Source organism: Amycolatopsis sp. NPDC039088 (assembly GCF_055598845.1).
In genome coordinates this window covers 88776-144355 of record NZ_JBVKAE010000008.1, presented here as the reverse complement: position 1 = coordinate 144355, position 55580 = coordinate 88776, and the positions used below count along the sequence as shown (strand labels likewise).

Annotated in this window: 53 protein-coding genes and 3 pseudogenes (1 of these 56 only partly in view); 31 read left to right on the top strand and 25 right to left on the bottom strand. The window is 66.8% G+C overall.

All coding sequences use genetic code 11. The features are described from left to right. The first annotated feature begins 224 nt into the window (after positions 1-224). The 4 genes from ACZ7KI_RS12840 (at position 225) to ACZ7KI_RS12825 (ending at position 3962) form a co-directional block, all read left to right on the top strand. A complete protein-coding gene (locus ACZ7KI_RS12840) occupies positions 225-758 on the top strand; it encodes a GNAT family N-acetyltransferase (protein ID WP_470273310.1) in 534 nt (177 codons plus the stop codon). Between the two features lie 25 nt (positions 759-783). Next, positions 784-1893 carry a DegT/DnrJ/EryC1/StrS family aminotransferase gene (locus tag ACZ7KI_RS12835; protein ID WP_470273309.1) on the top strand — a complete coding sequence of 370 codons (1110 nt, stop codon included), beginning with the start codon at positions 784-786 and terminating at the stop codon, positions 1891-1893. 61 nt (positions 1894-1954) lie between these two features. Next, a complete protein-coding gene (locus ACZ7KI_RS12830; protein WP_470273434.1) occupies positions 1955-3316 on the top strand; it encodes an NDP-hexose 2,3-dehydratase family protein in 1362 nt (453 codons plus the stop codon). Between the two features lie 34 nt (positions 3317-3350). Next, positions 3351-3962, top strand: coding sequence for a dTDP-4-dehydrorhamnose 3,5-epimerase family protein (locus ACZ7KI_RS12825; RefSeq protein WP_470273308.1), 612 nt, complete (start codon positions 3351-3353; stop codon positions 3960-3962). A gap of 633 nt (positions 3963-4595) precedes the next feature. Here ACZ7KI_RS12825 and ACZ7KI_RS12820 read toward each other — a convergent pair. Next, on the bottom strand, positions 4596-6089 hold the full coding sequence (locus ACZ7KI_RS12820) for an SDR family oxidoreductase (protein WP_470273307.1): 1494 nt from the start codon (positions 6087-6089) through the stop codon (positions 4596-4598). Positions 6090-6327: 238 nt separating this feature from the next. On the opposite strand from ACZ7KI_RS12820, the gene ACZ7KI_RS12815 reads away from it, so the two are divergent. Both ACZ7KI_RS12815 and ACZ7KI_RS12810 read left to right on the top strand, forming a co-directional pair. After that, entirely contained in the window at positions 6328-7629 is a 1302-nt protein-coding gene (locus ACZ7KI_RS12815) for an activator-dependent family glycosyltransferase (RefSeq protein WP_470273306.1), read from the top strand. A 14-nt stretch (positions 7630-7643) separates the two neighbouring features. Continuing rightward, positions 7644-8891, top strand: a complete 1248-nt coding sequence (locus ACZ7KI_RS12810) for a flavin-dependent oxidoreductase (protein WP_470273305.1) — start codon at positions 7644-7646, stop codon at positions 8889-8891. A 69-nt stretch (positions 8892-8960) separates the two neighbouring features. Here ACZ7KI_RS12810 and ACZ7KI_RS12805 read toward each other — a convergent pair whose 3' ends face one another. Beyond that, complete coding sequence (locus ACZ7KI_RS12805) at positions 8961-9776, bottom strand: glycoside hydrolase family 16 protein (RefSeq protein WP_470273303.1); 816 nt, start codon at positions 9774-9776, stop codon at positions 8961-8963. Between the two features lie 693 nt (positions 9777-10469). Between ACZ7KI_RS12805 and ACZ7KI_RS12800 the strand changes: the two genes are divergently transcribed. Both ACZ7KI_RS12800 and ACZ7KI_RS12795 read left to right on the top strand, forming a co-directional pair. Next, on the top strand, positions 10470-10640 hold the full coding sequence (locus ACZ7KI_RS12800) for a hypothetical protein (protein WP_470273302.1): 171 nt from the start codon (positions 10470-10472) through the stop codon (positions 10638-10640). Between the two features lie 320 nt (positions 10641-10960). Continuing rightward, complete coding sequence (locus ACZ7KI_RS12795) at positions 10961-11995, top strand: hypothetical protein (RefSeq protein ID WP_470273301.1); 1035 nt, start codon at positions 10961-10963, stop codon at positions 11993-11995. A gap of 157 nt (positions 11996-12152) precedes the next feature. Here ACZ7KI_RS12795 and ACZ7KI_RS12790 read toward each other — a convergent pair whose 3' ends face one another. Together ACZ7KI_RS12790 and ACZ7KI_RS12785 are read right to left on the bottom strand one after the other, a co-directional pair. After that, positions 12153-13019 carry a hypothetical protein gene (locus ACZ7KI_RS12790; protein WP_470273300.1) on the bottom strand — a complete coding sequence of 289 codons (867 nt, stop codon included), beginning with the start codon at positions 13017-13019 and terminating at the stop codon, positions 12153-12155. Between the two features lie 408 nt (positions 13020-13427). After that, entirely contained in the window at positions 13428-13859 is a 432-nt protein-coding gene (locus ACZ7KI_RS12785; RefSeq protein ID WP_470273299.1) for a hypothetical protein, read from the bottom strand. Positions 13860-14181: 322 nt separating this feature from the next. On the opposite strand from ACZ7KI_RS12785, the gene ACZ7KI_RS12780 reads away from it, so the two are divergent. Continuing rightward, positions 14182-14931 carry an SAVMC3_10250 family protein gene (locus tag ACZ7KI_RS12780; RefSeq protein WP_470273298.1) on the top strand — a complete coding sequence of 250 codons (750 nt, stop codon included), beginning with the start codon at positions 14182-14184 and terminating at the stop codon, positions 14929-14931. A gap of 103 nt (positions 14932-15034) precedes the next feature. Here ACZ7KI_RS12780 and ACZ7KI_RS12775 read toward each other — a convergent pair whose 3' ends face one another. After that, positions 15035-15166, bottom strand: coding sequence for a hypothetical protein (locus tag ACZ7KI_RS12775; protein WP_470273297.1), 132 nt, complete (start codon positions 15164-15166; stop codon positions 15035-15037). 16 nt (positions 15167-15182) lie between these two features. Between ACZ7KI_RS12775 and ACZ7KI_RS12770 the strand changes: the two genes are divergently transcribed. Further along, positions 15183-15803, top strand: a complete 621-nt coding sequence (locus ACZ7KI_RS12770) for a low temperature requirement protein A (RefSeq protein ID WP_470273296.1) — start codon at positions 15183-15185, stop codon at positions 15801-15803. A 35-nt stretch (positions 15804-15838) separates the two neighbouring features. Here ACZ7KI_RS12770 and ACZ7KI_RS12765 read toward each other — a convergent pair whose 3' ends face one another. After that, entirely contained in the window at positions 15839-17035 is a 1197-nt protein-coding gene (locus tag ACZ7KI_RS12765; protein WP_470273295.1) for a serine hydrolase domain-containing protein, read from the bottom strand. A 207-nt stretch (positions 17036-17242) separates the two neighbouring features. On the opposite strand from ACZ7KI_RS12765, the gene ACZ7KI_RS12760 reads away from it, so the two are divergent. Next, complete coding sequence (locus ACZ7KI_RS12760; RefSeq protein WP_470273294.1) at positions 17243-19081, top strand: APC family permease; 1839 nt, start codon at positions 17243-17245, stop codon at positions 19079-19081. 61 nt (positions 19082-19142) lie between these two features. On the opposite strand, the gene ACZ7KI_RS12755 is transcribed toward ACZ7KI_RS12760, so the two are convergent. Together ACZ7KI_RS12755 and ACZ7KI_RS12750 are read right to left on the bottom strand one after the other, a co-directional pair. After that, positions 19143-19649: a hypothetical protein gene (locus tag ACZ7KI_RS12755; RefSeq protein ID WP_470273293.1), complete on the bottom strand. Its 507-nt coding sequence runs from the start codon at positions 19647-19649 to the stop codon at positions 19143-19145. Positions 19650-19744: 95 nt separating this feature from the next. After that, positions 19745-19921: a hypothetical protein gene (locus ACZ7KI_RS12750; protein WP_470273439.1), complete on the bottom strand. Its 177-nt coding sequence runs from the start codon at positions 19919-19921 to the stop codon at positions 19745-19747. On the opposite strand from ACZ7KI_RS12750, the gene ACZ7KI_RS12745 reads away from it, so the two are divergent. Further along, complete coding sequence (locus ACZ7KI_RS12745; RefSeq protein WP_470273433.1) at positions 19860-20534, top strand: alpha/beta hydrolase; 675 nt, start codon at positions 19860-19862, stop codon at positions 20532-20534. The genes ACZ7KI_RS12750 and ACZ7KI_RS12745 overlap by 62 nt on opposite strands. Here the strand turns inward: ACZ7KI_RS12745 and ACZ7KI_RS12740 are convergent. The 3 genes and pseudogenes from ACZ7KI_RS12740 to ACZ7KI_RS12730 all read right to left on the bottom strand — a co-directional run bounded on the left by ACZ7KI_RS12740 (position 20425) and on the right by ACZ7KI_RS12730 (position 23480). After that, a complete protein-coding gene (locus tag ACZ7KI_RS12740) occupies positions 20425-21435 on the bottom strand; it encodes a chemotaxis protein CheB (protein WP_470273292.1) in 1011 nt (336 codons plus the stop codon). The two genes, ACZ7KI_RS12745 and ACZ7KI_RS12740, sit on opposite strands and share 110 nt — an antisense overlap. A 161-nt stretch (positions 21436-21596) precedes the next feature. After that, positions 21597-21745: pseudogene (locus ACZ7KI_RS12735) on the bottom strand (IS701 family transposase); the annotation flags it as partial. 193 nt (positions 21746-21938) lie between these two features. After that, positions 21939-23480, bottom strand: a complete 1542-nt coding sequence (locus ACZ7KI_RS12730; RefSeq protein WP_470273291.1) for an FAD-dependent oxidoreductase — start codon at positions 23478-23480, stop codon at positions 21939-21941. A gap of 280 nt (positions 23481-23760) precedes the next feature. On the opposite strand from ACZ7KI_RS12730, the gene ACZ7KI_RS12725 reads away from it, so the two are divergent. Next, positions 23761-23892 (top strand): hypothetical protein, encoded by a 132-nt coding sequence (locus tag ACZ7KI_RS12725; protein WP_470273290.1) that lies wholly within the window; start codon positions 23761-23763, stop codon positions 23890-23892. A 117-nt stretch (positions 23893-24009) separates the two neighbouring features. Here the strand turns inward: ACZ7KI_RS12725 and ACZ7KI_RS12720 are convergent, their stop codons facing one another. Then, positions 24010-24303: an FCD domain-containing protein gene (locus tag ACZ7KI_RS12720; RefSeq protein WP_470273432.1), complete on the bottom strand. Its 294-nt coding sequence runs from the start codon at positions 24301-24303 to the stop codon at positions 24010-24012. 23 nt (positions 24304-24326) lie between these two features. On the opposite strand from ACZ7KI_RS12720, the gene ACZ7KI_RS12715 reads away from it, so the two are divergent. Together ACZ7KI_RS12715 and ACZ7KI_RS12710 are read left to right on the top strand one after the other, a co-directional pair. Then, on the top strand, positions 24327-24575 hold the full coding sequence (locus tag ACZ7KI_RS12715) for a hypothetical protein (protein ID WP_470273289.1): 249 nt from the start codon (positions 24327-24329) through the stop codon (positions 24573-24575). Between the two features lie 276 nt (positions 24576-24851). Then, positions 24852-25208, top strand: coding sequence for a hypothetical protein (locus ACZ7KI_RS12710; RefSeq protein WP_470273288.1), 357 nt, complete (start codon positions 24852-24854; stop codon positions 25206-25208). A gap of 102 nt (positions 25209-25310) precedes the next feature. On the opposite strand, the gene ACZ7KI_RS12705 is transcribed toward ACZ7KI_RS12710, so the two are convergent. After that, positions 25311-26525, bottom strand: a complete 1215-nt coding sequence (locus ACZ7KI_RS12705) for a PP2C family protein-serine/threonine phosphatase (protein ID WP_470273287.1) — start codon at positions 26523-26525, stop codon at positions 25311-25313. Positions 26526-26665: 140 nt separating this feature from the next. Between ACZ7KI_RS12705 and ACZ7KI_RS12700 the strand changes: the two genes are divergently transcribed. The 6 genes from ACZ7KI_RS12700 (at position 26666) to ACZ7KI_RS12675 (ending at position 31077) form a co-directional block, all read left to right on the top strand. Next, positions 26666-27127 carry a MarR family transcriptional regulator gene (locus tag ACZ7KI_RS12700; RefSeq protein ID WP_470273286.1) on the top strand — a complete coding sequence of 154 codons (462 nt, stop codon included), beginning with the start codon at positions 26666-26668 and terminating at the stop codon, positions 27125-27127. Between the two features lie 97 nt (positions 27128-27224). Beyond that, positions 27225-28088, top strand: coding sequence for an STAS domain-containing protein (locus ACZ7KI_RS12695; RefSeq protein ID WP_470273285.1), 864 nt, complete (start codon positions 27225-27227; stop codon positions 28086-28088). After that, complete coding sequence (locus tag ACZ7KI_RS12690; protein WP_470273284.1) at positions 28085-28483, top strand: STAS domain-containing protein; 399 nt, start codon at positions 28085-28087, stop codon at positions 28481-28483. Before ACZ7KI_RS12695 ends, ACZ7KI_RS12690 begins: the two co-directional genes overlap by 4 nt. Continuing rightward, positions 28473-28898, top strand: a complete 426-nt coding sequence (locus ACZ7KI_RS12685; RefSeq protein WP_470273283.1) for an anti-sigma regulatory factor — start codon at positions 28473-28475, stop codon at positions 28896-28898. Before ACZ7KI_RS12690 ends, ACZ7KI_RS12685 begins: the two co-directional genes overlap by 11 nt. Further along, positions 28895-29893: a SpoIIE family protein phosphatase gene (locus tag ACZ7KI_RS12680; protein WP_470273282.1), complete on the top strand. Its 999-nt coding sequence runs from the start codon at positions 28895-28897 to the stop codon at positions 29891-29893. Before ACZ7KI_RS12685 ends, ACZ7KI_RS12680 begins: the two co-directional genes overlap by 4 nt. Next, positions 29890-31077, top strand: coding sequence for a PP2C family protein-serine/threonine phosphatase (locus tag ACZ7KI_RS12675; protein ID WP_470273281.1), 1188 nt, complete (start codon positions 29890-29892; stop codon positions 31075-31077). The genes ACZ7KI_RS12680 and ACZ7KI_RS12675 overlap by 4 nt, the downstream gene beginning before the upstream one ends. A 727-nt stretch (positions 31078-31804) precedes the next feature. On the opposite strand, the gene ACZ7KI_RS12670 is transcribed toward ACZ7KI_RS12675, so the two are convergent. From ACZ7KI_RS12670 to ACZ7KI_RS12660, 3 genes are all read right to left on the bottom strand, one after another. After that, positions 31805-32248 (bottom strand): histone-like nucleoid-structuring protein Lsr2, encoded by a 444-nt coding sequence (locus ACZ7KI_RS12670; protein WP_470273280.1) that lies wholly within the window; start codon positions 32246-32248, stop codon positions 31805-31807. 170 nt (positions 32249-32418) lie between these two features. Beyond that, positions 32419-32676 (bottom strand): hypothetical protein, encoded by a 258-nt coding sequence (locus tag ACZ7KI_RS12665; RefSeq protein WP_470273279.1) that lies wholly within the window; start codon positions 32674-32676, stop codon positions 32419-32421. 166 nt (positions 32677-32842) lie between these two features. Beyond that, positions 32843-33553, bottom strand: coding sequence for an SDR family oxidoreductase (locus ACZ7KI_RS12660; protein WP_470273278.1), 711 nt, complete (start codon positions 33551-33553; stop codon positions 32843-32845). A gap of 88 nt (positions 33554-33641) precedes the next feature. Here ACZ7KI_RS12660 and ACZ7KI_RS12655 point away from each other — a divergent pair, with 88 nt between their 5' ends. Continuing rightward, a complete protein-coding gene (locus ACZ7KI_RS12655; protein ID WP_470273277.1) occupies positions 33642-34235 on the top strand; it encodes a TetR/AcrR family transcriptional regulator in 594 nt (197 codons plus the stop codon). A gap of 3 nt (positions 34236-34238) precedes the next feature. Continuing rightward, entirely contained in the window at positions 34239-35060 is an 822-nt protein-coding gene (locus tag ACZ7KI_RS12650) for an SDR family NAD(P)-dependent oxidoreductase (RefSeq protein WP_470273276.1), read from the top strand. 334 nt (positions 35061-35394) lie between these two features. Here ACZ7KI_RS12650 and ACZ7KI_RS12645 read toward each other — a convergent pair whose 3' ends face one another. After that, complete coding sequence (locus tag ACZ7KI_RS12645; RefSeq protein ID WP_470273275.1) at positions 35395-36366, bottom strand: alpha/beta fold hydrolase; 972 nt, start codon at positions 36364-36366, stop codon at positions 35395-35397. A gap of 250 nt (positions 36367-36616) precedes the next feature. On the opposite strand from ACZ7KI_RS12645, the pseudogene ACZ7KI_RS12640 reads away from it, so the two are divergent. Then, positions 36617-37436, top strand: a pseudogene (locus tag ACZ7KI_RS12640) (MFS transporter); the annotation flags it as partial. Between the two features lie 648 nt (positions 37437-38084). On the opposite strand, the gene ACZ7KI_RS12635 reads toward ACZ7KI_RS12640, so the two are convergent. Continuing rightward, positions 38085-38990, bottom strand: coding sequence for a zinc-binding dehydrogenase (locus ACZ7KI_RS12635; RefSeq protein ID WP_470273274.1), 906 nt, complete (start codon positions 38988-38990; stop codon positions 38085-38087). A 90-nt stretch (positions 38991-39080) separates the two neighbouring features. Here ACZ7KI_RS12635 and ACZ7KI_RS12630 point away from each other — a divergent pair, with 90 nt between their 5' ends. Then, entirely contained in the window at positions 39081-39959 is an 879-nt protein-coding gene (locus ACZ7KI_RS12630; protein ID WP_470273273.1) for a LysR family transcriptional regulator, read from the top strand. A 50-nt stretch (positions 39960-40009) separates the two neighbouring features. Here ACZ7KI_RS12630 and ACZ7KI_RS12625 read toward each other — a convergent pair whose 3' ends face one another. Then, a complete protein-coding gene (locus tag ACZ7KI_RS12625; RefSeq protein WP_470273272.1) occupies positions 40010-40804 on the bottom strand; it encodes an MBL fold metallo-hydrolase in 795 nt (264 codons plus the stop codon). 1133 nt (positions 40805-41937) lie between these two features. Next, entirely contained in the window at positions 41938-42816 is an 879-nt protein-coding gene (locus ACZ7KI_RS12620) for a LysR family transcriptional regulator (protein WP_470273271.1), read from the bottom strand. Between the two features lie 58 nt (positions 42817-42874). Between ACZ7KI_RS12620 and ACZ7KI_RS12615 the strand changes: the two genes are divergently transcribed. Further along, a complete protein-coding gene (locus ACZ7KI_RS12615) occupies positions 42875-44110 on the top strand; it encodes a nuclear transport factor 2 family protein (protein WP_470273270.1) in 1236 nt (411 codons plus the stop codon). Between the two features lie 78 nt (positions 44111-44188). Here ACZ7KI_RS12615 and ACZ7KI_RS12610 read toward each other — a convergent pair. Next, positions 44189-44434, bottom strand: a pseudogene (locus ACZ7KI_RS12610) (aspartate aminotransferase family protein); the annotation flags it as partial. 752 nt (positions 44435-45186) lie between these two features. On the opposite strand from ACZ7KI_RS12610, the gene ACZ7KI_RS12605 reads away from it, so the two are divergent. Together ACZ7KI_RS12605 and ACZ7KI_RS12600 are read left to right on the top strand one after the other, a co-directional pair. Continuing rightward, on the top strand, positions 45187-46770 hold the full coding sequence (locus tag ACZ7KI_RS12605) for an acyl-CoA synthetase (RefSeq protein WP_470273269.1): 1584 nt from the start codon (positions 45187-45189) through the stop codon (positions 46768-46770). 159 nt (positions 46771-46929) lie between these two features. Next, the gene (locus ACZ7KI_RS12600; RefSeq protein WP_470273268.1) at positions 46930-47526 is read left to right on the top strand and encodes a cyclic nucleotide-binding domain-containing protein; all 597 of its coding nucleotides are present in this window, start codon (positions 46930-46932) and stop codon (positions 47524-47526) included. A 730-nt stretch (positions 47527-48256) separates the two neighbouring features. Here ACZ7KI_RS12600 and ACZ7KI_RS12595 read toward each other — a convergent pair. Together ACZ7KI_RS12595 and ACZ7KI_RS12590 are read right to left on the bottom strand one after the other, a co-directional pair. Further along, complete coding sequence (locus ACZ7KI_RS12595) at positions 48257-48619, bottom strand: hypothetical protein (protein ID WP_470273267.1); 363 nt, start codon at positions 48617-48619, stop codon at positions 48257-48259. A 326-nt stretch (positions 48620-48945) separates the two neighbouring features. Beyond that, on the bottom strand, positions 48946-49776 hold the full coding sequence (locus ACZ7KI_RS12590) for a helix-turn-helix transcriptional regulator (RefSeq protein ID WP_470273431.1): 831 nt from the start codon (positions 49774-49776) through the stop codon (positions 48946-48948). Between the two features lie 115 nt (positions 49777-49891). Here ACZ7KI_RS12590 and ACZ7KI_RS12585 point away from each other — a divergent pair, with 115 nt between their 5' ends. Continuing rightward, the gene (locus tag ACZ7KI_RS12585) at positions 49892-50605 is read left to right on the top strand and encodes an SDR family NAD(P)-dependent oxidoreductase (RefSeq protein WP_470273266.1); all 714 of its coding nucleotides are present in this window, start codon (positions 49892-49894) and stop codon (positions 50603-50605) included. Between the two features lie 27 nt (positions 50606-50632). Then, entirely contained in the window at positions 50633-51238 is a 606-nt protein-coding gene (locus tag ACZ7KI_RS12580; RefSeq protein ID WP_470273265.1) for a DsbA family oxidoreductase, read from the top strand. A 535-nt stretch (positions 51239-51773) separates the two neighbouring features. Here ACZ7KI_RS12580 and ACZ7KI_RS12575 read toward each other — a convergent pair. After that, the gene (locus ACZ7KI_RS12575) at positions 51774-52208 is read right to left on the bottom strand and encodes a hypothetical protein (protein ID WP_470273264.1); all 435 of its coding nucleotides are present in this window, start codon (positions 52206-52208) and stop codon (positions 51774-51776) included. A gap of 272 nt (positions 52209-52480) precedes the next feature. Here ACZ7KI_RS12575 and ACZ7KI_RS12570 point away from each other — a divergent pair, with 272 nt between their 5' ends. Further along, on the top strand, positions 52481-52669 hold the full coding sequence (locus ACZ7KI_RS12570) for a hypothetical protein (RefSeq protein ID WP_470273263.1): 189 nt from the start codon (positions 52481-52483) through the stop codon (positions 52667-52669). Here the strand turns inward: ACZ7KI_RS12570 and dnaE are convergent. After that, positions 52644-55580: the 3' portion of a DNA polymerase III subunit alpha gene (gene dnaE / locus ACZ7KI_RS12565; protein ID WP_470273262.1), read on the bottom strand. The gene runs 582 nt beyond the window's last position; only the last 2937 of its 3519 coding nucleotides appear in the window; its start codon lies beyond the right edge, outside the window; its stop codon occupies positions 52644-52646. The two genes, ACZ7KI_RS12570 and dnaE, sit on opposite strands and share 26 nt — an antisense overlap.

Sequence of the window (55580 nt, the reverse complement as noted above, 5' to 3'; positions counted from 1 at the left end):
CGTGGTCACCTCCGCCCGCCCCGGCCTGCGGGATGCCGCTGTCCCGCTGGCGGGACGCGGGCGTGGCGTCGTCTGTCGGCCACTTGACTCCGCCGACCGGGCAAACCTACTTTGCGCTGGTGCTCTTTTCCGCTTTGGCGGATATTTTCGTTCCCGCTTTGGCCGTCATTTTCGCTAGCGTCGTCCAGATCCGATCCCCCATCCCGAAGTGAGGCTCGTCCGCCATGCTCTATCCGCACACCGAAACCAAGCAGATCGAGCTGCGGCCCGCCGCGGCCACCGACGCACCGACGGCCTACGACGTGCTGTTCCGGCTCGGCTACCCCGGACTGCCGACCATCGACGCGTTCGTCGCCGGCTTCGGCCGCGGCGTGGCGGCATACTTTCTCGTGCACCGTAAGGAAACCGGCCAGCCGGCGGGGGTGGCCACCATCTCCGAGCCGAACCCGGCCGGGCACGTCCTGGTCGAGGTGAACATCGCCGCGGACCAGCCTGCCGAAGTGGTTCGCGACGCGAACGCCTTGGCCACGAACTTCGCGTTTTCGATGTGGCGCACCAAGAAGGTGTACTTTCACACCACGAGGCCGACGGCCGAAGCATTGGCCTTCGAGAACGAGTATTCCGCGATGGTCCAGGAAGAGGCCGTGCTGCGTGATTACGTCTTCTTTCACGGTTGCCTCTGGGACGTGCGCGTGCTGGCCGTCCATCGCGAGGAATGGGACACCCACGGTGTGGACCTGCTCAAACAAATCGTCTGATCCCGCTGGGAGTGAGGTACCGATCATGGCCCTGTCCGTCTGGGGTTATCTGCCTGAGTTCGAGAAGGAACGGGACGACATCATGGATGCCGTCGAAAAAGTGTTCCGCTCCGGACGACTCGTGCTCGGCCAAAGCGTGTCGGCCTTCGAGCGTGAGTTCGCCGCGTACCACGGCGTGCCGCACTGCGTCGGGGTCGACAACGGCACCAACGCCATCGTGCTCGGCCTGCGCGCGCTCGACGTCGGCGCGGGCGACGAAGTGATCACCGTGTCCAACACGGCCGCTCCCACCGTGCTCGCGATCGACGCGGTCGGCGCGACCCCGGTGTTCGTCGACGTCCATCCGGACACCTATCTGATGGATGTGGCGCAGGTGGAGGCCGCGATCACCGAGCGGACCAAATGCCTGCTGCCCGTGCACCTCTACGGGCAGTGCGTCGACATGGCCGCGCTGGAGGCCATCGCGGAGAAGCACGGTTTGCCGATCCTGGAGGACTGTGCGCAGGCGCACGGCGCCACCCAGCACGGACGGGTCGCGGGCTCGGTCGGCCGTGCGGCCGCGTTTTCCTTCTATCCCACCAAAGTGCTCGGAGCCTACGGAGACGGCGGCGCCACGCTCAGCACCGATGCCGAGACCGACGCCCGGCTGCGGCGACTGCGGTACTACGGCATGGAAAGCGTGTACTACGTCGTGGAGACCCCCGGCTACAACAGCAGGCTGGACGAGGTGCAGGCGGAGATCCTGCGCCGCAAGCTCACCAGGCTCGACGACTACATCGCCCGCCGCCGCGCGATCGCGGCGCGCTACGCCGAGGCGTTCGCCGGAACCGACCTGGTCACCCCTGCCGTGGCGCCGGGCAACACGCATGTGTACTACGTGCACGTCGTACGCCACCCGGCACGGGACCGCATCATCGACGAAATGAAAAAGCACGACATCGCGCTGAACATCAGCTATCCGTGGCCGGTGCACACCCAGTCCGGATTCGCGCACCTCGGCTACCGCAAGGGTTCGCTGCCGGTCACCGAGGAGATGGCCGACCAGATCTTCTCGTTGCCCATGTTCCCTTCCCTGAGCGATGCCGAGCAGGAACGGGTCGTCGACACGCTTCACGGCGTGCTGTCCAGGCTCTGATCCCGGCCACGCGAGCTCACCAGAGCACCGAGGCACCGCGACGACAGGAGTGCACATCGTGATGGAGCGGCTCAGCGACGCACCACCGAGTGAATCACTGGAACGGTTCCACGAATGGTGGGCCGAGCGGCACCGGACCGGACGGTTCACGGTGGAACGCGTGCCGTTCTCGGCCCTGGATTCCTGGTCGTTCGAGACCGAAACCGGAAACCTCGCGCACGCCAGCGGCCGGTTCTTCACCATCGAGGGGTTGCAGGTCCGCGACGACGGTCTGGACATCTGGTCGCAGCCGATCATCAACCAGCCGGAGATCGGCATTCTCGGCATCATCGTCAAGGAGTTCGACGGGGTACTGCACTGCCTGATGCAGGCGAAGATGGAACCGGGGAACATCAACACCCTGCAGCTTTCGCCGACCGTGCAGGCCACCCGCAGCAACTACACCCAGGTCCACAGTGGACTGTCCACCAGGTACCTCGAATACTTCGTCGGATCGGGCCGGGGACAGATCCTGGTCGACGTGCTGCAGTCGGAGCAGGGTGCCTGGTTCTGGCGGAAGCGGAACCGGAACATGGTCGTGCTCGTCACCGACGACATCGAGGTGCACGAGGACTACTGCTGGCTGACACTGACCCAGGTCCGCGATCTGAACCAGTTCGACAACCTGGTCAACATGGACGCCCGCACCGTGCTGTCCTGCCTGCCCTTCGCCGCACCCGACCGGCCGCGGTCCGCGAGCGAGTTCACCGAGTCGCTGATCAGGTCCTGCCGATACGGGGAAGAGGGAATGGGAACGCGGCACACCGCCGGCGAGATCCTCACCTGGTTCACCGACGCGAAAACGCGTTGTGACTGGACCGCGCGCCTCTCCCCGTTGGCGAAGGTGACCGGCTGGATCCGCGACGCCGAGGAGATCAGGGACGAGCACGACCGCCACTTCCGGATCATCGCGGTATCGGTGGAAGCCGGGACGAGGGAGGTCCAGCGGTGGACGCAGCCCCTGCTCTTCCCTCGCGGGGAAGGTCGTGCGGTGTTCATCGTACGGCCGCTCGACGGAGTGCTGCACGTACTGGTGCAGGCACGACCGGAATACGGGCTGATGGACCTGGTGGAAATGGCGCCGACTGTGCACCTGCTGCCCGGGGAGGACCTCACCTCGGTGCGGGAGGACTTCCTGCGGCGGGCGCTGACCTCCGAGCACAGCCGGGTGCACTACGACCACGTCCTGTCCGAGGAGGGCGGACGGTTCTACCGCGCGCTCACCCGGTACCAGATCATCGAGGTCGGCGAAGAGGTGCCGGTCGACACCCCGCCGAACTACTGCTGGATGACCGTCCGCCAGCTGATGGACCTGCTTCGGCACGGCCACTACCTCAACATCGAGGCCCGCAGCCTGCTGGCCTGCCTGCATTCCCTGTACTGAGCCCGCTTCCCCCGTTTCGGAGTCCGGTCGTCAGATGAACGCACTGAAAATCACCGAGTTGTCCCTACCGAACGCTTTCCTCCTCACGCCGGAACTGCATTTCGACCGGCGTGGATTCTTCTACGAGGGGTTCCGTGGTGAAACCGTGTCGGATGCGATCGGCTATCCGTTCCGCGCCGCCCAATTCCACTATTCGATCAGCCGCCGCGACACCATTCGCGGCATTCACGGCAGCCTGTTTCCGCCCGGCCAGGCGAAACTGATCACCTGCGTGCAGGGCGAGGTGCTGAACGTCGCGATCGACCTGCGGATCGGCTCGCCCACGTTCGGCAAGTACGAGATGTTCCACCACGAGGCGGGGACGGGTACCGCGCTCTACCTCGGGGACGGACTGGGACACGCCTTCCGGGCGCTGACCGACGACGCCTGCGTCACCTTTCTCTGCTCCGAGGAGTACCGGCCGGACACCGTGCTGGAGATCAACCCCCTCGACCCGGAGATCGGCATCCCGTGGTCGCTCACCGGCGACCCGATCATGTCGGCGAAGGACGCCCGCGCGCCGTCCCTCGCCGAGTCCGCGGAGGCCGGCCTGCTGCCGGACTACGGTGCGGCGCTGGCGCACTACGAGAACCTGAAGCGCGGCTGACGACGCCGGTGTGTCCGTGGGCCGGGCCGGTCGTGAAGGCCTCCTTCCCTACTTTCAAGGCAGGGTCCCGGCAAAGTCGAGGTAGGGCAGGCCTGATTCTGGATGCCGCGGGGCTACAGGTGCGGTTTCGGAGGAATGGCGTGAGTGGCGATTCGGGTGAGGGCCACTTGTCTCTTAGGTACCTACCATCGGGCGACACGCGTGATCCGACGGAGGGCACGCGTGAGTGAACGGAGAACACCCGACGAAACCTGCCGCTCCCGCGTGTCATCCATCCAGACACACGTGTCCTCCGTCAGATCACACGCGCCATCCATCCAGCCACGCGAAACCACCCACTCGGCCCTCGCAAAACCGTGCAAGATGCTCAAATCGGGCATTTTTGTCCCGAAAAGCGTCCCTTATGGACAGTCCGGACCCGGGTGAGGCCCCTTGCGTGGGCCCGCTCCCGCCGGGTCCGCCACGACACGGTCGCCTTGAGCCGCGCTAGCAATGGAGCCGACCAGCGATTATGCGACTTTGCCGGGGCCCTGACTTTCAAGGTAGGGAAGGAGGCCTTCACGGACTTCCGGGCTTGAGGCTTCCGGCGAGGGGTGGCCTGGGTTCATCGTGAGTGCCCGGCCGCCGGTTCGCTCAGGGCGCCCAGCCCGCCAGTTCCTCCGGCGTGAGGACGGTGACGCCGGAGTCGTCGCGGGAGATGTCGCCGAGTACCCACCCGGTGATCGCGGCGGCCACCTGGGCGGTCGGCACGGTGCCCCGGCCGCCCAGCGGCCCGTTCGACAGGTCGGTCCACATCTTGGGGGCCCTGGCGAGCAGGACCCGGACGTCGTGGTGGGCGGCGCAGAACCGGCACAACGCCTCCAGCGCCGACTTCGCGACGAAGTACTGCGGGTACCGGGCGGGCATATCCTCCACCGCACCCGAGGACAGGAACACGATCCACGCCCCCGGCCGCAGCAGGGGCAGCGCGGCGGCCAACGGGCGCATCACCAGGGTCAGGCTGGTGTCGACGAACTCGCGCGCCACGTCCACCATGTCCGGATGCAGGCTGGTGTCCAGGACCGCCGGGCCCGCGCTCAGCACCAGCCCGTCCAGCAGGACGCCCGCCTCGGTCAGCACCTCGATCCCGGCCGCGACCTGCTCCGCGTCGCCGGCGTCGAGCACCAGCGGCCGCACGTCCGGCCCGAACTCCGCCGCCAGCGCCTCCACCGGTCCGGCCGCCCGCTGGGTCGCCCACACCCGGGCGCCCTGAGCCGCCAGCACCGAGACCACGGCAGCACCGATACCCCGGCTGCCACCGACCGCGAGCACGTTCGTCCCGGCGAGCCGGTCACCCGGGGGGAGCACGCTGGTCGCCGAGGTCCGATCCGCGGCCGGCACCGGTTTCCGGCGGAAGGCCCTCAGCTCGACATCCACGCCCTGGCCCGCCCCCGCGCACTCGGCGAGCACCACCACCGTCCCGGTGCGGGAGTCCGCGGCGGTCACCGTCGCGGTGTAGGCGGGGACGTCACCCACCTCCCGCTCGGCGGCGGCGGCGATCCGCAGTCCGGAAAGGATGGTGTCCCGGCCCGGCACGCGCATCCCGGCGAACCAGCTGGCCCAGCCGAGCGCGCCCAGCAGCGCGTCCGGCGCCGCCGCCGCACCGAGCCGGTCAGCCAGCGCCCGCAGTTGTTCCGGGCCCGGCACTCCGTAGCCGCCCTCGAAGGTCTCACCCCTGGCCCGGTCGACGGTCGGTTCCGGCTCGTCCGCGACCGGCAGCTTGTCCGGCACCACCGCGGCCGCCAAGGACTTCCCGGCGGTCAGGTCGAAGCTGAGCACCGGATGGGCGCCCGCCCGGACCACCACCGCGACCGCCCCACTGTCCTTTTCGGACCATGAGACCCGGTAAGTGCGGCCGGGGAACAGCGGCGCGGTGAAGCGCGCGGTCAACCCGGACACTTCGCGCAGCCGCGTTTCCGGTACCGCGGCCAGAGCGGCGAGCACCCCGAGCGCACCGGGAAGCACACAGCCGCCCGCCGAGGTCCGCATGGCGTAAACAGGGTCGACGTACAGCGGATTCCGGTCACCCGTCGCCTCGGTGAACTGTTCCACGTCGCGCACGTCAAGTCGTATCGCCGGCTCATTCATCGAGAAACTCCAGATTCCACCGGTGCTTTTTTTACCGGCGTGGACAGTACCGCGATCAGTGGACCTCACCAATACTTTGCCGCTAGGGTTCACCTTACCCCGAACCCGTCGGTCCGGAATCGATCAGGGATTTTGTGGCGGATATCCGGAAGGGGACGCGGGCACCGCAGAACGGTGAATTCACCGCGGTACCTCTGTCCGTCTCGCCAGCGAGACGTCGTCAATGGATGGAGAAGGCATGCGTGTCCTGTTCGCCACGTACTCCGAAAGAACCCATTTCAACGTCATGGTCCCGCTGGCGTGGGCCATGGCCGCGGCCGGGCACGAGGTGCGAGTGGCCAGCCAGCCGGCATTGACCGACGTGGTCACCGGTACCGGTCTCACCGCGGTGCCGGTCGGCGAGGACCACAACCTCTGGCGTGTCTCCAGCCGGTTCCTCACACCCCGGTTCGCCAAGCTGAACCCCAAGGCGTACAACAAGATCCGCGGGGTCGAGCTGGCGCCCTTCGACAAGTCGGACGAGCCTGCCGCCGAAGTGGGCTACGAGTACCTCCGCGCGGGTTACGCCGACGTTCTCCCCAGCTGGTACAAGATCATCAACGATCCACTGACCGACGACCTGGTGGCCTTCGCCCGCCAGTGGCGGCCGGACCTGGTGATCTGGGAACCCACCACGCATGGCGGGCCGATCGCCGCGGAGGCGGTGGGCGCGGCGCACGGGCGGGTGCTGTGGTCACTGGACATCTTCGGCCGCACCCGGCAGAACTTTCTCGAACTGCTCGCCGCGCGACCGCCCGGGCGGCGGCAGGACCCGTTCGGTGACTGGATCGCCGAACGGGCGGAACACCACGGCGTCCGGTTCTCCGAGTCCCTGGTCACCGGGCAGTTCACCATCGACCAGTACCCGGCCCCGCTGCGCCTGGAGACCGACCTGCACCACGTGCCGATGCGCTACGTGCCGTACAACGGCACCTCGGTGATCCCGGACTGGGTAAGGGAACCCGCGTCGAAACCCCGGGTCTGCCTGACCCTCGGCCAGTTCAGCACCGACCGGTTCGGCGGCTACCCGATCAGCGTGCAGGACATCCTGGACGCCGTCGCGGATCTCGACATCGAGATGGTCGGCACGCTGCCCGGTGTCGAGCAGGAGAAACTGTCCAGGGTGCCGGACAACACTCGGCTGGTGGAGTTCGTCCCCCTGCAGGCACTCGCGCCGACCTGCGCGGCGGTCGCCCATCACGGCGGCTTCGGCACCACCAACACCGTCGCGCTGGACGCGGTCCCGCAGTTGATGATCGCCGAACAGCACGACACCCCGATCCTGGCCAAGCGCCTCGAAGCACACGGGGCCGGGTTGTCGGAGTACTACACCGACGTCGACGGCGAGCGGGTCCGGAAGCACCTGCTGCGGCTGCTGAACGAACCGTCGTTCGCCATCGCCGCCGCGGCGCTGCGCGAGGAGATGCTCGCCATGCCCGCACCACGTGACCTGGTGCCCCGGCTGGAGAAACTCGCGGCAGATCACCACCATTCGCACTGACCAGAGGAGCAAGTATGCGAGTCATCGTCGCCGGCGGCGGTATCGGTGGCCTGGCCACCGCGTTGAGTCTGCACGCCGCCGGGATCACCGACGTGGTGGTCGCCGAGGCCACCGAGGCGATCCGGCCGCTGGGGGTGGGCATCAACCTGCTGCCGCATGCCGTGCGCGAGCTCACCGAGCTGGGGCTGGCCGAGCCGGTGGCGGGCATCGGGGTGGCGACCGGTGAACTCGCCTACTTCAACCATCACGGCCAGCTCATCTGGTCCGAACCACGCGGGCTGGACGTCGGCTACCGGTGGCCGCAGTACTCGGTGCACCGAGGCAAGTTGCAGATGCTGTTGCTGGCGGCCGTACAGGACCGGCTCGGCCAGGACGCGGTACGCACCGGTCACCGCGTGACCGGCTTCGATTCGTCGGCCGACCGGACCATTGTCCACTTCGGACAGGAGCAGCTGCCCTGCGACCTGCTGATCGGCGCGGACGGCATCCATTCGGCGGTGCGAGCCCAGTTGTATCCCGGCGAACCCGCGCCGCTGTGGAACGGGCTCGTGCTGTGGCGCGGGACCACCACGGCCCGCCCCTACCGCGGTGGCCGGTCGATGATCATGGCGGGCGACGACCGGCAGAAGTTCGTGGCCTACCCGATTTCCGCGCCCGACGCCGACGGCGAGGTGGAGATCAACTGGGTCGCCGAACGTCCGATGAGCCGGATCTCCGCCGACCGCGGGAACTGGAACCGCCGGATCCCGGTGAGCGAGTTCCTGCCATGGTTCACCGACTGGAAGTTCGACTGGCTGGACGTACCGGAACTCATCCGGCAGGCCGAGGCGGCCTACGAATACCCGATGGTGGACCGCGAACCCCTCCCCCGCTGGACGCACGGGCGCGTGACCCTGCTCGGCGACGCCGCCCATCCCATGTACCCCATCGGTTCCAACGGCGCCTCACAGGCCATTTTGGACGCCAGAGTGCTGGCCGACGCGCTGGCCCGGCACCACGACCCCGTCGCGGCTTGCGAGGAGTACGAAGCCGAGCGACGGCCGAGGACCTCGGGCATCATTTTGGCCAACCGCAAGATGGGCCCGGAACTGGTGCTCAAGCTCGCCCACGAACGGGCTCCCGACGGCTTCGAAGACGTCGACGAGGTCCTCCCGCTCACCGAGCGGGAGGAGATCGCCGCACGCTACAAGAAGCTGGCGGGTTTCGACCCGGCGCTGCTGAACAGCCGTCGCAGTTACGACAGCACGGTCAGCCGCACCTAGGCACCTCGTCCACTGTGGATCGTTCAGCCTGCGGACCATTCCGCGCCGAACCCGCTCACGAATCGACGATCAGACGCGGTCGCGTCCGATGTAGACGTTGCGAGCGCGGTAGTACGTGGGTGCTGTCGGACCCGGCGACCCCGAAGAGCCTTCCATCTGCAGGTTGATGATCAGCCACATCGGCTTGCCGACGAAGTTCGCGCCACGGTGCTGGGCGACCCACTTCCCGTCGAGGTAGTAGTGGATGTCCACATCGGTCGCGTTGACCTTGGTGATCCAGGCCCGGTAGCCATGCCATCCACCCGGGTTGCTCACGTTCACCAGCGTGTTGGACCAGGCGCCGGAGCCGTTCTTGTAGGTGTTGAACCAGTTCCGGCCGTCCCCTTTGAATTCGAGGATGTCGCTCTCCGGCGGCCAGCTCGTGGCACCGGTGAGCCAGAACGCCGGCCACGTGCCCCGCGCCGACGGAGCCTGGAACTCGCCCCGAACCTCCCAGTTCGGAAACTGGTCCGTCACGGTGACCTGCTGCTTCGCGTGGACCGCGCCCGAGTGGTAGTGAATCGGCAGATGCGGATCGGCGGAGCTGTTCCCTTCGTCCGCCGTGGTACGCGTTGCCTTCAGTACCAGGACCCCCCCGGATTCGAGATAGACCTGACTGTGGTCGGACGAACTCGCGTACATCCTGGCCGTGCCGTTGTGATCGGAACCCCAGGGATAACGGTAGTTCCACGCCGACTGAAGCGTGGAGTAGCTGGCGAACGTCCCGTTCAGCACCGTTTCCCAGGTCGCACCGGCCGCCGGCGGCGCGGCGACCTGCCCGCCCAAGGTGACACCTGCGAGTCCCGCGGCGCTGGCGGCCAGGAACTTCCTGCGGCTGTGCGGCATTGCTCAACCTCCAGTGGGGATTACCCGGCCGGTTCCGGGCAGCACGGATCACCGCGCGACAAGGAAATACAAAGGAATGTTAGCGCTAACAGAACGTTGTTGGAAACTTTCTCACTCCCGGCGGATGACAAAGAAGATAGTCGGTGACGACGGGCCTCAAGTCAAGAGTCGGCAGGAAACTCCGCCCCAATGCCGCTCCGCTTTCCGCGATCCGCTGAGTACCGAATCCAGATCACCGCGGCCGCGGTGGTGGGGTCACGAGCCGGTTCGCGGCACAGGGCGACGCCTTCCGGCTGCTGTCCGGGGCGGCTGACCAGCCCGTCGTCGCCGCCCCACGTGACAGCGCGGAGACGTTCGGCCCTGCAGCCGAGCAGCGACCGCAGCGATGGGCCTGCTGTTCGACGAGAGCGACCAAGCACCGGTGCTCGCCGCCCGCGTCGGGAAACACCCGCGTCCCCTCCCCGGCCCCCAGTCCCCGCCACCGGCATTCGAGAGCTAGCAACGGCGAGTACCGGGCCATGGGTCCTCGACCGGCACCCGCCTCACAGATGACACTTAGTAAAAATTTAGCGGTCGCCGTCACAGTGGCGGTTACTGCCCACTTGATCATCCCGAATCATTCCGAGCGTGGCTCCTACCGGCCATACACAACCGACCGGCGGCTCAACCGCAATGGGAAGGGGACTACTCGTCATGCTCAGACTCCGCACCAGCACGACGATCCGGCACCGCGCCAAGGTCGCCGCGGCGGTGGCCACGGTCGTCTCCGCGGCGCCGTCCGCGCTCGCGGCAGATCCCAGCAGCACATTCAGGGTCGAATACGGCGCCGGCTACGCTCTCGGCCACCTGCGGTGGCACCCGTAATCGTCGCGAAGTGTCAAGCGCGACGGCGACACTCACCTCGTTGGCACCGACAAAGAGTACGAGCCGGTCTCCACATCTCCGAAATGCGGCGACACATCTGGCTCGGTCAACATATCGGTCCCAGGAGGCTCTGCTTCAGCGGTCATCTACCTCGTCGACACGACCGATTTCCGAGGACAGTACAACCTCTGAATATGGACAGATTGGATGGTGCAGCCACTATGCAGAAGGATCAACCGAAAGGACTGTCTGGCAGCGCGAGCGGGGCGGTGAAATCGTCGCCGGACTCGGCGAGCGGGCGGAGCCGGGATTCCGGGTTCATGAAGCGCGTTCTCTTCCTCGTCGTGATCGCGCTGCTGGCCGCCGCGGTCCCCGCGACCGCGATCCCCGCGACCACGGCCGGTGAACTTCCCGGCGGGCGGGCGAAATTCGTGGTGTCGACCGGAAGCCTGACCACGGGCTCGACCAGTAACTGGTTCCGGCTGGGCACCTACACGTTCGACGCGGCCGCCGGCAAGGTGTCAGCGAGCATGTACGTGTGGGAGCAGACGAAGCCCACACAACGGACCGGTATCAAGGTCACTCCGGACTCGTCGTGCTCGTCCACCGATCCGAAGGCGACCGACAAGGTCCGCCCGTGCGAGATCATGACGGCGGGCGGGTTCACCGGCGCTCCCAACGACACCCGGCAGGGCACCTATGTGCTGGGCACCGAAGACGGCAAGCAGACCGTCACGATCACCTGGTCGCCGACCTGGACGGACAAATGGTCCGTGGACACCCAGCAAACGCTGGCGCGGTTGAACTTCGTGAGCTCCACCCGGGTCAACAGCGGTTACGGTTACGGCAGCAACGCGGCGTTGACCGACCGTCGCGCGATGTCGAGCGTGCAAGCGCACGAGGGCGGTCTCCGCTATGCCGGCAGGGGATGGACGGGCGGTACGGCCAACGATGTGAGCAGTTCCTTCGCGGTCGGCTCCTTCAAAACCTGCGATACGGTGACCTGGTGCCTGACCTACCTGCAGCCCTCATCGACGAAGGTATGCCAGGCGGGCGGCGGCTGCCCGCACTACGGCGGCGGCACCCCGGCCAACGTCAGCTCCTTGCAGTACTACCTCGGCCGGGTGAACTCAGGCGACCGCCGCGACGCGCTGTGGCACTGGTGCACCTGCCTGGCGATGGAACGCAAGGAGCCCTGCTACACCGGTAATTCGCACGTGAAGCCGCTGTTGCAGATCCTCGACGACAACGGCACCTTCCGCGGCTGGGTAGGCGTCGAAGGTTCCTTCTCCACCAACGGCGTCCGCAGCAGCGACATGCTCGCCGTCTTCGCACAGGCCGACTGGGTCGCCTAGCCGGTACCCAGGAAGTCCGGCACCGGATACCTCCCCGCTGGCTCGCCGCCGGCGGGGAGGTCGAACCGGCCACCAACGCCCGTTCACATCGTTGCGCCTACTGCGCCACGCGAACATCAACGGCGCCGGTCGAGCGGAAGAGCTCGACAGACGCGCGTCAGCTTCTCGACCGATACTTGCGAAGCTTGGCGATGGTTACGTCAAGCGAACCAGCAAGAGCAGTCAGACGACTGTACTTCTCGATGTATCTCTGGACGATATCGCTGTCAGAATGCACAACTGCAGCTTGAACAGTCCCGGTGTCTCCGCCGACCACACCCACTGAGACTCTCCGCTCACCGAAGACAAGGTAGTCAAACTCCTCTCGCAGCCTTGCCTCCGAATGCAAAATGATCTTGATGTGCAGTTTTTTCGCCAGGTCCTTCAAGTGTGCGAGCATGACGTCGTCACCGAATGCTTCAAGGTCTCTGAAGAGGTAGATGCGGGTCACATCAACACCTCGCTGCGTCGCGGCGATATGCGCCTGCACGGATGCCAGATAACGCACATCGACAATCTGGGCATGAGCCTTCTCTGCTGAGACTGTCGAGATCGGGCATGTGGACCTGAGCACTTCACCCTTGCGAAGCTCGTCGATGGATCTGACATCGTCCTCGAAGACCTCGTCGATGGACTTGAGGTAGTAGGTACCAGCCGCAAGCTCATCGAGTTCTTTTCGCAACTCGGCGTATCGACTGAGGACTGCGCTATCTTTCCTGCCCCACTGCTGGATCCGCGTCAACCCGCGCGTGTCTCGTTCGATATCGGCCATACCTTGCGATATCTCACTCAATTTCAGCCTGACGCTCAGAACGACGGAAACGGAGATTCCGACAAGTGAAACCAAGAGTGCGTCTTTCACGGCAGCAGACTGTGGCCAGAAGTAGCTGACCATGGCAATCGCCAATGTAATGAAGAGACCAATGATCAGACCGGCGAGCGCCGGCGACTTCGACGTGGAGATTTGCCTGCGACGCTTCCTCATCGAGCACGACCTTCCCCTGCGTGCTTGCCGACCACTGCGGCCGGATAGGTGCGAGACAGGTTAGCGCCAGCGTTGCCCAGCCGCGATTCAGGGCTGGCCCTGTCCTTTGTTGCAGTACCGAAGGATTACACCGTGGTACCACAGCGGCGTGTTCCTCGTCGAGTGCGACAGCGAGAACGGCTGTCTTATCGGCGGCGGCTTTCACCGTGGCAAGGTTCCCGCACGGTGCTCCACACGGAGAAGGTCCCGATGGAGGAGTTCGCTAACAGGTTTGGCGGAGGAGATCGCACGACGTGCCGCTGGTAGATCACCGGCCTGCTGACAGGTTGGCGTCACGGCCCGGAGCGGCGCGGTCGAGTCGCCGGAACCGATGCCAGATCCGATCCTCACTCTGTCTTCAGTATCCGTTCAGCCGTATCCCCGCACTTTCTCCCGGCGTGAACGAAAGAACAAGCCTACGACGCCCGGGTTCCCCGGAAACGACCACTGACCACCGGGCCATTCGACTGCCGCCGGGCGCCAGCCGAGCATCGTCTTCCTGAAGACCAGCTCAAGCTTCCCATCGACCAGTGCTCGTGTGAACGATGCGAACTCCTCGACGTCCTTCGGCAAAGCCTCGTCCAATTCGAAGGGGTCAAAGTCGTCGAGGAACAAATCCCCGACGCTTCCCGTCATGCGCAACTGCAGGCGCGGCGCACCCGGGACAACCGGCTCGAGCCGGACTACCGTCTCGGCATCACCACGGTCGACGGTGAGCGAGACCGCCCCGCCCTCGATTAGCCCCCGGTAAGCAGTTCTGAGCGTCCCCACGAACCGGTCGGCTGATGGCCGCGAGCTCATCGCCCTCCCTTGACCATGTGGTAGTGGACCTTGATTCGGTTGCCACGCCATCGCACATCGCGCCCGCGGGATCCAAGGTACGAGCGCTTCGACCCACACGCAATGCCCGCCGACGACCTCCTCGGGGTCGAAGCGCAGCCGGATGATCCCGGCGCACGGCGGGTCCACTCGGCGGTCGGTGAGCCGCCCTTCGCATCGCTACCGCATGGGTCCGCCGTGGCTGGGCACCGCCGGCCTGTAAAGCTCCCAAGGATGTACCGACCGCTCAGGGCAGTCGCGTGTTCATCGAGGGCCGATTCTTCGGTTGGGGCATCATGAGCTTGTGCGTGAGCTGATATATGTTTCCGAGGCCAAACTCCAGCAGCTGTCGCCTTACCAGTCCGGGTGGGCAGGTCAAGTTCTTCGGGACCTGGACGCCGAGGTGAAGACACCCCTGGGTGGAGTGAGGATCGGCAAGACAGCCAAGCCACCCAAGCCCAGCCTCGCCGCGGCTGTTGCCGCCTTGGAGCGCTCGTCACGGGCACCGAAGTGGTTCGCAGACCCCGCGGTGCGCCCAGGACAGTGGGTGCACTTCGAGGCTCCCTTGAGCTACGGCGTGACAAGAGACGGGGCGTCGGTGTTCTTCGTGGACCCGAACGAGCCGAGCGCCGGCTACCCCACCGGCGGCGGTTTGCGGCTGTTGCTGCACGGCACGGCGACCAACCTGCTCGGCTCCTCGGACATGCGTCTGAATGTGGTCAAGTCCAACTCCCGTTGGAGTGTCGGGACCCTGTTCGACCTCGTGCGCGAACAACAGGACCAGGGGAATCAGCTCGACGACGGCGCCGCGTTCGACACCGGAAGGCCCGCCGGAGAGCACCGTTCGAACCGCGATGAGCTACGGGCGGTGACGTCTCTCTCCGCTTCTCTGGGAACCGACTACACCGCGGCGTGGATGGCAGGCTACGCACGTATCACCGCCGTCTTCCCTGGCCAACGGCACGAGAATGATCGAGCTGCCACCGTGCTGGCCGCCACACCGTTGTACGTGGAGTACGTCGACCCTCCTGGTGATTCTCTCGCCACGACCTGATCGGTCCCTTTTCCGGTCCATCGGCACAGGCACGTGCGACATCGTTCGCCTGGCGGGCGCCGGGCACATCACGTGAACGCGCGCTCCTCGGAGCGGCCGTGCTTCAGTTCCGCAGCTCGGGTGGCACGTACTCGAACGTCGGGCCCGCGGTCGTCTTCCCGTCGCCGGTGGGCATCTTCATCAGCGCCAGCCCCTGCTTGCGCAGCGCGAACATCGTGCCGACGGCGTCCGTCATCCCGCCCGGGTTGCCGGTGAAGGCTTCTTCCAGGGCCCTCCGGGTAGTCGGCGATCCGCGGGTTCTGCCGCATCGGCAGCACGCCGCCGAGGTCGACCGTGATCTCCTCGCCGGTCGGGCCGGACTGCGGCGTGTCGCCGGTCCGGTAGCGGCGGCGGAGATCAGCGCCGCGTTCGTCACGATCGCGATCTCCGGCCTCGTGCTGCTCTTCGCCACCTGGTGGCTGTACTTCCTGGAACCGGCCGGGGACGGGCTGAGCGAGCGCCGTGAAGGGTCCTACCTGTGGGGCTACGGCCACTTCGGCATCTTCGCGGCGCTCGCGGCACTCGGCGCGAGCCTGGAGGTCGCGGTCGAGGACACCGGACACCACCTGCCCGCCTCACCGCTTTTGATCAGCTACGCCGTCGCGGCCTCCGTGGGCGTGTTTCTCGTGCTCCTGTGGCTGGTCCACGTGCCCATCGTGGCGAGAACCGTCCTGCGTCCCGGCGCGGTCCTGACCTGCGCCACCGTCATGTTCCTGCTCCCGCTCGCCGCGCCGTGGACCGGCGTGGCCGTCGTGGTCGCGGGCATCGCGGCGGCCTGCGCCCTGCTGGTCGCTTTCACCATCACCCTGGAACGAAAAGGAAATCCCGCATGATCGAGCACATCCACGAACCGGCACCGCCATCAGTCTCAGTTCTTACCGCAGAACACCGTCCTGACCAGCTTGTTCAGTTCCGCCGGGAACTTCTGCGCCGCGCTCGCGTCGTCCCCGCTGGTGATCGAGGCGGTCAGCGTTTTGCTGCCGTCCGGCGTGCTGTACATCAGTGCCCCGTAGCCGTTGTTGCTGCCGTCGTGGTTGAGGATGGTGCCGGGGCAGCCCGGGCCCAAATCCTGTGAGTACTGCCCGAGACCGTAGAAGCCGAAGAGGCTTTCGCTCTGCGGGTGGGTTTTACGCATCTCGGTCAGCAGCCAGACGGGGAGGAGCTCGCCGCTCTGCAGGGCCGAGAAGTAGGTCTGGAGATCCTTGGTCGTCGAGATCATGTCTCCCGCGCTGGAGACCCAGGACGGGTTCTGGTGGGTGACGTCGATCGTCTTCCACTGACCGGCGTCCTCATAGGAGTAGTAGGCGTGGGCGTAGGGCTTGGGCATCCCGGACCAGGCTCCCGGCGACAGTGTGTCCCGCAGCTTCAGCGGCCGCAGGATCCGCCGGTCCAGTTCCTCGGCGAAGGGGCGGCCACTGAGCTTCTCGACCAGCAGCCTGAGCACCACGGAGTTGGTGTTGGCGTAGCTCCAGCCCGCCCCCGGCTCGAACCGGGGCGGCTTGGACAGCGAGAACCGGACAAGCTCCTCCGGCTGGTAAGTGTGGAAGCGCTTGTCCACCCATTCCGGGCCCGTCCACGGGATCCCCGGCACGACCGTCCCGTCCGGGTAGTACTCGCCGGTGTGGTTGAACAGCCCGCTGGTGTGCTGCAGCAGCATGCGCACGGTGATCCGCCGGTCGAAGCCGAACCGGGGCAGGAAACCCGCGATCGGGGTGTCGAGCCCGATCCTGCCCTCGGCCACGAGTTGCAGCATCAGCGTGGCGGTGAAGCTCTTCGTGGTGCTGCCGACGCGGAAGTGGCCGTCGGTCGGCGGCTTCGCGGTCCCGCCCAGCTCCCGCACCCCGGCGCTGCCGGTCCACTCGCCCCGCTCGTCGCGAACACGCAACTGCATCCCGGCGAACCCGGCGTCGACGAATTCCTGGACGGCCTGCTGTAGCTCAGGCCGATCCCGCCCGGCGGCGGAGGCCGCCGGGACGGCGACGCCCGCCAGCAGCGTCGCGGCCAGTGCCGTCACCCCCGCGCGGCGGAAGATCCTGTTCTTGGTACCCCTCAGTGACTTGGTCATGGTGACCACGTTCGCGTGCCGCGCTGACACGGCGCAGTCACCGCGCTGACACGGGTGCCTCGCCCCACCCGTTCGTTTCCGTGATCCTGATGGTCGCGGTGATCCGGATCTCCAGGCCGTCAGTTTGGTGTCGGGTTCACCCGATTCGGTGTCAGGAACGTGTCAATCTCCTCGGTGCGAGGAGAAGTGGCACCCCACGCTGACGGCGTGACCGCAACACTCACCCGCCCCGCGAGGGACACCGACCGCTCCGAGCGGCACCGTCTCTCCGTCGTCGGCGGACTCGCAGCCCTGTCCTTGGACGCGATGGCCTCGGTCGCCTACGGGCCCGAAGCCATCGTGATCGTGCTGGCCGTCGCCGGCGGCACCGGGCTGGGATTCACCTTGCCCGTCACGATCGCGATCGCCGTGCTGCTGGGCGTCTTGACGTTGTCCTACCGCCAGGTCATCGCCGCGTTCCCCGACGGCGGAGGCGCCTACGGCGTCAGCCGAACCTACCTCGGACGCCGGGCCTCACTGGTGGCCGCGGCGTCGCTGATCATCGACTACGTCCTCAACGTCGCGGTCTCGGTGGCCGCGGGTGTGGCCGCGCTGACCTCGGCTTTCCCCGGCTTGCTGCCGTACACACTATGGCTGTGCCTCGGTGTGCTGGCAGTGGTCACGGCGGTGAACCTGCGCGGCATCGCGGAAAGCGCCCGGGTGTTCGTCGTGCCCACCGTGATCTACGTCGGCGCGATCCTGACGGTGATCGTCGCCGGCCTGCTCCGTTCGAGCCCGGCGGCGGAGATCACCGCGCCGGAGCACGCGCAGAACCTGCAGATGGTCGGGATCCTGCTGCTGCTCAAGGCTTTCGCGAACGGGTGCGCCGCGCTGACCGGGGTCGAGGCGATCGCCAACGCCGTGCCGTCGTTCCGCAGGCCGCGGGTGCGCCGCGCCCAGCACGCGGAGATCGCGCTGGGCGGCCTGCTCGGCGTGATGCTCATCGGGATCGCCGTGCTGATCGGGAAATTCGCCATCCACCCGGTGGACGGCGTCACCGTGCTCTCCCAGGTGACCACCGCGTCGCTGGGCGACGGCTTCGGTTTCTATCTCGTGCAGTTCTCGACCGTGGTGCTGCTCGCCTTGGCCGCGAACACCTCTTTCGGCGGCTTGCCGGTCCTGGCGCAGTTGCTGGCGAAGCACAACAAACTGCCGCACGTGTTCGCCCTGCGTGCCGAACGCCAGGTGTACCGCTACGGAGTCGGCTTCCTCGCCATCACCGCCGCCCTCCTGCTCCTCATCACCGACGGCGACATGAACACGCTGGTCCCGCTGTTCGCGATCGGGGTCTTCGTCGGCTTCACGCTCTCCCAGTTCGGAATGGTCCGGCACTGGCGGCGCCACCGTCCGGCAGGCTGGCGGGGCAAGGCCACGCTCAACGGCTTCGGCGCACTGCTCACCGGAGTCTCCGCGATCGTGGTGACGACGACGAAATTCGGCGAGGGCGGCTGGCTGATCGTCCTCACGCTCCCGCTCTTGGTGGCGGCCATGGAATGGGTGGACCGCAGCTACCGCAGGATCGGTGACCGGCTCGAACTCGGCGCGACCCCCGCACCCCCACGGCCGAACCGTTCGCTGGTGATCGTCCCCGTCCACACGGTCTCCCGGCTGACCCGCGACGCGCTCGCCGCCGCGCTCTCCCTCGGCGACCACGTCGAAGCCGTCCACGTCATCCACCCTGAGGACGAGCAGGCGGCGCGGGATTTCGTGACCGCCTGGGAGAAGTGGCATCCCGACGTGAGGCTGGTCCAGTTGTACGACGAACGGCGACGCCTCGGCGAACCACTCCTCGATCACCTCCGCGCCACTGAAGACCGGCACGTCTTCGTGCTGATCGCCGAAGTCGAACCGGCACACTGGTGGGAGCGGATCCTGCAGAACCAGCGCGGCGCCGTACTCGCCCGCGCGCTCCGGCGCCGCTCGGACGCCGTCGTCTGCCGGATGCGTTTCCGCCTGAACGTGACACGAGTAGCGAAAACGGCCCCCTTCCGCCGGTCCCCACGGTGATCTGGCCGTCTGACGCTGATCGGACAGTTGCCGTCGACGGCCAGGAATCCGTGACCGGGTGCTACTCCGCCGAGTCCGGCGCCTCGAGCGGGAAATGGATCGGGCTGAGCAGGTACTGCGTACGGTCCGGCCTCGGCGAGTTGTCCAGGATGGGCACGATGGCCTTCCGCATCGCGCCGGTCAGCGCGAGCAGCTCGCCACGGGAGAGCCAGACCGCGTGCTGGCCGTAGCCAACGAGGTCGGCGACCGGATCGGCCTCCTCCCGGTCGAGATAGGCGTTGAACTCGGCGACGAGGGCGGCGAGCGCCGTGGCGAACCCGCGCTTGTGGTCCTCTGCGGACAGTGAGGCGACCGCGCGGTTGTCGAGATGACACGCGACGGGAACTTCGACGAGGTTGTGGCGCTCTTCGCGCCCCCACTGCTCGCCGTCGTGCCCGCCGCCACCCTGCGGGCGGCGTGGACCGCCGAGATCGCGAGGCGCGGCACGGTGACCGCCGTCGGGGAACCCGCCGTCGAATTGGCCGCCGCGGGCCTCACCCGGGTCAGCGTTCCGGTGACCTGCGAACAAGGCGGTCTCACGGTGGTCATGTCGATCGACGAGGACGGCCTGCTACAAGGACTCCAACTTGCGGCGACCGCGAGTGCGCCATGGGAGCCACCGTCCTATGTGGATCCGGAGAGTTTCACCGAGCGGGAGGTCACGATCGACGCCGGCGGCTTCGCCGTGCCGGGAACGCTGACCACACCGAAGAAACCTGGATCCCGGCCCGGCGTCGTCCTGCTGCCCGGAGGCGGCCCCTTCGACCGCGACGAGACCAGCGGGCCGAACAAACCGCTCAAGGACCTGGCGTGGGGCCTGGCCACTCGCGGTCTCGCGGTGCTGCGTTTCGACAAGGTCACCCACGTCCACGGGGAAGCCGCGAGCACGCCCGGTTTCACGATGTCCGACGAGTACGTGCCACATGCCGCGGCCGCCGTACGCCTCCTGCTACGACAGCCCACTGTGGACTCCGCATTCGTGCTCGGCCACAGCATGGGCGGCAAGGTCGCCCCTCGGGTCACCGCCGCCGAACCGTCCGTCGCGGGATTGGTGCTCCTGGCGGGTGACACGCAGCCGATGCACCACGCCGCCGTCCGCGTCGCCCGCCACCTCGCGACCGTGGCTCCCGAACTGGTCGGCCAGGACGCCGTCGACCAATTCGCCCGCCTTCGGGCTCGAGGCACGCGTACCCTTCCTCGACACCGAGTTCATCGCCACAGCCATGTCCGTACCGATCCACCTTCGGCGTCCAGACCATGGCAGGCGGGAAAACACCTCCCGCCCACGCCTCAGTGCCCTACACTCATCGGGCCGGACCGGTCTCCGAACCGAAGGTCAGCAGGAACGCGCGGAGCTTTTCCGCAGCGGCGAAGGATTCACGAGCGGTCTCCTCGTACCGCCGGTTCATCGTGACCTGCCCGGCGCCGGTCGCCCGAAGCCGCATCCGTTCGGCGAGCGTGACCCTTTCGTCAAGGGAACGGAGCGCGGTCCACAGCGCTCGCTCGAGTTCTGCGTCATGAGCGTGGAACAGGGCCTCATCGGTCCAGCCGTGCCCGATCCGGCAGCGATACTGACCGTTCGCGGGTCCGACCTCCAGCAGCGACCCTTGGCAGTCCGGGCACTGATAGCCTGTCGGCGGTGTCGCCTCGCCGACGGTGACCGCACCCAACCGGACACCGTCCCGCGCTATCCGGTCTTCCAGCAGCAGGTTCGGCGGGACAGCTGGAAACCGCACATCGTCGACAGGCGTGCGCACGAGCTTGTCCAGCACCTTTCCCAGCATGTCAACGGGGTGTACATGCTCAGTGGACACCTGGGCCAGCGCGTTCTCGGGCATCCCCGGATAGAGCGCGTCCGCAGGATCCTGGACCACGGCAAGACCGCCGCGATCGACGATCGAGCGCAGTCCTGCCGCGCCGTCGTCGAGAACGCCGGAAAGGACCACCCCGATCGCCCGCGGACCCGCGGCCAGCGCGGCCGAACGAAAAGTGGCGTTGATCGCCGGACGATGGCCGTTCTCAGTCGGGCCACGACTGAGCATCACGGCGCCGTCATCAATGAGCAGGTGCTGATCGGGCTGTGCGACGTAGAGCGTGCCGCCGGTCAGCGGAGCGCCGTGCTCGGCCCCCACCGCGTCGAGCGGACCCGCTCTGCTCAGAATCTGTGGCAGTGCGGTCGATGTTCTCGGAGACAGGTGCATCACCACCAAAACCGCGGCCGGGAAGTCCGGCGGCAGCGAACGAGCCAGGGCACGCAGCGCTTCGACTCCACCCGCGGACGCGCCGACCACCACGACGTCACGATGACAGGCCACCTCGGCCACCTCCCGGGCACAGCACGACACACACCTCGGAGGGGTAACCGCTAAAAGCAGATCGGAAACACCCTGTCAGTAGTCGGGTGAGTCACGCTTCGTCGAACTCTAACGCTGTCCCACTCCGGAACCCCGGATGTCCTGCGCCAGCTACGGTTCGGTCGCGACTCCACCCCGGCCGGGATGCCCAGCGCCGCGCGGCGTCCGGTGCCGGCGAATTGCTCCTCCGGCACATAGATGCGGGCACGACCAGCGCGTGCCCACCCGGAGTCGCGTACGAGCAGTACACCGTGTTCACCCCGTTGGCGACCCACTGCGCAGGGATCGCCGAGGTCTTGCCCCCGGCGATCCTGCCCGGCGGGGCGAACCGACTCCGATGGTCCCTTTCGCGCCGGCTTCGAGTTCACCTCAGCTCCCACGATAAATTCCCCTGCCCGAGCCGACGACACCGTGATTCCTGCGCGGAACGTTTACTCACCTCGCATGCCGCGTCGCTCGGCGGGTCAAGCGCTTCGGCTGACGCCGACCCGGTCCAGGTAGTCCCGCACGGCGGTCCTGCTCGCGCCGGGTGCGCGCAGCGCGAGGTAGCCATCAGGCCGCACCAGGACGAGGGTGTCCTCGGTGACGCCGTACGCGGTCCGCGCGTGCCCCTCGACGTCCACCAGATCGGCACCGCTGCCCGGCGCGCCGACCGACACCGGCTTGACGAGTCCACTGTGGGCGGCGCCGACGTCCTGCAGTGGACCGGCGCAGGACTCGCCGAAGCCGAGCAGGGTGAAATGCGGGCCGCGGAAGGCGTCGAACAGCCGCCGTGGCGTGCCGGAGCTGTCCACGCAGGGCGCGTCGGGCGCACGATCACCGGCGCGCGGTCCATTCCCGGCGTCGCCGTCGACGGACAGTGAGCTGGCCGGGTAGCCGAGCCCGAGCTGCTGGCCGTCCGGGGGTGCGCCGTCCGCGATGTCCGTGCTGCCATCGTTGACGAACCGCTCCGCGACCCTGCGCAGCCCCTCGGTACTCACGCCGAGCGTCCACGAGGCGACCGGGAGCCGCTCCTCCTGGTAGCTGTCCAGCAGCGACTGCCGCGCGCCGGAACACACCATGGCGAGCTTCCAGCCGAGGTTGTACGCGTCCTGGATGCCGGTGTTCATGCCGAGGCCGCCGGCCGGCGGATGCACGTGCGCCGCGTCGCCGGCCAGCAACACGCGGCCCACCCTGAACCGGTCGGCCATCCGCACGTTCACCCGGTACGTGGACAGCCAGGTTGCCTTCGAGAGCCGGATGCCGTGCCCGCCGGCGAGATCGTCCACGATCCGCCGGAAGTACGGCAGCGAGGGTTCGGCGAGGCTGCCCTCCGCGCCGAAGTCGCTGAACGGTACGGCCTGCAGTTGCCAGGACCGCTCGTGGCGGAACGGGCACAGGGCCAGGAAGCCGCGCCGGCGGACGGTCCACTGGTACCAGGCGTCCGGTTCGAGCCCGCTGAGCTCGACGTCCCCGAGCAGCATGGCCTGCTCCTTGTTCTCGCCCTCGAAGCGCACGCCGAGTGCCTTGCGCACGGTGCTGCGGCCGCCGTCGCAGCCGACCAGGTAGCGCGCAGCCACCCGCTCGCCGGTATCCAGCACCGCATGCACACCGTTCGCGGACTGGCGGAACTCGGCGAGGCCCGCGGCCAGTTCCACCCGCACGCCGTCCTCGGCGAGCCGCGCGCGCAGGATCCGCTCGATCCGCCACTGCGGGATCAGCAGCCCGCCGTCGTAGGGCCGATCCGGTGTGGGTGCCCGCTGGGCGTGCGGGTCGGTCTCGGCAACCAGGTCGCCGTCGAGGTACCGCCGGTGTGGCAAGTGCCGGAACCCGTGGTGCAGCACCTCGTCGGCGACACCGAGGTCGTCCAGTACCTCCTGGGTGCGTGCGGTGAGCCCCTTGCCGCGCGAACCGGGGAAGTGCTCGCCGGCCCGGTCGACGATGCGCACGTCGACGCCCCGGCGGGCCAGCTCGATGGCCAGCGTGAGCCCGGTGGGTCCGGCGCCCGCGATCAGGACGTCGGTCATCGGTCCCCGTCCTGGCGCACTGCCGGCGCCGATACGGCATGCATGCTCGCCATCACACCCTCCCTGATCCGTGCGGTCACTGAAGCGATCGGCGGTGACGCTAGCCGGTTTCCGGGCAGGGTGTCCTCGGGCGGGAGGTGGAGATCGGGGTGGATACCTGCCTGGGAAATCTCCACCGCGATCTCCTACCGCGAACCCACGACACACCCGGGGCGGCGTTCGTAGCGTCGTCATCAACGGTTATGCCGTCGCGATAGTGACCATCGAAGGAGCATCACCCATGTTGATCGGATCCCTGCTGGCTGCCATTGGCCTGTCGTCCGGTGTGCCCACCGCGGTGTGGCTGACCGTGGTTGTCCTCGCCGTGGTGGGCGTGATGGCCTGCAAGATGCGGAAACGCCGACGGCGTTAACCGCCGGACTCCTGCGTCGGCAACCGGGACAGGCAATGACAGGACGTGTGGCGGCCGGGTGGGCGGCACCCTCCCAACCGGATGGACGGCGACCTATTGCGGCGAGCATGAGGTGTTTCACGAAGTGTTCGTCACCGAGGACCGCGAGGCCGTTTCTCCCCCGACCTGGTTGGGTTGATCGGGCGCACAGCTGATCAACAGCCGGGCGGTGTGCGCGATGTGGTCACGCAGCAGTTCCTGCGCGTGATCGGCGTCGCGCGCGAGAACGGCGTCGAGTAGTGCTCGATGCTCGGCGGCGACGTCGCGGCCGGGTTCGTTGCCGAGGGATACCGACCACTGCCGGTACAGCTCGGCCTCTTGCCGCAACGACCGTGCCGCGTCGAGCAGCCGCTGGTTGCGGCAGCCGGCCAGCAGCGCGTGGTGGAAGGCCGCGTGTGCCTGCGACCAAGAATCACATTCTCGACACCTGCCTGGACAGCGTATGGGTCGTGCAGCAGGCTTGCTACCAAGCCTGCCTCGAGGAAGGCGTGCTCAGCGACGCCAGCGAGGGCGCCGTCGTAGGATCACTCGAACACGCGAAGCAGCTCATCGAGAGGATAGTCCAGGACCAGGCCAGTCGAGCGGAAAGCTTCATCGACAGCTTCTCCGCAGGCCCAAAAGCAGCAGCAACGAGTATCTATTGAGGGGTAAGGCAAAGGTGGCGTGGTGGGTGGTAAGTCCGTGAAGGCCTCCTTGAGGGACTCTGGGTCCCTCAAGGAGGCCTTCACGGACTTCAAGACGGGACGTTGATGTCACAGCCGTCCCACTGTCACCAGGGATCACGCCTGACGGTAGTGAAGGGCTCCTTCACTACCGTCAGCGTAGGCAAGGAAGCCTTCACCACCAGGGAAACGCGTAGGCAGCAGCGACCACAGCCCGCGACACGACACGTTTGACTTTCCCCTCAATATAAGTGGACGATGTTCACAGTGCTCGCCTGCGATATCAAACGCCTCGAAGGCGGGCTGACCGTGGCTGAAATCGCAGACTTCATCGGCAGGTTCGGCAGCGCCGAGGACCCAACCCTTCGCGATTTGATCCGCGAGCTGCCCGAGATCGCGGAATTTCAAATGCATCAACTCGAAATAAGCCCCATAGTCCTGGACTACGACTACGGTGCACGACGGCTCAACGTCGTCGACCGGTCCTTTCTCTTGTGGCTCAGTGGGCAGAACCGAGTCGAAGTGCTCCGTCAGGTCGACATGCCCAGCAACTCCTTGCGACGATGGCGGCGCGAAGTTCACGACGTGTCCAACAACCACCACACGGGCAACTAGAGCATCCACGCGCCTTCGTGGCGACCTGCCATCGACCTCGACCGGAATCGAACTCGGCGCTGTACACACGGATTCCGACACCGTCAGACCCCTTGGGAACTGTCAGCTTTTCGTGTCGCCGGTGGCCGCGGTCGCGATGTCGGATTCCCGGTCGACACTCGGGTTCGAGCCGAACCAGTCGAGGCAGACGACCATGGCGTCGTCGGCGGCCAGGTTGCCCTCGCGGCGGGCGCGCAGTTCGTCGAGGACGGCGCCTGGGACATGGGAAGCGGGAAGGCTCACGGTCGCGACGACAGCCTGGATGAGGTCGCGATCGCCGTAAGGTTCCCCGTGCGCTCCGGGCACGTTGTACACGCCGTCGCTGACGAAGACGAAGCGGTCGCCGGGCAAGGCCTGGAGGCGTTCGATGGTGTAGGTGGTGTCTTCGAACGTGCCGAGTGGGAGTTGTTCGTCGAAGATGAGCCGTTCGACTTTGCCGTCCCGCAGCCGCCACAGGCGGGGCGAACCGGCGTCGACGGCGGTGATCTCGCCGGTCGCGAGGTCGAATTCCAGCAGGAGGGCGGCGACGTGCTCTTGGCCGCGATACTGGGCGTAGACGGCCTGGTCGGCGAGTTCGGCCTGCGCGTCGAGGCCGATGCCCGCCCGCCGGGCGTTGCGCAGCGCGTTGATCGCCAGGTTGGTCAGCAACGCGGCGCTGGTGCCCTCGCCCATGCCGTTGATCAGCGTGACCGCCAGTTTGCGGGCGGAAGCCGACCAGTCGAAGCAGTCGCCGTAGATGGCGTACGCGGGTTCGAGCTGGCCTCCCAAGGCGAACTCGGGACGGGCACAGGCGCGGCCGGGTAACAGCTGCCATTGCATCTCGGCGGCGAGCGTGAGCCGGGAGGACCGACGTGCTTGCACGTAGAGGTCGGTGTCGCGGTCGGCGACGAAGACCTCGTGCCCGAGCGCCTCGGCGAACCGGCCGAGTTCGGCCCACACGGGCGGTTCCGGCTCTTCGGGCAGGGTGACGACCAGGACACCGATGCCATCTCCACGGACAGTGACCGGGAGATGTGCTCGTACGCCGTTCTCGTCCGTGTCGAACGTCGCCTGCTGCGCGGTGAAAGCCTTGCCCGCCGTCGTGCCGGCGACCGGTATCGGCTCCGCGGTGTAGGGCAGCAGCGTCACGCGTCGTAGTTCGGTGAGGCTGTAGTCGGCCATCAGCAGGTCGACGGACCTGGCTCCGAAATGCTCCTGCAGCGCCGAACGCAGCCCGTCGAGCAGTGCGTGGGGCTGGACGCCGCGCAGAACACGTTCGACTGCCAGGGATCTGTCCACTTCTGCCGCCTCCTGCTCACCGGAACCGGTGCCTGACCTGGGCACGCGGTATGTGTCGGCGCCGCTCCGTCGGACCTGTGGCAGGACGCGTCGCAGTGAGCTGAGCTGACAGTTCAGCATAAGGATGCGACAGTGGTTCTGTGAATCGGTCCCCCGAGCCGCACGGCGCCGAAACGGTGGCGGCGGCCGTGACCGAGACGGCCGAGTTGCTCGAGATCATGTTCGAGCGGGCTCGCGAGGCGTCACCGCGTCCGCTGTCGACGTCCCAGGTACGCGCCGTCGTGGCACTCGACCACCACGACGGATTGAACCTGCGCGCCCTCGCCGAGGTGCTCGGTTCCACCCCGCCGCTGGTCAGCCGCCTGTGCGACCGGCTGGAAGCGGTCGGCTTCCTCGAACGGCTGCCCAGCTCGGCCAGCCGCCGCGAGATCACGCTGCGACTCAGCGACCGCGGCCACGCGTACCTGCGGGACCTGCGGGCCCGGCGGCGCGAAAGCCTGCAGGCCGTGCTGGCGAAACTCACCCCGGAAACCAGGGTGGCGCTCGCTATCGGCCTGCGGGAATTCCGCGAGGCGGCGGCCGGCGACCAGAGCCGGATGTGACGTACCAAACTTCCTCAAGTAGGCTAACTGTTGTCATATGACAACAGTCGCTTATCCGCGGTAGCCGGTGGCGACCTGGAATCCCTGGGAGGTCTCCGTGCTGAGGACGGACGACTCCGCCGTCCGGGACCTGCTGTCGCAGACCTTCGGTGAGGATCGAGACGGGCTCGCCGACGATTGGGTCCAATGGCAGTCGACCGGCTCGTCGGCCCCGCTCGACGAATCCGCACTGCGGCGCGAGGCCACCGAGCTGCTGGGAGCACTCGGCGACGCGCTCGACACCGAGCTGCCGCTGACCCAGATCATCGAACGCGACCAGGCGGTCAACTCCGCCCTGCGTGGACTCTCCGAACGGCGCGCTCGCGCCGGTGCCGCGCCCACCGTCACGGCCACGGCGATCCTCGCGCTGAAACGCACGACCATGGCCGCGCTCGAACGCCGCAGCGAGGACCCCGCGGTCCGCTACCAGGCCTCCCTGATGGTCAACCAGCTCCTGGACGCGGCAGGCCTGCTCACCTTCTCCGTCTACGTCGAAGGGCGCGAGGAGATCATCCGCCGCCAGCACCAGCAGATGCTGGAACTGTCCACCCCCGTGGTGCGGCTGTGGCGGCAGGTGCTGGCCGTGCCCCTGATCGGCACACTCGACAGCGCCCGCACCCAGGTCGTGATGCAGAGCCTCCTGGAGTCGATCCAGACCCACGAGGCCCGCGTGGCGATCATCGACATCACCGGCGTGTCTACTGTGGACACCGCGGTGGCGCAGCATCTGCTGCAGACGGTGAGCGCGGTGCGGCTCATGGGCGCCGAATGCCTGATCAGTGGCGTCCGCCCGTCGATCGCGCAGACCATCACCCAGCTCGGCATCGACCTCTCGCACATCGTCACCCGCGGCTCGCTGGCCGACGCCCTCGCCACCGCGCTGGAGCTGCTCGGCGACCGCACCGGCGCGGTGACCGGGTGACCGCGCAGGCGGGGCTGCCGATCCTGCGGCTCGGGGACATCCTGATCAGTGGGCTGCTGGCGGATCTGGACGACACGACCGCGTTGCGGTTCACCGACGAGCTCACCACCCGGATCGCCGACGAGGGGATCCGCGGCGTCATCCTCGACATCTCCCGGCTGGAGATCATCGACTCCTTCGTCGCACGGGTGCTGATGCAGCTGGCCGCCACCGGGCGCCTGCTCGGCGCGCGGATGATCGTCGCCGGCATGCGCCCGGCGGTCGCGATCACCCTGTCCGAACTCGGCCTGCAGCTCACCGGCGTCCAGACCGCCCTCAACGCCGAACAGGCCATGGAACTGCTGGGGTGGCGCCGTCCCACCGGGGCCGCCGAAGAGGCGCCTCATGCTTCCTGACGAACTGACCGACCAGGGGCCGCGCGAACACTCCGTCCGCGCCGAGGAAGATCTGCTCAGCGCCCGCCACGCGGTACGGGCCGACGCGGTCGCGGCCGGTTTCTCGATCGTCGACCAGACCAAGCTCGTCACCGCCGCCAGCGAACTGGTCCGCAACGCCTACATCCACGGTGGTGGCGGAACCATGACGATCGCCACCGTGCGAGACGGCCGGGGACGAGTGGGACTGAAGTTGTCCGTTCGCGACGAAGGGCCCGGCATCGCCGACGTCGACCAGGCCATGGCCGACGGCTTCTCCACCGGCGCCGGGCTTGGGCACGGACTCGGCGGCACCCGGCGGCTCGTCGACGAGTTCACCCTCGACACCGCACCTGGCAAGGGCACTGCGGTCACGATCGTGCGCTGGAAACCATGACCGTCACCGTCGCGGATCTCACCTGCCAGATCCGCATCGACCACATCAGCGCGGTGTACACGGCGGCGCGCGTCGCACGGGAGGTCGCCGGAGAGACGGGGCTGCCCGAGGTGCTGGCCGAACGCGCGGCCGTCATCGCCTCCGAGCTGGCGGGCAATATCGACAAGCACGCCACCGATGGCACGGTCTTCATCCATCGCTCGCTCGCCGGGGCCGGTGTGGACATCTACGCCGCGGATTCCGGTCCGGGGATGGCCGATCTGGAGTACTGGCGCATCGATGGCCACAGCACGACCGCGACGCTGGGCACCGGCCTCGGTGCTGTCGGCAGGCTGGCCACCGAGTTCCGGATCCAGTCTGCGGCGCGCTCGGGCACCGTCGCGGCGGCACGAACACTGGTCACGGGCACCAACGCGGCGCCTGTCGCGCATGTGCGCCTGGCGTGCGAGGGTGAAGGCCGGTGCGGTGACGGCCTGGCGCTCGCCACCCTGCCCGGTGCCAGGACCATCGCCGTCGTGGACGGCCTCGGCCACGGCCCCGAGGCCGCCGACGCGGCGGAGACCGCGATCGATCTCTTCCGCCGCAACCCGGGACGCCCGCTCCGGGACCATCTCACCGCGATGCATAGGTCGCTGCGGCAGACCCGCGGCGCCGCCGTCGCACTGGCCCGGATCTCCGGTGGCCGACTCGAATTCTGCGGCGCCGGGAACATCAGCGGCCTGGTGCTGGCCCCAGGGCAGAGCCGCCCGCTGCTCAGCATGCCCGGCATCGTCGGCTTCACCCTGCCGGACGCCCACGTCCGGACCGTGGAGCTGCCCGAACACCACCTCGTGGTCCTGCACACCGACGGAATCGGCACCGGCTGGCGCGGCGCCGCGTCCCTCGGCCCGCTTCCGGCCCCGGCCCTGCTCGCCGCCGACCTCGCCCACCGGCACCGCGATCCCCTCGACGACGCCACCCTGATCGCGATCGGCTCCGGGACAGGCACGGCATGACGCACTCCCCCACCGACCGGCTCCGCCACCGCGTTCGCGAAGCCTGCGCCGCCGCCGGAGTCACCGCCGACGACCGCGCCAAACTGGTCCTCGCGATAACCCTGCTCGCCGAGCACGCGGGGCAGCCACCCGAGCTCTCGACCTACGCGGGTAACGGCAGGCTGGCCATCACTCTCCGGTTGCCCAGCCCGGTCGGGCAAGATCACCGCAACGCCCTGCCTTTGCTGCCCGACGCCGGGGACAGCGCGACCCTGACCTGGCACCTCCCCGCCGTCCAGGACGCGGCAACCGTACCCGCGGACGACGAACTGGCCACCCGCGAGGAAATGCTGGCCCTGATCGCCCGCGCCGACACGGTCACCCAGGAACAGCGAGAACTCAAACACGAACTCGCCGAAACCAACAGCGGCGTGCTCGCCATGTACGTCGAACTCGAGGAACGAGACGAACAACTCCGCCAAGCCCACGCGGTGATCTTCCGCGAACTCGAAGACGCACTGCGCCCGCCACCACCACACGTGGACGACTTAGACCTCGCCGTGCACTACGCGCCCAGCGAGCCGGACTCCCCCACCGGCGGCGACCTCTACGACTGGTTCGTCCTACCCGACGGGAACGTGCACATCACCCTCGTCGACGCCGTCGGCCACGGCGTCACCTCGACCCGGCACGCACTGACCGTCACCCACGCCATCCGCACCCTGGCTCTGGAAGGTCACCCCTTCCCGGACCTGATCGGCCGCGCCGCCCGCACCCTGGCGACCATCGAACCCGACCTCATGGCGACCGTGCTACTGGCCCGGCTCGACCCGGCGACCGGCGACATCACGTTCGCCAACGGCAGCCACCCCCGCCCGGTGCTGGTCACCGCCACGGGCGACACCGAACTCCTGGTGCCATCCCACGTCGGCAGGGGCGTCGGATTCCCCGATCCCGGCACCGGAAGCCTGCTCCACCGCACCCTCGCCCCAGGCGATCTGGTCCTCCTCTACACCGACGGACTGATCGAAAGCCGCAAGAACCACCAAGAGGGCGAAGTCCGGCTGCTGACCATCGCACAACGTCACGCCGGAGAACCCACAGCGGCGATCCCCGGCATCCTCGCCGCGAAAATGCACGATGTCGTCCTGCACGCCGACGACACCGTCGTCATCGCGATCCGACGAAAAGAACGAAATCCTTGACAGATAATGACTTTCGACAGCGGCCGGACAGGGCACGTCGGCAATAGAGTTTGCTTTCGCCGGTCGCAGGTTACTCAAACGACACCGCGCCAAACCCAACCGACCAGAACCTCATTTCCACTGACCACCCCGCCACATCACCCGAGACCACTGGCCTACGCGCGCCGACCCCGGCTGAGCTTCCCCCCGTTGTCCGGACACCTCACCTGAGATGACCGGACAACGGGGGAAGCTCAAAAACCCGTCTGGGCCCCAAACAAGGACGCCACCGACCCCACTTCCGCACGCCAACACCACAGAACGAGAATTCGCCGAATCGATGCCCTAAGGTTCGATCCGACCTCATGATCAGCGCGAGGACAACCAAACCGAAGGGAGCAGTAAACGGGAACCGCGGCTCCGACGTGACCGGCGAACAGTGCAACTTCCCTGTGGACCTCAACTTCGCGGTGACGATCCATCACGCAACTGGGCGCCTGGAGGGGAATCGCGAGAAGGTACCGCGAACCTCAGAAGCGGTCGCGGGCATCCAGAGCCCTAGGCCGGCTTGATCGGCGCATAACGAGCGGAGCAGATCCGCGCCACTGCCGATCACCGCGTAGAGCCAGGCCGAAGCCGACAGCAGTCACAGTGCTGTCGCCTTCGGCCCAGCCGGCCCGCTCAGGATCTGGTTGTGCCCGGTGCTGGAGCCGCGCCGGGCCCGGGGCCGAGGGCGCTGGGGGAATTGTCAGCTGTCGGTCTTCTTCTTCCGTGGCGCGCGTTTGCGGACCGGTTTCGCCGGTGTCTCCTCGACGGGTTCCGGTTCCACGTCATCGACCGACCCGGCGCTGTCGAACGCTTCATAGATCTCGTTCGGGATCCGCCCACGGTCGGCGATCGCGTAGCCGTTCGCCGACGCCCACGCCCGGACCTGCTGGTTACGCTCACGATCCGTGGACGTCGCGGCACGGGCCTGTCCAGCCGTGGACTGACCGGCCGCGACCCTCAGCTTGCGCCCGCCCGTACGGGTACCCGCGGCGACGTAACGCTCCAACTCGCCTCGCAGCGCCTGTGCGTTCTTGTCGGAGAGGTCGATCTCGTACTGCACACCGTCGAGAGCGAAGGGCACCGTCTGCGTCGCTTCACCGCCATCGAGGTCATCGATGATCTCGACACTGACCTTCTGAGCCATCCGCACAGCCTTTCACCGAATCGTGCGACGCCCCTACGCGCCACCGAACTCCCGCAGCCTAACCACGCATCTCACCACCGTCGCAATAGGACATCACCGTCGTAGAAGGCAAAGCCGGTCAACCGGTGATACCGCGGTCCTCGCGTACCGATACCCGCTTACGGTTCGGGCTACCTGACGAGCCGGATCCTGACCTGATGATCATGGGCGGCATGCCCCACGATCTCGCCGACGAGCGTGTCTCCGACAGCCAGGAGTGACACATCGCCCGGCATCGCCGTCACCTCGGCCAAGCCGACCGCGTCGGGCACACCATCGATCCGCACGAACACACCGAACCGCTGCCGCCCGATCACCTCGCCCGTGACCGACGTCCGGAGAGGCAACGCCTCGATCGTCACCGCCCACGCCTCGTCGCCGTTCTTCACTGGATAGAGGTGCGTTGGCGTGCGTCACGAGCAGACTCCTTGAGGCGGCGCAGAACGGGGGCGCGAGCAGCGGTTCGCGACCCCGTTCCGCATACAGGCCATCACCTGCCCGCCGAAGCCGTCCCGTGTCACGACGGTGCGGCGGCTGGACAATGGTGAAGAAGTGTCAGGCGGTGAGGCGCGCGCCGCCGTCTGTTTCGATGACGGTTCCGGTGATGTTGGGATTGGTGGCCAGCAGCACGATGGCCTCGGCGACATCCGGGGCGGTGGCTATGCGCTTGGTGGGCAAGGCGTCGGCGGCCTGCTTGAAGAACGCGGATCGGTCCCCGGCGGCGAGTCCGTCCCACCAGGGCGTGTCGACGTATCCCGGTGAGACGGCGTTGACCCGGATCGGCGCCAGTTCGGCGGCGAGCGGTTGGACGAGCCCTTCGACGGCGGCGTTGAGCGAGCCGATGCCGGCCGTACCGGGCAGGGCGGCCCTCGCTGTGACGGCTCCGACGAGGGTGATCGAGGCGTCCTCGCTGAGGTGAGCGAGCGAGGCCTGGATCGCGGTGACGGTGGGCCAATACTTCTCCTCGAACGCCTGCCGCAGGCCCTCGAGCGGCAAGTCGCCGAGCGAGCCGGCGCCGCCCCTCCCGGCGAGGGTGATGACGAGATGGCGGATCGGGGCGATCTTCGCCGCGAGCGCGGCGGCCGCCTCGGCGTCGGCGGCGTCGAGAACGTGGCCGTGGACGTCTCCGCCGATGGCCGCGGTCGCCCGGTTGAGCCGCTCCGTGTTTCGTCCGGCGATGTGGACCGTGTGTCCTCGGCCGGCGAGTTGCCGGGCGACCGCCAGGCCGACCCCCGAGGTGCCGCCGATCACTAGTGCGGTTGTCATGCTCACTCCTTATTTCGAGACGTTACGTCTCGAATGAGCGTAGCACCATTTCAAGACGCGACGTCTCGATATGAGTTAGGCTGCCCACATGACCGATGCCACGACGCCCGCCCGCGGCCGCAAGCGGAGCGAGCAGACAAGGCTCGCGATTCTCACCGCGGCCTACGAGCTCACGACCGAGGTCGGCTTCCCGGACCTCACCATCGAGGGCATCGCCGCCCGCGCCGGGGCAGGCAAGCAGACCGTGTACCGCTGGTGGCCCACAAAGGCGGACGTCCTGCTCGAAGCGTTGGCGCTCAAGGCAGATCTGAAGGTCTCAACCGCGGACCAGGGTTCCTTCGACGCGGAGCTGGACGCGTTCCTGCGTGACTCCGCCGCTCTGATGGCCTTCCCAGGAGTGGTCCCCGTCCTGCGCTCCTTGATGGCCGAGGCACAGCGCGACACAGACTTCCGGCGCCGCTTCCAGGACGGCTTCCTGATGAAACGCAGGGCCGCGCTCGAGACCATCGTCGATCGGGCCGCGGTCCGCGGCGACAAGCCCGCTCACCTGACGGCAGCCTTCGCCGCCGACCTCGTGTTCGGCCTGATCTGGTACCGGGTCCTCGCCACCGAGCGCCTGCTCGGCCAAGACGACATCACCGCCATCCGACGACTGCTGAACGAACACCCCGGCGAGGAGTAGCGCATGCCTGATCGCACCATCGTCATCACCGGAGCGACCGATGGGCTGGGCCGCGCACTCAGCGGCGCCCTCGCACACCGGCCCGCGACGACGCTCATCCTCCACGGACGCGACCAGAGTCGGCTCGACGAACTGGCCACCACACTGGCCGATGCCCCGGCTGCGATCCACACGATCCGGGCCGACTTCTCCGAGCTGGCGCAAGTGCACCGCCTTGCGGACGAGATCACCGAGTTCACCGACCACCTCTCGGTGCTGGTCAACAACGCAGGCATCGGCGGCGGCGAACCCGACGGGACCGACCGCCGGCTCACCGTCGACGGGCACGAGCTCCGCTTCGCGGTCAACCATCTCGCCCCGTTCGCGCTGACCCGGCACCTGCTGCCGCCGCTCGACCGCGGCGCCCCCGCCCGTATCGTCAACGTCGCTTCGATCGGCCAGGCCCCGATCGACTTCGACGACCCCACCCTCGAACACGGGTACTCCGGCGTGCGCGCCTACGGCCAGTCCAAACTGGCCATGATCACCACCGGCTTCGCGCTCGCCCGCCAACTCGACCCACACCGGGTCACAGTCAACAGCCTGCACCCGGCCACCTACATGCCGACCAAGATGGTCCTGGAATCAGTCGGTTACAGCATCGACTCCCTCGAAACCGGCCTGCAGGCCACCCTGCGCCTCATCCTGGCCACCGAACTCGACGGGGTGACCGGACAGTTCTACGACCGCACCCGTGCCGCAAAGGCACACGCCGACGCCTACGATCCGACGATCCAGCAGAAGCTCTGGGACCTCAGCACCAGACTCACCGAACGCCCCGAGTAACCCTCGAAGATCCAACGGCGCTCCGTCGGTGCCATCAACCTCATGACCGCGTCGCACCTCCTCCGACAGGTTGTCGACCCGGTCGTCGTCGATCAGGTCCGTTGGCACCAGGATGGCGTCCACGTCCCGGCTGGCGACGTGGATCCGGTCGAGGTCGTTGCGCGAGTTCAACCATTCGCCCAGCGCATCACCGAACCTTGAACAACGAGTCGTTGCCTTCAAAGAAAACCTGGCCTGACGGGATCAAGGACTCGATGCCGAGAGGAGCAAACCATGACCTCATCGATGCATGGTGTAACGCAGGGAGGAGGTGACTGTTGGTGCGCATGGACTGCTAGGAACACACCGAAGCGAGGTGCGTGAGGAGCAGAGCGGTCGTGGTCTCGGCGGCTTGTTCAGGGATGTTGTGCTCGATCCCCTCAAGGTTCTCCAGCCGGTATGGTCCGGTAACCCAGTTCTTCGTCGCTTGTATACCCGAAAGTGCGACCATAGGGTCCTTCGTGCTCGCGATGAAGAGGGTTGGTACCGCAACGCGCTGCCCATAGCCTTCGAAATCGTTGGCCCTGTACCAGTTCAGCGCTGCGGTCAGAGCCCCCGGGAGAGAAAGCCGCCGGAAGTACTCCGCACACTTTTCCGGCGCGACGCCCGGCAGCTCAGGCGGTCCCGATGCGAGAATCGTGTTCTCGGGGATCGGAGCGGGCTGCCGGAAGAACTCCATGTACTTGGATGCCTCCTGCTGCACGGGATCGGTCCGCAGCGCCTCGGCGAAGGCACCGAGATGCGGCACCGAAACAGCGGTCAGCGAACGCACCCGGCGTCCGTACTTCGCCGCAGCGATCCAGGCAACCGCGGCACCCCAGTCGTGCCCGACCAGATCGAACCTATGCCAGCCTAGGGCGTCAGCCATCGCCAGAACGTCTCCAACGGCATGGTCCAACTGGTAGTTCTCAAGCCCACTAGGCCGTACGCCCGGCGAGTAGCCCCGCTGGTCGGGCGCCACCGCCCGGTAGCCGGCAGCGCCGAGCGCGCGCAACTGATGGTCCCACTCGATACCGAATTCGGGGAAGCCGTGCAACAAGAGCACCTTCCGGCCATGTCGCGGACCGGCGGCGACAGCGTCGAACGTGCCGGCTGGAGTGGGGATCCGCAGCGGTGTGATCCGCGGCAGCTCGGCAGCATATGCCGGGCCCGCAATACCCAGAGATGCCACACCAACGGCAGCCGTGGCACTCATCTTGATGAAGCCGCGGCGAGAATGAGAATTCGACATGCGGCCAGCCTGTCGGCCGACCGAGACGAAGACCATCGGGGCCACCCCCGTTGTCCCGTTGGGGCTGGCCCCACCAAGGGCGACCTGCCACACGCACCACGATGGAGCAGGCACCGCCGCTAAGCTTCTCGTGCTCGGCATTCGATTTGCGCGCATGACCGGCGCTCGAACTCTCTCACTATCGTTGCGGATACTGAGGAATGGTCTTGTAGCTTCGCTGCCAGCCCGTCCGGCTACCGGCTCCACGTGGCACGTGGATACGCCCAGGTTCTGAGGAAAGCTGGCTATGACCAAGGCAAATCCCAACACCTCGATCTCCGGCGCGCGGCGCCGGGCAAAGTTCGCGATCGTGCCCCTCGCAGCGGCTCAACTGATGATCACTTTGGATTCGACGATCGTGTCCGTGGCGCTACCCTCCCTGCAGGCGGATGTCGGCCTGAGCAATTCCGACCGCGCTTGGGCGGTCACGGCATATACGCTGACCTTTGGCGGGTTGCTGTTGCTGGGCGGCAGGCTAGGCGATTTGATCGGCCGCAAGCGCGCTCATGATCGGAGTGATCGGTTTCGCAGTCGTGTCGGCGGCGTGCGGCGCTGCCCAGAACAGCCTGATGTTCATTGGCTCCCGCGCATTGCAGGGGATATTCGCCGCTCTGATCGCGCCGTCGGCACTCGCGCTGATCACCACCACGTTCACTGGGCCGCGCGAGCGGGCCAAGGCGGTCGGCATCTACGCGGCGACCGCCATGTCCGGCGGCGCGGCGGGTCTCGTGGTCGGCGGACTACTCGCCGACTATCTCAGCTGGCGCTGGTGCATGTTCGTCAACATCCCGATGTCGGTGATCGTCATACTGGGAACGGTGCTCTGCGTCACCGGCACACCGCGCCACACCGATGTCAAGGCGGATGTGCCGGGAGCGATACTGGTGACACTCGGCATGGGTGTGGTGACCTACGGCCTCGCCGTGGCGAGCGAGGGCGGATGGGGCTCCGGAGAGACAATCGGGGCTCTGATCGCAGGGATCGCGCTACTCGCCGCGTTCGTGTGGTGGCAGTCCCGCGCCGTCAGTCCGCTGTTGCCGCTGAGGGTCGCGGTCAACCGTGTCAGCGGGGCCTCGTTCTTGGCGATGATGATCTCGGCGTTCTGCACGTTCGGCATGATGCTCGGGATGACCTTACAGTTGCAGACCGTGCTGCGGCGAAAGCGGCTGCGGCAAGGCGACGTTGCTACGTCTGCTCGCCGGGCTCGACACCCGGACGGCGTTGACCTCGAAGCCCCGGCCGAACGGATGGTCGCTTTCCAGGAGCACCGGCTGCTGCCCTGGCGGCGGGTGCGCCAGAACGTGGCCCTCGTCCTACCTCGCAACGGTGCCCGTGACGCCGCGGCGAAGGTGTTCGGCGACCTCGAGTCGTTCCCGGTCGATCGCGACCCCTCGTTGCGCGAGTACCACGAAAGATCGCCGCCCGAATCGACCGTCGAGGTGCGCTCAGCTGGTCGACGTAGTCCGGCGAGAACAGTTGCCACGCCGCGAGCAACACGAGGGCGCCAACACAGCCCAGCAGCGACCGCGCACGGCGGCGGGCAGGCGCGGGTGATCCGTGCCCGCAGGTCATCGCGGGCTGTGCCGTCACCCTCACGTTCTTGTTCGACGTCGGCGATGTCCTCGCCGTTGCTCTTCGCTTTGTGTCCGCGTCTGGGCGACCGCTGGTCGCACCAGCGGCCGCCCCGTTCGTGCCGCAGACCGGTCAGTGTGGTGTCATCGGATCGTCAGCACTGCCTTGCCCGGAAACTTCCGGTGATCGAGTGCCGTGAGCGTGTCGTTCGTCTGTGTCCACGAGGCGATATGGCCGATGGTGGGGTGCAGCTTCCCCCGTGCGACCAGGTCCACGAGTAGCACGAGGTCGGCCACGGGTGGCTCGGGGTGGGCGTAGGACAGGTAGCTGACCAGCTTCACGCCCTCGTGCCCGATGAAATCGTAGATGTCGATCGGGGTCTTCTCGCCGCTGCTGGTGCCGAACAGGACGATCGTGGCGCCGGGGGCGGCCTTGGCGAGCGACTCGGCGAGCGAGTGGCCACCGACGGACTCGGTGATCAGGTCGTACAGCCCATCAGCATCTGCAGGTGTGGCCACGACGTCGGCCGCCCCGAGGCCGCGGAGTTCCTCGGCGCGGGAGGCTGAGGCGACAGCAGTCACGCGGGCGCCACGGGCGGCGGCGAGTTCGATCTGAAACCGACCGACGCCGCCGTTGGCACCCGTGATCAGGACCTGGCGGCCGAGCAGATCACCGGCGATGCGCAGGGTGCGCAACGCGGTGAGACCGGCCAGCGGCAGCGCGGCCGCCCGTTCGATGTCGACAGAATCGGGCACGACCGTCAGCCGGTCGGTGTCCACAGCAGCGAGCTCTGCCCAACCGGCCTGATCGACCTGGGCGACGATCCGGTCGCCCGGCTGCGGTCCCGTTCCGTCGGCCGCGGCCTCGACAACCACACCGGCGATGTCCTGTCCGGGCGCCCAGTTCTGCGTGCGTGACTGCAACAGGGCAAGCTCACCTCGGTTGACCGAGAAGGCGCGCACCGCGACGAGCGCCTGGTTGACCGATGGCCTGGGGTCGTCCACGTCTCGGGTGAGCAGGCCCTGCGGGGTATTGATCAGTGCTTTCATGCTGTCGAGTAGACGTCGCGGAACATCCGGTCAACCAGCGGCAGTTATATCGGACAGTATTCACGACTTGTGAAGGATCGGAGCCGACCTGTGGAGATCCGGCAGTTGCGGTACTTCGTCGCGGTCACGGAGGAGGGCACGTTCGCGGCAGCGGCAGACCGGCTGCACATCGTCCCGGCCGCGGTGAGCCAGCAGATCGCCAGGCTGGAACGGGAGCTGTCGGTCCGGCTGTTCGACAGGTCCACCCGGCACGTCGCCCTCACCGCGGCCGGGGAACTGCTGCTACCGGAAGTGCGGGCGGCGTTGGCCGCCGGTGACCGGATCGGCCGCATCGCGGCCGACATCGCCGCGGGTACCGTTGGCATCCTGCGGCTGGGCACCAGCCAGGGCATGGGCGAGCGCCTGCACCGGCTGCTGGATCACCTCGCCGCCGCCACTCCGGCGCTGGACGTCCGACTCGACGCAGCGCCACTCCCCGAGCGCCTCGACGCCGTCCGACACGGCGTGCTCGACGCCGCCTTCACTCGGATCCTCGATCACGCACCAGGCCTGGAACTGCTGCCGGTATGGACCGATCCGCTCACCGTCGCCCTGCCGGCCACGCACCCCCTCGCCGCGAACTCTGTGGTACGGCTTCAAGATCTGGCAGACATGCCGCTCCGGCTCGTTCCTCGCGAGGACAACCCACTCTTCTACGACCTGATCGTCAACGCGTGCCGAGATGCCGGGTTCGACCCAGTACTCGGCACGACGTTCACCGATCTGCAGAACACCCTGGCCACCATTGGCAGCAGTAGTCCATCGTGGACCGTGCTGTATCAAGCCACCGCCGACCTGCTCCCCGTTCGCCGAGTTGCCTTCCGCCCCCTCACCGCACCCGAACCGGTCACCTCACTGGCCGTCCGGCCCAACCCACCCATCCCCGCCGTGCGCGCGCTCCTGGACGCATGCTCACGAGTAGCAACCTGACGACACAACCACGGGAGCCCGACCGTCACCGATGTGGACAGTTGTTGCGATCAGCGCACCGACGCGGTCGTGGTTTCGCCGATCGAGTAGATCCCTCCGGGTGCGGCGTAGCTGACTGGCCCGTCGAACCGGGTCGAGGCACGAGCCACCGCGTGCTCCGGTGTAAGGGACCGGCCGACGTGCGTGACGACCAACTGGCCTGCCCTCGCCGCGGCGGCCGTACCGCCGGCATCCTCGGGCGTGTGGTGCACTCGCTCGCCCTCGGCCGATACCTGGTCGCTCTCGGCCTCGCACAGCAGCACGTCACACCCCTCGGCCAGTTCGGTCAGGGCTTGGCACGGCGCGGTGTCCCCGGAATACACCAGCGACCTCCCCGCAGCCTCGATCCGTACGGCGAAGGCCGGCACACCGTGCACCACGGCCCTGCTGGTGAGCCGGAGCGAGCCGACCCTCGCCTGGTGCCCGTCGTGCAGCTCGGTCACCGCGAACGCCGATTCGATCGGGCTCCGAGTCGCAGTGTTGGTGAGGAAACCGGCCAACCGATCGGCGATCCCCACCGGGCCGTAGAGGGGAATCGGGGCCGGCAGCCGAATGTCGGCGTAGAGAAAACCGTAGTACGCGGTGAGCAGGTCCGCGCTGTGATCAGCGTGCAAGTGCGAGATCCAGATCGCGTCGAGTGCGTCGAGCCGCACGTGGCGCTGAAGCGGACCGAGCGTCCCGCTGCCCGCGTCCACCCAGATCCGGGTGTCGCCGTACGAGAGCAGGTAGCCCGAGCACGGGTTGTCCGCACTCGGGTACGGCGTCGCGCTCCCGAGGACCGTAAAGCGAAAAAGCTCGTTGCTCATCCCAGGATGATACGAACCCGGCTTGCATCCCGGGAAAGCGGTGGCTCCCCGGATAATGTGTGGAGTGGCATAGCGTCGGTAGTTGCACATAGCTCCAGGCGGACCTCTGGCCGTTGATCGGCGCGCTCGCCGGATGACGAGGGGGTGCGCGGTCATGTCCCGCATACATATCCGTTACGCGTCGCGTATCGTGCGTATGCGACAGTTCTACGCGTTACGATCGGGTAAAGCTGCGCATCAGGTGGATGATTCGGCACACAAAGCGGCTGGCACCACTTCACATGCGAATGACCGACCTGCCGTCTCGTCCGGACGAACCAGAATTTCGCAGGTGAGCGTCCGGCCGGTGGCGACCGGGAGAGCACCGAGGGCGGCGCATTCTGGTGTGTGATGGCAGGTTGATCTCCGCCTGCGGAAGGGGAGACTGCCGCGTTATTCGGCCGCGACTTCGCCTGACCACTCCGACTCGGATGTCGAAAGCCCGCGGAGCATTGATCGACGGTTCGCCCCGTTAGGACTCTATGCGGCCATCACCCCACGCACGCGCGAACGCTCCCCATTCTTTGTATAACTCGATGTGGTGAACTTGCTCGCCAGCCGTCGACCAGCAGTGGTCACGATACGAGCCGTCGGCCCGATATGCCGCCGCCGGGCCGACCTGGGTATACCCACCACCAGCGCCATGTCGCCACAACTTCGCGATGACGTCGCGGTTGTAATATTCCGGATAGGAGCTTCCGGCCATCTTGAGACTGAGGCATATCCGGCCGGAAGCATTCTATCTAAAATCGGTGGTGTTCTCACTGAATTGAATGTCGAAAGTGAATGAAAATGGGACGCTCCCAGTCGAAGGACTGGATGCGACAGCCGTCGTATCCGCCAGTACTGAACCGCACAGCAGGGCGACAAGTGCGCTGCCGAAGGTCGCAGCCCGTTTTGCATGAACGCGCATCGGAACTCCTTCGGGTCGATGGCGGTTCCATGGAACCGCCGGCCTGAGCGCAATAGTGCACGAGCTCTTCTGTCCGCAGGCTTCAGTCGGGCTTCATGGTCTTGCTTCGGCGGGAGCACTACACCCCTCCGTTCTCCGTGACCGATCGGCAGCGATGTCGCCGGCGCGTCGACGAAGGTGGTCACCACGGATGCGTCAAAGCCGTCACGAGTGGTTCGAGGTCGTCGCGGCCCATGCGTGTCGCCACGTGGAGGCCGCGGCGCGGTGCGGCGGTGAGCGCGACGAAACGCACGTCCGCTCGCAGCGCCGGTGCCAGTGTCCGTGGTGCCATGGCCACGCCGTGGCCTGCGGCGACCAATGCGATCTTGGTCATGAGGTCGGAAGTGGAGCGATCGACCCGGACGGTGACGTGATGGCGGGCGGCCAGTTCCTGCAACAACGCCTGTGATCCCGGGTGGTCCTCGATCCACAGCTCGTCAGCGAGCATCGCGAGGCTCACCCTTCGGCGATGCGCGAGCCGGTGGTCGGCGGGCAGCACCACTCCCATGACGTCGTCGAACAAGTGCCTGGTCGCCACTCCTGTCGTGGCGGGCAGTCCGGGTGGCGAGTCGGTGACGACGGCAAGGTCCAGTTCGCCGGCGGCAACGTGCGCGACGAGCCGCGGTGTGAGATCGGTCAGCATCGTCCAGGGCGGTGGATCGGCCAGCCCGCGCAACACCGCGGGGACGAAGCCGAGGGCAGCTGACGGGACGGCCCCCAGTGCGAGGTGGGCTCCCGGCCGTGCGGAGGTCGCGGCGCGGCGGCCTCGTTCGGCTTCGGCCAGTATCAGCCGGGCGTGCGGCAGGAGTGCGGTGCCCGCGTCGGTGAGCCGGACGCCACGTGCGCCGCGCGACACCAGTGGCACGCCGATGTCGCGCTCCAGACCGGCGATCTGCCGGGAGATCGCAGACTGCGTGTATCCGAGAACCGAGGCAGCGGCCGACAAACTGCTTGCGCGGCTGACTTCGACAAAGGTCGACCAGGGCACCAGTGACGCTGACCAGACATGCGGATCAGGCATAGCTGCTCAACAAAATCATCGCTTGTCGCATGACCGAACGATAGCCAAGCTGACGGCCATGACAACTGCGCACACAGTCGCTGTCCTCGGCTTGGGGAGAATGGGTTCGGCGATGGCTCGTCGGCTTTCCGGTACGGGGCCACGGGTCGTCGGTTGGTCCCGTCGATCGGTGCCACCGGAGGGCGTGTCCGTCGCGGACAAGCCGGGCGATGCGGTGCGCGAGGCAGACGTCGTGCTGCTCGCACTGTTCGACGGAGAGGCGTGCGCCGAGGTGGTCGCCTCCTGCCTCGATGACCTGCCGGCAGGTTGTGTGGTGGTGAACACCTCGACGATCTCGGCGTGGGAGGCTGACGCACTGGAACGGCTGGTCACCGAGCACGGGCACGGCTACCTGCACTGCCCGGTCCTGGGATCGGTCCCCGCGGCCGAGGCAGGCACGTTGACTCTGCTGGCCGGGGCGGCCGGGGTCCCTGAGCCGCTGACGACACTTGGTCAGATCGTGCCCTGCGGCGACACCATGACGGCCGCGACGATCAAGCTGGTGGCCAACAGCGCGCTGGCGGTGACCGTGGTCGCGCTCGGCGATGTCGTCGCACGCGGTCTGCGGGCAGGACTGGATCGTGAGCTGCAGCTCGACGTCCTGGCGCACACGTCCCTGGGTGGGCTGGCTGTCGCCAAGCGACGGTGGCTGGATGGTGCCGCGGCCCACACGGAGTTCTCTGCTGCCACTCTGACCAAGGACATCGAGTTGCTGTGCACCATCGACCCGCTGAGCCGGTCGCTGCTGGAGGACCTGCGCGCCGCGGGCACACGCGATGACGCCGACATCGGGGCAGTCGCCGCGAGTCTGGGGGTCTCCGGGACCTGGCCGGTCGACCCGAGCAGCCGCCTGGATGCCGCTCCGACGGTGCCCCGCGACGCCGCCCTGCTCGCGCCACTGATCGCCTATGCCCGCGGCCACGCCACCGGCGACCCCGCGCACTTCCACGACGCGTTCCGACCCACCGCGCACGTGGAGGGCACGCGGGCCGGCGAGTTCGTTTCGTGGAACCTCGAGGACTACTGCCGCAACTTCCACGGCACACCGGCCAGCGACGAGTCCCTCCGGCGCCGCACCATCACCGTGCTACGCCGCCACGGCTCGGTCGCCCACGCGACGATGGTCCTCGAACACGGGCCGGACACCTTCACCGACATGTTCGTCCTGGCCGAGCAGGACGACACATGGCGCATCACGAACAAGGTCTACCACCGGGACCCGAACCCAATTCCGCCCAAGGACGCGGCACGGTGACCGGGCCGGCGAAAGAGACCACGAACGTGTGGTGCGACGAAGTCCGTCATGCTGAAGTGTGACAGCGGTTGAAGCCGGTCAGTTCGCCGCGGCCGCCCGAAGGATCGCCGCGGCCGAGCGCTCGACGTCGGACTCGGTGGTCGACCAGTTGGAGACGGAGATGCGCAGGTAGCGACGACCACGCCAGGTGGTGCCGCCCAGCCAGCAGGTGCCGTCACGTTGAACCGCGTCGATGATCGCGCCGGTGCGGTCATCGACGCCGAACCCGGCCAGCACCTGGTTCAGGACGACGTCGTTGGCGATCTCGGCACCACCTTCGGCGAGGACTACGTGGTTTGTCAGGCTCTCATACGCCTGAATGGCGATTCGGTGAACGATGCGGCCGCTAGGGGCGCAGGGTCGGTGCCTCGTCCTCCTTCACCGTGAAGGACACTCACGGGTCCGTTGGCGAGCTCCTCACCGTCGACCACGTCGCTGCCCAGGACGACGGTGTGCCGGAGGCCGGTCAGGTACAACACCAGAGCGGCGTAGCGGTGGATCACTCGTCACACGCGCCTACTGACACGGCGACGTAAGTAGCACGCGATCGCCGTCGTCACCGCGACACACAGCCGATCACGATTCCGTCCCGTGCTCGCCGGCGATCGTATGGAAGGCGATCGACTCAACGGCCCGCCCGAGAGAGACCGCGGGTTCCACCACCGCGGTGAAGGGGAATCAGGGCACTGGCACATTGCCTCTCATCGCCGTCGCCGAGGGCTGAGCAGAGGATCTTGTGCCGCACGGCAGAAGGCTCACCCCGCAAATTATTCTCTGGTTGACAACTCTTTCCCTTCCCATTGACACGACAACATCCAGTGGTCGATCCTTCACTCGGCACGCATGCCAAGGGATGCCGAGTCACATGCTGCCGAGTCGGCGACAATGAAATGTCTGCCCGGGCTTCAGCCACATTTATTTCCAACCGAAATCAGACTTCACCGACCACCAGCGATTAGGGCCTCGTGTCGAAATTCGTGCCTTGGGTGACAGAGTTCATCGGTATTTCCGTTGACACCGTTCACAATGTGGAGTCCATGCGGCAGGCGGGTCTGATCGAGCCGCTCCAGCCGGTGTGGGGATTGAAGAAGCTGGCCGCCATCCGGAAGGTCGGCGTCCTCGCCGGCCCGGTGCAGGTTCTCGCACGCCGAGCCCCTGGAACGGCCGCCATCATCGACGAGTCGGGCACGCTCTCCTACGGGGAACTCGACGCGCGCACCACCGCACTGGCGCGCGCTTGGCAGGAAATCGGGCTCGGGCCGAACACGGTGATCGCGATACTGGCCCGAGACCATCGCGGTCTGGTCGAGGCCATGATCGCCTCCGCCAAGCTCGGCGCGAAGCTGCTGCTGATGAACACCGGGTTCGCCGGGCCACAGCTCGCGGACGTGGCCCGCCGCGAGGGCGTGTCCGCGGTGGTCTACGACCAGGAGTTCACCGATCTGTTGTCCGAGCTGCCGGCTAAGCTGCCCAGGTTCCTCTGCTGGGTCGATGAAGAACCCGGCGACGTTCGCTCGATCGGGCACTTGATCGCCCACTCCGGACGCGAGCCGCTGCCCGCCCCGCCGTCGGTCGGCTCGATCGTTCTTCTGACGTCCGGCACCACAGGTACCCCGAAAGGCGCACCTCGGAACACGGCAAGTCCACTGGCAGCCGCCCAATTCGTCGAACGCGTTCCCCTGCGGGCACGAGAGATCACCATGTTGACCTCACCGGTGTTCCACGCCACCGGATTCTCCCAGCTCGTCATGGCCATGGCACTGGGCTCGACCGTGGTGTTGCACCGCCGGTTCGACCCGGAGAAGACACTGGCACTCCTGGAGGAGCACCGGGTGACCGCACTGGTTACCGTGCCCACCATGCTCCAGCGGATCATGGACCTGGAGCCAGAGACCTTGCACAAGTACGACACGGGCGCCTTGCGGATCATCCTTTCGTCCGGATCCGCCTTGCCGACGGACCTCGGCAACCGGGCCGTCGCGCGATTCGGCGAAGTGATCTACAACCTGTACGGGTCCACCGAGGTCGCCGTGGTCAGCATCGCCACTCCCACGGACTGGCAGGCAGCGCCGGGAACAGTGGGCCGCCCGCCGCACGGCTGCACGATCCGACTCTATGACAGGCACGGCAGGCGAATCACCGCACCGGATGTGCGGGGCCGGATTTTCAGCGGTTCGACCCTTTCCTTCGACGGCTACACCGGCGGCGGGACCAAACAAGGGATCGACGGGCTCCTGGCCACAGGCGATATCGGCCACTTCGACGCCGAAGGCCGATTGTTCGTGGACGGTCGCGACGACGACATGGTGGTTTCCGGCGGGGAGAACGTGTTTCCCGGCGAAATCGAAGACCTGCTCACAGGGCGTGCCGATGTGCTGGAGTGTGCGGTCCTGGGGGTCCCCGATGAGCAATTCGGCCAGCGACTCAAGGCGTTCGTCGTACGCGTACCCGGTGAAAATCTGGATACCGAAACGATCAAGGAGTACGTGAAGGCACATCTCGCCCGGTACAAAGTGCCGCGCGACGTGGTGTTCCTGGACCGGATACCTCGCAACCCCACAGGGAAAGTGAGGCGAGACGATCTTCTGCTTCCGGGCAAAACACCCAACGGCAGCGAGTAGGCCGCATCAAGGAATTACCTGTCACCAGTTCGGCAAAGGGCGGGCTACGTCGGAAAATTCTCCTTGCCATCCGAAGATCGAGCGTCCGCCCGCAGACAGAGCCGCGTCGACGATGGACAGTACACACCCGACCAGCAGGACACCCAGGGGTGCAGTTCGATGAAAGAGTCCAAGGTCCCGGCTGAAATCGCCGATCTTTCGTTCTTCCAACGGTTTTCTGCCGAGGAAATCAGTAGAGTCCTGCGACACGGGCACAAGGTGACCCTTCCTCAAGGGTGGCCATTGATAGCAGAGGGAACTCCTGGCGACGCCGCCTACATCCTGCTCGAAGGGCAACTCACCGTCTGGCGGGGACGAGAGCTCACCACAACTCTCGGGCCCGGCAGCCTCATCGGAGAGATCTCGTTGCAGCAGGGCACTCTCCGCGCGGCCACCGTGTCCGCCGCGACACCGGTTACCGTGCTACGGCTCAGCTCCCGAACCTTCACCCGCTTGGTCGCGAACTCGCCCGCGTTCGCGCGAGCGGTGGATGAAGTCATCAACAACCGGACCACGCCACGCGCCTCCAGTGTGTCGGTCGAGCACCGGCGGGGAGGTGGAAGCCCACGATACCTGTTGATTTGTCTCCTGCTCTGGCTCTTCGTGTGCTTGGCGTTACGGTGGCGGCGTGTTCAGCCCTTGGTACGCCAGACGCCCCTGATCGGGTCTGCCCTGCGGGTTGTCTTCGGCTCCGCTCCACGAGGAGCCAAAGGCTGAACAGCGTGTCCGCCCCAGCAGCACCGAGGCACCTGTACGGCTGCTTGCCTCTCATTCAGCGAACCGGGTCACAAACACCGGGGTCCGCGTCAGGCTGCCCATGATTCCGACGCACCGGCACACGCGACCCGGGACCCGTCGAGCCGACGCAGACCGATCCTGAACGCGGCAGCCCCTGAGCCCCAACGTCTTCGAGGTGGATACATACCGCGTCGGCCCAGCTGGTCGTCATGACATGCCGCCGGGCGCCTGTTCACCTCGATCCGCACAATGCGATCCGAAGCCGGGCCGCCAGAAAGCACCAGGCCCAGCCAGTGCTTCTTCCGCACCCACGTCCCCAGCATTCCGTCTGAGCGGAGATTGCATCCTTTCAGGTGAAGCTTCCCGGCGGTAGAGGCTTCCCAGATGCGCGTAACGCGCTGTCGTGTAGGGGCTCGAGTGCACACCAGCCAGAGCGACGAGTGTCGAGTTTGATATCCGGAAGCCCTGGCCACCTTGGCGGCATGGCGCCTGAACTGGCTTTATGCATACTCGAAGTGGAGCGCGGTCAGCGCCGCTTATCCGTTCACCTCGCCGGATCGTCCGCCGACCGGCTCGCCTGCGACAACCACAACATGGTCGTCCTCGACCGTGGCAGCACGGGAGTCCGGCAGAATCAAAGTATGGTTGCAGTAAGAAATCTTCCACGACACATTGTCCTAAGTAGACAATGGCAGAGTTCCGGGAAGCTTCACGTCGTACTTCGGCTGAGGCGCAAGGTGAGGAAATCCGAGCTGGGCGAGAGATCCGCGTAGTCGACCCGGTAGCCGCCGAAAGTGTCCCCCTCAACCTTGACCACGTCCATCGTGAACGACACCGCCGGGCCCGCCGATGGCAGGGCGTAGGACATCGTCACGATCGCACGCCCCGCCGAAGCACAGATTTCCCCTTGCGGGCACCGCTCGTCCAGCACCGCCAGATAAGCGAGGCGCAGGTCTTCGTCCGGGAGCACCGTCCAGGTGCCCAGGCGGAACGTGAACGCGTCGCCCAACGCCGGCGGACCGCACGAGGCGTTCAGGAACACGAGCACCAGACCGAACAACACCAGTTTCACCGGGGTCCTCCAGAGCCACCGTCTTCGCATACGAGAAGGACGTACGGACCGGCCGTTCCGGTTGCATCGGTCCGATGTGTTCCCCGTGCCGCCCCTGAGCGTCCGACCATTGACCAGATCAGACATGCCAGGATCTCCTCACCACGGTTCGACGGACCAAAACGACGACTGTCGACCGGGTGATCACCGCCGGGGTCGGGCACGAAATCCGGACGGCGATCGGCCCGGCACGAGCAGTCGCCATCCCGGGGGCCAGCACCGGCCAGGGCGTCGACAATGACCTGCTCGTCCCGATGTGCGACCTCATCGGCCAACGCGGCGCCGGCCTACTTCGAGCGTCGGTAGCGTTCTGTCGATACGACCCGGCGTAGCTCGCTGGCCGACTCGGTGTGGGGTGGCGCTGTGAAGACCACTACGCGCTGGTCGTTGCCCGGTACTGTAAGGACATCGCAATCGACGGTCAACGGACCGATCTCGGGGTGATGGACGGTCTTGGTACACGTGATGTGCTCATCTACCGCATGGGAGTTCCACAGCTCGACGAATCGGCCACTGGCTTCGCTCAGTTCGTCCACGAGGTCGGTCACGCGCGTATCGGCCGGGTACAGGACGGTGGCGGCGCGCAGATCGGCTACGACAGCCTGCTCGAAACGTATCTCCTGAGACGGTTCGTGTGTGACCAAGGTCGGCCGCCGGTGGAAATGCGACCAAAGCACGTTTCGTTCCCGCTCGGGCACCTCGGAGGGATCACCCAGCAGAGCGGCGAAGGGTCGATTCCAGGCGATCAGGTTCCAGATCGCGTCGTAGACGCCCAACGGAACGTCTTGCATCTGGTCGATGAGCCGCCGCACACTCGGCGTGATCCGGGCGGCCACCTGACCGCCGTTAGGCGGTTGTTTCCCAGCGAGGACGAACAAGTGGCGGCGTTCCAGCTCGGACAACCGCAGCGTCCTGGCCAATGCGTTCAGGGTTTGCACCGACGGCATCCCCACCCGGCCTTGCTCCAGGCGCATGATGTAGTCGACCGAGATCCCGGCGAGCATCGCGAGTTCCTCACGCCGCAGGCCGGGTGCGCGCCTGTTGCGGCCCGCGGGGACGCTGACAGCCGTCGGGTCGAGTCTGTCTCGCCAGGTTCGTAACGCGTGGCCCAGCTCCACAGCCTTGTTCACCTGTCAAGTATGGACTGACCGATCGGCGGCCTGAACCTAGTACTGCTTTTCCTAGGAAATACTCGTACTCCCCCAGTTCGCTGAACAGCGGCAGGCTGGGCGCATGACCACAACACTGATCACCGGCGCGAACCGCGGCCTTGGCCTGGAGACCGCGCGCCTGCTCATAGCGGCCGGTCATGAGGTTTACCTGGGCGCCCGCGACCCGGAGCGCGGCACCGAGGCCGTGCGGCGTATCGGCGGTCGCATGATTCAGATCGACGTGACCAGCGACGAGTCGGTCATCGCCGCCGCGAAGCGGATCGGAGAGGACGTCGGGCGGCTGGACGTGCTCGTCAACAACGCCGGCATCTTCGGATCTCGGCAAGCAGCCGCCGAAATCACGGCCGAGGACATGCTGTCCGTCTATGACACCAACGTTTTCGGCGTCGTTCGGATGATGTACGCGTTCAGACCCCTGTTGGGTGCCAGCGACAACCCTGTCGTGGTCAACGTGAGCAGTGGGTTGGGATCGATCGCCGCGGCGGTGGACCCGACCGGCTACCCCGCGGAAGTACCGGTGTGGGTGCCTTCGGTGGATTACGGCTCGGCCAAAGCCGCGCTCAACATGGTCACGGTGCAGTACGCCCACGCCTATCCCCAGATGCGGATCAACACGGTGGATCCCGGGCTCACCGACTCCGATCCACAGCAGATAGCGCGGCCGGGGGCCGGGACCGTCACGGAGGGCGCAGCCGTGATCGTCGCCATGGCCTCCATCGACAAAGACGGTCCGACGGGCGGCTTCTACGGCAACGCCGGCCCCCTCCCCTGGTAACCCACGAACTCGGAACTGAGGAAAACCATGTCAGAAACTCGAACCGTCGAGATAGTCCTCGACTTCGTCTGCGCCGGCTCCTACCTTGGCTTCACGCGGCTCCAACACGCCGCCAGTCGCTACCGAGCCAACGGGGGCATAGTCGAAATCCGGTTTCAGCCATTCCAACTACGCCCCGACGCACCACTTGACGGAGGAACGCACTTCGACCTGCACAAGCGAGAACGTGGCGAACAAGCCGCACGAGCGATCGCCGACGACACCACTCTCGGCGCGGCCGAGGGTCTGGTGTTCAACTTCCGAAAGGCATGGTTCACCAACACGTTCGAGGCGCATCGGCTACTGCTGCAAGCAGTGTCCCAAGGCCGCGGAGAAGCCATGGCGGAACGCCTCTTTCGGGCATACTTCGCCGAGGGCGTGCACCTGTCCGACCAGGCCGAACTCACGCGTCTCGCGGCTGACACCGGGGTGGAGCCGACAGGAGTCAGCGCGGAAGAATTACGAGGCGCACTCGCGCACGGCCGCGAACTCGGCATCGAATCGACACCGGTCTTTCGCTTCACCAACGGGCCGACGCTGTCCGATGTGCAGTCCACGGACACCTTGCTCGCCGTACTGAACGAGCGCCGATAGCCCACCCGGGCCTGGTTCGAGGCACTGCCTCGGTCGACCCGCCGACCGAGGCAAGTACCACCGGCTGGCACCCGCGGACGGTGCACGCCCGGAGCGGGCCCGGTAGAACGTCGGTCCTGGACACGGGCGAGGGCCGGGGCCACCGTGGAGTTCCTGCGGCTTGTCGCCGCGCTGGTGGACGACCAGCTACCATGAATGAGCTGTTCACCGGCACCGACGCGCTGCCCGATGGACAAGATGTCCGCGGCCGGGCCGGCGTTGCCCTTACCGTCTCCCGCCGAACTCAAGGCTCTGCCGCGATCAGTCACACCGCAACGCGATCAAAAAGGGCCTCACCGAGCATCGTCCCTGGCGGGTGCCCTACCTGCGGCTGCGTGGGAACGCTTGCGACTGTCAACGCGGCCGTCATTTCCAGCGTCAGCGTCGTGCTCAGATCCGAGCAAATCTTCGGTCGGCAGTGTTCACCAGGTTCTTTCGCGAACACTGCCGACCGATGAGTCGACCCGCCGACCGCTCCAGGAGGCTGAAGCCTCGACTACTTCTCGAGGCAGCCGGTGTAGTACCACCCTACATCGCTGACGAACATCTTCGCGTTGTAGCAGCCGGCCTTCACTTTCTCAGGCATTCCCCCTTGGGCCACCTGGACGGGCTGAACAATCTGCGTCTGCAACCCACTCCACTGGGTCTGGCCGGGTTTGACCACCCAGAACTGGATAATTCGCCGCTCCCCCACATTCTTTTCGTATCGGACACTGAGGTAGCTCTGCTGACCACGACTGCCCGGGAGCCTGATGCAGAGCCAGTTCCCCTCGATGTACAAGCACTTCTCCGTCAGGTCCGCCGAGACCGACACTCCACCCCCGGGAGCGGACCAAGCCGGTGGCGCACCGACCCCGAAGAACGCGGCCAGCACGCAGATGAATATAACGACCCTCTTTTTCATACTTCCCTTTTCGGTCAGCGAATACACCAATGTTTCCCAACGCGTCGAAACCCGCATCCCAGCTTGGTGAATATGATGCGTCCAGGTGTCAGCACACAGGGCCTTCAGGCAAGGTTGCCCTCCGCAGGCCCGCCCGTCCAGCCTTTACTCGATTCCTGATATCGCCCTATTGATAACCTTTTTGATATCATCCGGCTTCGAGGCTGGTCGCGACACAGAATAAGCCGGAGACACCCGTTCTGCGCACTGCGCCGCCAGAGGTAGGTCTTCGCCGTCCCACCGGTGTACTTGATGGCAGGATGGGACGCGCTCGTGGTCGCCCCGCGCGAGCGCACGGAAATCAACTGGCCAGGCGCGGAAGCCGCCATCTCCTGGCTTGCTGGACTTCGCGAGGGATGGCGGGCGGGCTGGACAAGCTGATCGACGCCGACCTGCTGAAGAACGTGTCGGAGATCGGGCAGCTCAGGACCCCGCGGCACGCGGCGTGATGCCGGGAATGGATTTCACCTCGCCCAGGAGCGTCGAACTCACGAGGACGGGGTAGTCGTCGAGCGCGTACCACCTTTCGGCGAGCTTCACCCGGACCGGCGTTTGTCCTTTGTGTGCCAGCAAAGTCCGTTTCAGTTCGAGGACCGCGTCCTCGGTCAGCCGCTCGGCCGTCGCGTGCAGGGTCAGTGGTGGTTCCCCGTCGCCCGCCGCGGAGAGATCGAGCGGCACGAGGCCGCCACCGAACAGTGACATCTTGTCCTCCCGCCAGTTGACCCGGCCGCTGACGCGGACGGCGTTGTCCTCGACCAGGTCCGCCGCGAAAAGCGCGTACGCCTTGGGAAAGAACAGCACTTCGAGCGCGGCGTCCAGATCCTCGATCGTGCAGATCGCCCACGGCTCGCCCTTCTTGTTCACCCGCCGTTCCAACGACGTGATGAGCCCGGCGACGACCAGTTCCCCTTCGCGCGGTGGATTGTCGAGGATCGCCGCGACCGGGCGGGGCGCGTGCGCCCGCAGGACGTGCTCGGCCCCGTCGAGCGGATGCGCGGACACGTACAGCCCGAGCATCTCCCGTTCGTGCGCGAGCAGTTCCTTACGGGGCCACTCCTCGACGCCGAGCTTGAGGTGCGCGAGCGGCGAGGTGCTCTCGTCGCTTTCCTCGCTCGGACCGAAGAGGTCGAACTGGCCCATCGCCTGCTTGCGCTTCAGTGGCACCACGGCGTCCACCGCCTCCTCATGCACCCGCTGGACAGAAAGCCGCGTATGCCCGAGCGAGTCGAACGCGCCGGCCTTGGCCAGGGATTCGATGACACGTTTGTTGCAGGCCACCAGTTCCGACTTGTCGAGGAAGTCGGTGAACGACGCGTACTTCCCGTTCTCCCGCCGCGTCTTGATGATCGAGTCGACGACGTTCGCACCGACGTTGCGCACCGCGCCCAGCCCGAACCGGATCGCGTCCCCCACCGCGGCGAACCGCAGCCCTGATTCGTTGACGTCCGGCGGCAGCACCTTGATCCCCAGCCGTCGGCATTCCGAAAGGTAGACCGCCGATTTGTCCTTGTTGTCCCCCACCGAAGTCAGCAGACCCGCCATGTACTCGGCGGGGTAATTTGCCTTCAGGTAGGCGGTCCAATAGCCGACCAGGCCGTAGCCGGCGGCGTGGGACTTGTTGAAGGCGTAGCCGGCGAACGGCAGGATCGCGTCCCAAAGCGCCTGCACGGCCGCGGAGGAGAAGCCGTTGGCGAGCATGCCGTCACGGAAGCCCTCGAACTCCTTCTCCAGTACTTCTTTCTTCTTCTTGCCCATTGCCTTGCGCAACACGTCGGCGCGGCCCATGGAATAGCCGGCGACGTCGCGCGCGATCCGCATGATCTGTTCCTGGTACACGATCAGGCCGTGGGTCTCGGCCAGGATCTCGCGCAGCGGCCCGGCGAGCTCGGGATGGATCGACTCGATCGGCTGCCTTCCGTTCTTGCGGTCCGCGTAGTTGTTGTGCGTGTTCATCGCGATGGGACCCGGCCGGTACAGGGCGTTCACCGCGATGATGTCGCCGAAACCGGTCGGCCCCATGCGGCGAAGCAGATCCCGCATCGCCCCGCCGTCGAGCTGGAAGACGCCGAGGCTGTCGCCGCGGGCGAGCAGTTCGTAGGTCGCCGGATCCTCGACGCCGAGCGTGTCGAGATCGATCTCTTCGCCGCGATTGGCCTTGATGTTGTCGAGCGCGTCACCGATGACGGTGAGGTTCCGCAGGCCGAGGAAGTCCATCTTCAGCAGGCCGATGGCCTCGCACGAGGGATAGTCCCAGCCGGTGATGACCGCGCCGTCGTCCCGCCGCCACAAGGGGATCGCGTCCAGCAGCGGTTCACTCGACATGATGACCGCGCAGGCGTGGACACCGGCGTTGCGGATCAGCCCTTCGAGGCCCCGCGCGGTCTCGAAGATCTTGGCCGCCTCGCCGTCGCCTTCCAGCAGAGCGCGGACCTCCGCCGCTTCGGCGTACCGTTCGTGGTCCGGTTCGACGATCCCGGCGAGCGGAATGTCCTTCGCGGCGACGGGCGGCGGAAGCGCTTTCGAGATCCGGTCGGCGATCGCGTACCCGCTCTGTCCGTAGTGGACGCGAGCGGCATCTTTGATGGCCGCCTTCGTCTTGATGGTGCCGAAGGTGATCACCTGGGCGACGTGCTCGGCGCCGTACTTGTCGGTGGCGTACCGGATCATCTCGCCGCGCCGCCGGTCGTCGAAGTCCATGTCGATGTCCGGCATGGAGACCCGCTCCGGGTTGAGGAACCGTTCGAAGAGTAACCCGAGGTCGATCGGGTCCAGATTCGTGATGCCGAGCGCGTACGCCACGAGCGAGCCTGCCGCCGAACCGCGGCCGGGCCCGACCCGGATGCCGACGCGGCGGGCGTGGTTCATCAGGTCGGCGGTGATCAGGAAGTACGCCGGGAAGCCCTTGTCGGCGATCACGCCGATCTCGAAGTCTGCGCGGGCGAGGTACGCCTCGGGGACACCGTCCGGCAGACGGCGGCGCAGTCCGGCCGCGACCTCCTCGCGCAGCCAGGACTCCTCGTCGTGTCCTTCAGGAACCTCGAAGACCGGCATGCGATCGACGTGCCGGTAGACGTCGTCGTAAGGCTCGACCCGTTCGGCGATGAGCAGCGTGGAATCCGCCGCTCCCGGGACTTCCGTGTCCCAGTATTCCCGCATCTCCTCGGCGGATTTGAGGTAGTAGCCGTCGCCGTCGAACTTGAATCGGCCGGGATCGTCGAGCGTCTTGCCCGACTGGACGCACAGCAGTGCCGAATGCGCCGAAGCCTGATCCTGGGTGACGTAGTGCGAATCATTGGTGGCCAACGATTTCAGCCCCAGCCTGCGCCCGATGTCCAGCAACCCGTCCCGCACGGACCGCTC

Coding starts and splice junctions, on each gene's coding strand:
- ACZ7KI_RS12655 (WP_470273277.1), top strand. CDS start 33,642: ATGACCGATGCCACGACGCCCGCCCGCGGCCGCAAGCGGAGCGAGCAG.
- ACZ7KI_RS12730 (WP_470273291.1), bottom strand. CDS start 23,480: ATGACCGACGTCCTGATCGCGGGCGCCGGACCCACCGGGCTCACGCTG.
- ACZ7KI_RS12615 (WP_470273270.1), top strand. CDS start 42,875: ATGACAACTGCGCACACAGTCGCTGTCCTCGGCTTGGGGAGAATGGGT.
- ACZ7KI_RS12685 (WP_470273283.1), top strand. CDS start 28,473: ATGCTTCCTGACGAACTGACCGACCAGGGGCCGCGCGAACACTCCGTC.
- ACZ7KI_RS12660 (WP_470273278.1), bottom strand. CDS start 33,553: ATGACAACCGCACTAGTGATCGGCGGCACCTCGGGGGTCGGCCTGGCG.
- ACZ7KI_RS12570 (WP_470273263.1), top strand. CDS start 52,481: ATGGGACGCGCTCGTGGTCGCCCCGCGCGAGCGCACGGAAATCAACTG.
- ACZ7KI_RS12710 (WP_470273288.1), top strand. CDS start 24,852: ATGTTCACAGTGCTCGCCTGCGATATCAAACGCCTCGAAGGCGGGCTG.
- ACZ7KI_RS12625 (WP_470273272.1), bottom strand. CDS start 40,804: ATGAGCAACGAGCTTTTTCGCTTTACGGTCCTCGGGAGCGCGACGCCG.
- ACZ7KI_RS12725 (WP_470273290.1), top strand. CDS start 23,761: ATGTTGATCGGATCCCTGCTGGCTGCCATTGGCCTGTCGTCCGGTGTG.
- ACZ7KI_RS12805 (WP_470273303.1), bottom strand. CDS start 9,776: ATGCCGCACAGCCGCAGGAAGTTCCTGGCCGCCAGCGCCGCGGGACTC.
- ACZ7KI_RS12790 (WP_470273300.1), bottom strand. CDS start 13,019: ATGAGGAAGCGTCGCAGGCAAATCTCCACGTCGAAGTCGCCGGCGCTC.
- ACZ7KI_RS12765 (WP_470273295.1), bottom strand. CDS start 17,035: ATGACCAAGTCACTGAGGGGTACCAAGAACAGGATCTTCCGCCGCGCG.
- ACZ7KI_RS12775 (WP_470273297.1), bottom strand. CDS start 15,166: ATGACGGACGCCGTCGGCACGATGTTCGCGCTGCGCAAGCAGGGGCTG.
- ACZ7KI_RS12785 (WP_470273299.1), bottom strand. CDS start 13,859: ATGAGCTCGCGGCCATCAGCCGACCGGTTCGTGGGGACGCTCAGAACT.
- ACZ7KI_RS12635 (WP_470273274.1), bottom strand. CDS start 38,990: ATGAAAGCACTGATCAATACCCCGCAGGGCCTGCTCACCCGAGACGTG.
- ACZ7KI_RS12820 (WP_470273307.1), bottom strand. CDS start 6,089: ATGAATGAGCCGGCGATACGACTTGACGTGCGCGACGTGGAACAGTTC.
- ACZ7KI_RS12645 (WP_470273275.1), bottom strand. CDS start 36,366: ATGGTCTTCGTCTCGGTCGGCCGACAGGCTGGCCGCATGTCGAATTCT.
- ACZ7KI_RS12815 (WP_470273306.1), top strand. CDS start 6,328: ATGCGTGTCCTGTTCGCCACGTACTCCGAAAGAACCCATTTCAACGTC.
- ACZ7KI_RS12795 (WP_470273301.1), top strand. CDS start 10,961: ATGAAGCGCGTTCTCTTCCTCGTCGTGATCGCGCTGCTGGCCGCCGCG.
- ACZ7KI_RS12670 (WP_470273280.1), bottom strand. CDS start 32,248: ATGGCTCAGAAGGTCAGTGTCGAGATCATCGATGACCTCGATGGCGGT.
- ACZ7KI_RS12830 (WP_470273434.1), top strand. CDS start 1,955: ATGGAGCGGCTCAGCGACGCACCACCGAGTGAATCACTGGAACGGTTC.
- ACZ7KI_RS12580 (WP_470273265.1), top strand. CDS start 50,633: ATGTCAGAAACTCGAACCGTCGAGATAGTCCTCGACTTCGTCTGCGCC.
- ACZ7KI_RS12800 (WP_470273302.1), top strand. CDS start 10,470: ATGCTCAGACTCCGCACCAGCACGACGATCCGGCACCGCGCCAAGGTC.
- ACZ7KI_RS12680 (WP_470273282.1), top strand. CDS start 28,895: ATGACCGTCACCGTCGCGGATCTCACCTGCCAGATCCGCATCGACCAC.
- ACZ7KI_RS12585 (WP_470273266.1), top strand. CDS start 49,892: ATGACCACAACACTGATCACCGGCGCGAACCGCGGCCTTGGCCTGGAG.
- ACZ7KI_RS12675 (WP_470273281.1), top strand. CDS start 29,890: ATGACGCACTCCCCCACCGACCGGCTCCGCCACCGCGTTCGCGAAGCC.
- ACZ7KI_RS12620 (WP_470273271.1), bottom strand. CDS start 42,816: ATGCCTGATCCGCATGTCTGGTCAGCGTCACTGGTGCCCTGGTCGACC.
- ACZ7KI_RS12605 (WP_470273269.1), top strand. CDS start 45,187: ATGCGGCAGGCGGGTCTGATCGAGCCGCTCCAGCCGGTGTGGGGATTG.
- ACZ7KI_RS12650 (WP_470273276.1), top strand. CDS start 34,239: ATGCCTGATCGCACCATCGTCATCACCGGAGCGACCGATGGGCTGGGC.
- ACZ7KI_RS12840 (WP_470273310.1), top strand. CDS start 225: ATGCTCTATCCGCACACCGAAACCAAGCAGATCGAGCTGCGGCCCGCC.
- ACZ7KI_RS12810 (WP_470273305.1), top strand. CDS start 7,644: ATGCGAGTCATCGTCGCCGGCGGCGGTATCGGTGGCCTGGCCACCGCG.
- ACZ7KI_RS12825 (WP_470273308.1), top strand. CDS start 3,351: ATGAACGCACTGAAAATCACCGAGTTGTCCCTACCGAACGCTTTCCTC.
- ACZ7KI_RS12600 (WP_470273268.1), top strand. CDS start 46,930: ATGAAAGAGTCCAAGGTCCCGGCTGAAATCGCCGATCTTTCGTTCTTC.
- ACZ7KI_RS12835 (WP_470273309.1), top strand. CDS start 784: ATGGCCCTGTCCGTCTGGGGTTATCTGCCTGAGTTCGAGAAGGAACGG.